Origin of the sequence: Halogeometricum pallidum JCM 14848, from assembly GCF_000337095.1 — an archaeon.
In the GTDB taxonomy this organism is placed as follows: domain Archaea; phylum Halobacteriota; class Halobacteria; order Halobacteriales; family Haloferacaceae; genus Halogeometricum; species Halogeometricum pallidum.
The window spans coordinates 221,027-266,393 of the sequence record NZ_AOIV01000045.1 but is presented as its reverse complement, the minus strand read 5'-3'; the positions used below and the strand labels follow the sequence as shown (position 1 = coordinate 266,393).

Below are 45,367 nucleotides of genomic sequence, written 5' to 3'. Positions count from 1 at the left end.
GTGGCGACGCCGCCGTCCGTCGCCGTCGTGCGGAGGCTTCTGACGGCGCCGTCGACGCGGCCGACGCCGAGGCCGAACGCGTCGATGGCGTACCCGAAGAGGACGCCCGTCACGAGGGCGATGGCGTAGGCGTACACGCCGGCCTCGGGGGCGAGGGCGATGATGACGAACGCCGAGTCGCCCGCGGTGGCGACGAGCGTGGCCACGACGGTGCCGAACGAGACGGACCCGCGGACGTACAGCGGCATCATCACGATGGCCCCGCCGCACCCCGGCGTGAGCCCCATCAGCGCGCCGACCAACGGGCCGGCCCGCCGGTTCTCCTCTAACTTCTCGACGAGGCGGCCGTCGGTGCGATACTGGATGTAACTGAACAGGAGGACCGTCACGGCGACGAACGCGCTGACCTGCACGAAGCCGTCGCGGACGGACCCGAAGAGGATATCGACGACTTCAGACATCGTCGGCCCTCCGAACGCGGTTTCGCCTTGCGGCGAAACCGGGCATATGATTCATCTCATCCAAGGATTAGACACGTCTAAAAATAAATCTATGGTCTGCGAACTCCGTCTCAGTCGGCTATCGTCGCGGCCTCGGCGTCGGCCAACCGGCGGAGTTCGGCGGGGTCGATGGGGAAGACGGCCTCGGGCGTCCCGGCGGCGGCCCAGACGGTGTCGTGCTCCGAGAGCGTCTCGTCGAACAGGACGGGGAGGTCCGTCTCGTGACAGAACGGCGGAACGCCGCCGATGGACCACCCGACCACGTCCCGAATCTCGCCGGGGTCGGCCATTCCCACGTCGGCGGCGTCGACGCCGAGGCGGGCGGCGAGTCGCGCCTCGCTCACGCGGTTGGCGCCGCTGGTGACGACGACGACGAGGTCCTCGCCCGCCCGGAAGATGAGGCTGCTGGCTATCTGTCCGACCTCACATCCCACGGCCGCGGCGGCGTCCGCGGCCGTCTTCGTCCCCTCCGGGAACTCCTCGACGGTCACCTCGAAGTCGTGTCGCTCGCACGCGGCGTCGGCGAACTGCCTCGCTCGTTGATGCATGGTGTCGAAGCGCACGCGGAGGGGGCGCTAAAGTCTCACTCTTCGGCGGCGTTCGACTCCGCCGCGCGCCGACGCCGCCCCCGATTTAGGCCCGCCGAAAGTATCGGAAATATGAAACTTTTATCTCGCTCCGAGGCGTACCGTCGGTATGGACTGGGGAGGCTTCGCCTTCGTCTTCGCCGCCGGCCTCGTCACCGCGTTGGCGACGGGACTCGGAGCGGTTCCGTTCTTCTTCGTGCGCGACGTGAGCGACCGCTGGAACGTCGCGCTGTGGGGCGTCGCCTCGGGCATCATGTTATCGGCGTCGGTGTTCGGTCTCGTCTTGGAGGCGCTGTCGCCGTCCGTCCGCGTGTCGCTGGCCGGCGTCTCCGTCTCGGCGGTTCCGACCCGGACGCTCCTGTTGCTCGGCGCGGGACTGCTGGCGGGCGTCCTCCTCGTCGTCGTCGCCCACCGCGTCATCGAGGGCGCCGAGGTGAACCCGCGGCAGTACGAGGAGGCGGACTTCCGGAAACTGCTTCTCATCCTCGGGGTGCTTACCGTCCACAGTTTCCCCGAGGGCGTCGCCGTCGGCGTCGCGTTCGCGGACCTCGGACTGGATGGGGGGCTCCGCGTCCTCGGCGTCGCCGTCCCGCTTCTCGCCGTGTTCATGACCGTCGCCATCTCCGTGCACAACGTCCCCGAGGGCGTCGCCATCTCCATCCCGCTTCGCTCGATGGGCGTCTCGAACCCACGACTCGTCTGGTGGTCGGTGTTCTCCAGCCTTCCGCAACCCGTCGGCGCCGTCGCCGCGTTCTACTTCGTCCGCGTCGCCCGAGAGTTCCTCCCCGTCGGGTTCGGCTTCGCCGCCGGCGCGATGATCTATCTCGTCCTCGCGGAGTTCGTCCCCGAGGCGTTCGAACGCGGAGCAGACCTGCCGAACGGCGGCCGGACGGAACTCTTCGCCGGCATCGCCGCCGGCGCCGCCGTGATGGTGCCGTTGCTGTTCGTCTGAGCGGCCGCGGTCCGTCCGTCGAGCGGACTCGGCGTTCCGCTACCGGCGCCAAAAGCAGTGTTGCGGGGACCCCGTCTCGGGGGTGTCCGCGTCTCCGGACTCGAACGGTTTCGAAGCGGTCGGAGCCGAGTCTCAGTGACTGTGGCCCATCGCGTCGGCCAGGGAGACGCCGAACCGCTCTTCGAACAGTTCCTCCATCTTCTCGTTGAGTTCCTCGAGGTCCGCCGGCGTCTCGCCCTCGCCGTGGTGGACGGCGACGTGCGCCTGCTGTGCGAACGACTGGACGACCAGGTCGCCGACGACGTTCGTCGCTTCCTCGCCCTGTTCGGTGAACACGTCGACGAGTCCCTCGGGGAGTTCGACCTCTTCGACGTCGCCGTTCGGTCCTTCTATCGTGTAGGTCTCGGTGTCGACCATGGGTACCCTGCGGTCTCTCCGGTTAAGGGTCTGTGGAAATCCGGCGGCGCGCGAGGGTGAAAATCGGAAGCGTCGCTCAGTCGTCGGATTCGGCCGCCGCGGGTTCGGGTTCCGGTTCGGACGCCGCCTCCTCTCGCTCCAGATCTTCGAGGTAGTCGTCCGCGTCGAGAGCGGCCTTCACGCCGTCGCCGCCGGCCGTCGCGGCCTGCTGGTAGTGGTGGTCGACCACGTCGCCGGCGGCGAAGATACCGGGCACGTCCGTGGCCGTCTGGCCGCCGTCGCGGCCGCCCTTCGCCAGCACGTAGCCCTCCTCGTCGCGTCGGACGCCCGTCCCTTCGAGGTAGTCTGCGTTCGGCGTGTGGCCGATGGCGTAGAACACCGCGCCGACGTCGAACTCGAACGTCTCCGTCTCGGAGTCGTCGAGTTTCTCGGTCGGGTGGCCCTCGGGGTGGCGGACCATCGTCACGTGGTCGACGCCCTCCTCGGGCGTCCCGTGGAGTTCCGTGACTTCGGTGTTGCGCATGATCTCAATTTCGCCCTTGTCGACCTTCTCCATCACGCGGTCGATCCAGTAGTCCTCCGCGCGGAACTCCTCGCGGCGGTGCGCGATGTACACCGTCGAGGCGAACTTCGTGAGGAAACTCGCCTCCTCCATCGCGGCGTCGCCGCCGCCGACGACGAGAATCTTCTCGTCGCGGAAGAACGCGCCGTCGCAGGTGGCACAGGTCGAGAGGCCGTAGCCCATCAGGTCGTCCTCGCCGGGGATTTCGAGCGTCCGCGCGGACGCCCCCGAGGCGGCGATGACGGCGTCGGCGGTGTAGACGTCGCCGTTCTTCATCGTCACCGTGAACGGCCGGTCGGACGCATCGACGTCCTCGACGATGCCGTGGTCTATCTCCGCGCCGAACCGCTCGGCCTGCGTTTTCATGTTCTGGATGAGTTCCGGTCCGGAGATGCCCTCCGGGAAACCGGGGTAGTTCTCGACCTCCGTGGTCAGCGTCAACTGTCCGCCGGGTTCGTCGCCCTCGAACACCAGCGGCTCGTTGTTCGACCGCCCGGCGTAGATGGCGGCCGAGAGGCCGGAGATGCCCGACCCCGCGACGATGAGCTTCCGGTGTTCGACGAACGCGTCGTCCTCGGTCATATCTCCACGTTAGCTAGAGTCGCCCTTTTAGGTTCCGCTGTCGTGCGCGATTGCCGTCGACTCGGACGGGGCGACTGCGGGGGCGGGAAAGACCGGGATTCATACGACCGCGACTCCGAGGAGTCCCCATGCCCGCGGACTTAGCGGAGAAGACCGACCGCTACGGCCGGATGCTCGCCGACGCCCTCGACGAGGCGACGGTGGCCGTCCCGCGAGAGACGCCCCTCGGGGGCGCGGCCGTCGAAATCGAGGAGATGGCCGTCTCCTACCTCGAAGACGGGCGTCACTTCCGCGAGAACGACGACCCGGTGAACGCCTTGGCGTCGTTCTCGTACGGCTACGGATGGCTCGACGCCGGCGTCAGGATGGGACTGTTCGAGGTGCCTGAGGGGACGGGGCTGTTCACGACGGAGTGAGGCGGGCGGTTCGGGGTTACTCGAAGCGGAACGACGGGCCGTCCTCGGAGTCGTGCACCTCGACGCCGAGAGCGGCCAGTTCGTCGCGGAGTTCGTCCGCGCGGTCGTAGTTGCCGGCCTCGCGTTCGGCCTCGCGCACGTCGAGGAGGAGTTCCACGAGGTCTCCCGCTATCGCCACGTCGCCGCCCTCGGCCGCGCCGCCGAAGCCCAGACCGAACACGTCGCCGCCGAGGTCCTCGAACGCCTCGACAGCCTCCCGAAGTCCGCGGTAGTCGTACTCGTCGGCGTCGCCGACGTGGGTGTTCACCGCGCGGGCGAGTTCGATGAGCGCGGCCATCGCCTCGCGGACGTTGAAGTCGTCGTTCATCGCCTCGCGGAACGCCTCCCTCGTCGACTCGACGGCCCCGCGCAGGTCCTCGTCCTCGACGGAGGCGTAGGCGTCGGGGCTGTCGGCGGCGTCGACGGCCGCCTCGTAGGCGCGTTCGAGTCGGTCCCAGCGCTCCTCCGCCTCGTTCATCGCCGCGTCGTCGAACGTCTGCTCGGCGCCGTAGCCCGTCGAGAGGTAGAACGTCCGGATGACGTCGACGCCGAACTCCTCGAGGGCGTCGTCGACGGTGAAGAAGTTGCCCAGACTGGAGGACATCTTGTCCGCCTCCGTCTGGAGGAGGCCGACGTGGAGCCAGTAGCGTGCGAACGTCTGCCCGGTCGCGGCCTCGCTCTGCGCCACCTCGTTCTCGTGGTGGGGGAACACCAAATCGCGTCCGCCGACGTGGATGTCGATGGTCTCTCCCAGATGCGTCATCGACATCGCCGAGCACTCGATGTGCCAGCCGGGTCGCCCCTCGCCCCACGGCGACTCCCACGTCTCGCCCTGCGGGCCGTCCAGCGGGTCCAACCCCTCGTGTCGGTGTTCGGCGACGGCGTCCTCGGAGACGCCGCCCGCCTTCCAGAGCGCGAAATCCGCGGGGTGGCGCTTCTCGCCGCGTTCCTCGGCCTCCCCCTGCGCCTCCATCTCCTCGACGCGCTGGTTCGATAGCTTCCCGTAGTCCTCGAAGGCGGTCACGTCGAAGTAAACGGAGCCGTTCGACTCGTAGGCGTAGCCCTTCTCCACCAGCGTCTCGACGAGGTCGCGTATCTGTGGGACGTGCTCGGAGACGCGGGGGTAGACTTCGGCGCGCTTGAGGTTCAGCCCGCGCATGTCGCGGATGACGTGCTCCGTGAAGTGGCGGGCAACCTCCGGTTCGGAGTCCCCGAAGCCGTCCTCGCCGATGCGGGCGGTTATCTTCTCGTTCACGTCGGTGAAGTTCTCGACGTGGTGGACGTCGTACCCCTCGTGCTCCAGCCATCGGTGCATCACGTCGGCGTGCATCCAGAGGCGGGCGTGGCCGAGGTGGGCGTCGTCCGAGACCGTCAACCCGCAGACGTAGAGCAACACGTCGTCGTCGTCCTGTGGTTCGAACTCCTCGCGTTCTCCGGACAGGGTGTTGGTCACGGACAGCGTCATCGAGGGAGGCTACTCCCGAGGCGGTTTTCAACCCGTCGGAACGGCGCCCTATCGATTGGATACGACCGCGGTCGGCGGTCACGAGCGCTCGACCGGCGATGACGGACCGACCGAGAGCGGGTCGGGCGGTCCGCCGAGAGCGCCGTTCGGCCCCGTCGACGAAGTGATACCGCACCAATAGTTATGCCGAATGCGTGGTCTTTTCTAGCATGGCTACCGAACGGTCGCGGCCGACGCGTCGCGACGAGATAGAGGAGATACTGGAACGGAAAGCGGGCGGCGTGGCCGAGACGCGGGACGAAGCGGACAAGTACACCGTCGTCGGCGCCGCCCGACGGGCCACCTTCGCCAACTGGCTGACGCCCGTCGAGGAGCACTTCGTCTGCCACCGGAACGACATCCCGGACGCCGACGACGACGAGTGGACTATCGCGCTCACCGGCGACGCGGCGGGGACGCTCTCGACGGCGGCTCTCAGGGAGGAGTACCCGCGGGTCGCCGTCGCGCACACGATGGAGTGCGCGGGTAACGGGCGCGGCCAGCACCGGCCCGAGACGGGGAGCGTCCAGTGGGGGTTCGAGGCGGCGGCCACCGCCGTCTGGACCGGCGCGCCCGTCAGTTCGGTGCTCCGGGCCCACGGCGTCGACGCGGCGGACGGCCGGTGGCTGACCGCCGTCGGCGGCGACCCCTCGGACGGCGACGACGTGTTCGCGCGGTCGATTCCGCTCTCGAAGGCGTTCGACGACTGCGTCCTCGCCTACGAGATGAACGGCGACCCCCTCCCGCGGGAGCACGGGTTCCCGGTCCGCCTCGTCGTTCCGGGTTGGTACGGCGTGAACAACGTGAAGTGGGTCGAGGAACTGCGCGTGATGGACTCGATGGTGACCGAGGGCTCCCTCGATAGACCGGGCGAACACGCCTACTGGCAGCAGGTCGCCTACCGACTCCACCCGCACGGCGTCGAACCCGACGCGAACGAGTCCGTCGACGCCGCGGACACGTGGGAGCAGTTGACGGGGGCCGTCGACCATCCGTACACGTTCGATGCCAACGTGAAGTCGGTAATCGGGACGCCAGACAGCGAGTCTCCCGTGACGCCCCGCGACGGCGCGACGGAGGTGCGCGGCGTCGCGTGGGCGGGCGACGACGGCGTCGAACGCGTCGAAGTTTCGACCGACGGCGGCGAGACGTGGGCCGACGCGGACCTGTTCGGGCCGGACTACCCCGGGGCGTGGCGACTGTTCCGGTACGACTGGCGGCCGAAGCCCGGACGCTACGAGTTGCTGTCGCGGGCGACGGACGACCGGGGGCGGCGACAGCCTGCGCGCATCTCCGACCCGGACGCGTGGGACGACGCCCTCGGAGACGACGCGTTCCCGTGGAACGAGGGCGGGTACGCCGCGAACGCCTTCGAACCGAACGGCGTGACGGTCGAGGTGGCCGATTCCGAGGAGGAAGCGTAAGCCGACGCGAACGACCGGGCGGGGACGAGACGGCGCGCCGGGAACGCCTCAGACCGACAGCGACTCGAAGGCCGACTCCACGTGTCGGAGCGCGTTCGCCCCCTGTCGCTGCGGGACGACGACGACCAGTTCCCCGTCCGCGACGCCCGCGGCGTCGACGATGACGTTCTCCGCGCGGAGGCGGTCACAGACGACCGAGAGCGCGCGGGCGTCCACGTCGCCGGTAGCGACGAGGGCGGTGAGTTCCCCGCCGGCGGCGACAACGGCGACGCCGCCGACGGTGAGTACTCGCTCGTCGTCCCCGTCGGCCGGCACGTCCTCGCCGGCGAGTCCGACCCCGCTTCGCATCCGGACGGTGGCGTCCCGCACTTCGGTTTCTAAGGGCGGCAGGTCGTCGGCGAACCGGCGGAGCGCGGTGGCGACGGCGTCGGCCTCGCCCTCGACGTCCAACGTCTCCGCGGCGGCGGCGTAGTTCACCACGCCCGCGCGGAGAGCGTAGAGGAGGTGCGGGCGCGCCCTGACGGCGTCTCGTGTCTCGGCGGCCAGTGACATGGTGATGCCCTCGGCGGAGACGCACAAAAGCGTCTCGGAGGCGGCGGTGGCGCGCGGGACGAACTCCGGCTATCGAATCGACAAGATTCCTTTCGGGAACCCGAAGTCCATAAGGCGGCGCTCCCGTAATTTCCACCCATGCAAGCGCTGGTCATCGTGGCGCACGGGTCGCACCTGAACCCGGATTCGAGCACGCCGACGCAGCGTCACGCGGACACCATCCGCGCGACGGGAGCGTTCGACGAAGTGAAGACCGGCTTCTGGAAGGAGGAACCCTCCCTTCGGGAGGTGCTCCGCACCGTCGAGTCCGAGGAGGTGTACGTCGTCCCCCTGTTCATCAGCGAGGGCTACTTCACCGAACAGGTCATTCCGCGGGAACTCCGCCTCGACGGCTGGGACGTCTCCCAGTGGGACTCCGACGGCCTCAACGCCGACACGGCGACGCTCGTCGCCGAGGACACCGGACAGACCGTCCACTACTGCGGGCCGGTCGGCACCCACGAGTCGATGACGGACGTCGTCGTCCGCCGCGCCGAGACGGTGACGGGCGACCCCGACGTGGGACCGGGGTTCGGCCTCGCCGTCGTCGGCCACGGTACCGAACGCAACGAGAACTCCGCGAAGGCCATCGAGTACCACGCCGAACGCGTCCGCGAGTCCGGCCGCTTCGACGAGGTGCGGGCGCTCTACATGGACGAGGAACCGGAGGTGGACGACGTGACCGACCACTTCGAGTCGGAGGATATCGTCGTCGTTCCCCTGTTCGTCGCCGACGGCTTCCACACGCAGGAGGACATCCCCGAGGATATGGGCCTCACCGACGACTACCGGACGGGCTACGACGTGCCCGCCGAGGTGGACGGCCACCGCATCTGGTATGCCGGCGCCGTCGGGACGGAGGCGCTCATGGCCGACGTCGTCCTCGAACGGGCGGCCGACGCGGGCGCCGACATCGAAGACGCCATCGCGAGCGTCCGCGAGGAGACGAGAGAGACGCCGGCCGCGGGTGACTGACGTGCGGGGCGAACAGTTCGATGCGCTCGTCCGCCGACTGGACGAGCGGCCGATAGACTTCGACGGATTGTGCGCCGAGTGGGACGGGGACGGCTACGCGTTCGAGACGCCCGACCGAACCCACGAGGGACTCTCGCAGGCGGGGCTTCACGAGGCCGCCGCGAACGCCGAGCCGTACGTGACGAACTGGTACTTCTGGGAGGCGGACGTGGGACACGAGGGGCGGCACCGCCGCGCGTTCCTCCGCAAACTGGAGGCGGCCGACGAGCGCTCGGTTCCCGAACGCTACGACGCCCTCGAGACGGGAATGGAAACGGAGTGGGGCCAACTCCGAATCACGGCGACGCTCGGCGACGCGGGCGAACGCCGCTACGAGGTGCGACACGAGGACGACGCGGGCGCAGACGTCGACGCGTTGGAAGCGCACGAGGACCCCCTGGACGCCCGCGACATCGCCACCTACGACGAGAAGGAGCGGTACCGGCCGCTGAAGACGGCGCCGACGCTGGTCAACGGCTGGGTGTTCCCCGCGCTGGACGGCCGGGACCTGACGGAGACGGTAGACACGTTCTACCCGGCGACGATAGCCAACTGGAACCTCGAACGCGAGGGCGAACTCGACGTCTCCCACTGGGAGGAGACGATGGAGCGGCAGTCGGGCATCTACAGCGTCATTCAGACGTGGAACCGCGGCGAGGGGAAAGAACACGTCGAGTGGGTCGCCGAGTCCTGCTGTGACGACTCGCAGTGTCTCAAGCGCCGCGAGTGGCAGTACGACGAGGAGACGGAACTCGACGCCCCCGGCGGGGACGGCGCGTTCCCCTGCCGGGAGCCGTGTTCGCTCGTCGTCGCCGCCGCGCGCAAGTGGACGCGGTTGGAGGGCGAGGAGTCTCGGACCTACGAGTTCGAACTGACTCCCTCGGAGAAAGAACAGGTCGAGGACATCATCGGCGCCGTCGCCGACGGCCGTGTCGACGACGTGCGCGAGGCCGACATCTACGAGGGAGCGAACCGCTACCGGACGCGGTTCCTCCGCGCGAAGCGCTTCGACGAGAACGGAAACCTCTCGGGGACGCCGACGGAACCGGAAGAGGAGACGGACGGCGCGGGCGAGGGCGGCGATAACTGAGGGGTCGTCCGGTCCGGCCGGTCGCCCCGGCGGCCCGCTACTCGCGCAGGACGAACAGCGCGGCGACGGCAGCGGCGCCGAGGACGACGCCGACGCTGAGCACGACGACCGTGTTCTGGACGAGGGTGACGACGAGAGCGGCGACGAACACCACGAGCAGTATCAACGCGGCGACGGGAACCGACACCTCCGCCGGAACCGCCGCCCGGAGTTCGTCGGCGAGGGAGGGTTCGGGCTCCCGCTTGGGCGGTTTGCTCAACTCCTCGTCGACGTCGATACCGGGTTTCGACTCCGGCGTCGGTTCGACCGTCACGTCGATGTACGTCGTCTCCGCGCCGTACCCGGTGGCGATTTTTAGTTTGCCCGTGACGGGTTCCGGGCCGGGGGACGCCTCGACGTGGACGTGCTGTGAGTCACCGCCCTCGACGTAGTGGTTGCCGCCGTCGAGGCGCGCGACGCCCGACAGGTCGTCGTCGAGGTGGAGGTGAACGTGGACGGCCTGTCCGGCGTTCTCGAGCACGACGTAGAACTCGCCGGCCGCCGAGAACGACGGCGGCGCGTCGATGGCGTGGAGGCCATCTCCGTTCAACTCGACTCGAAGCGACTCGGTCACGTCTGGTACGGTCGACCTACCGGTTCAAAAGCGTTCAGGTGTTGCGTTCCTATTCGTCCCGCATATCCGGCGGGAGGAGGTTCGGGATACCGTCCTCGATGGGGTACTCCTCGCCCGTGACGGTGCCGACGAGCGTTCCCGAGAGTATCTCGTCGCCGTCGCGCTCCGTGACTTCGAGTTCCAAGTCGCTCTTATCGAGCGGATCGCAGAGGATGTCCATCAGAGATTCCTTCATACTCCGCGTTCCGTCTCGATGCGACAAAAGATTACGGGTTCGTCGTTTTCGGTCGCTGGGAATCGACAGTCGGACTTTCTTCCCGACGCCGCCAGTGTCGAACGCATGCCAGAGCAAACGCTCTACCACCGACTCGGCGGCCGCGACGCCATCGCATCAGTCGTCGACGTGTTCTACGACCGCGTCCTCGCGGACGACCGACTCGCGCCGTTCTTCGAGGACGTCGATATGACGAAGCAGCGAGCCCACCAGACGCAGTTCATCGCCGCGGTGACGGGCGGTCCCGGCGAGTACGACGGCGGGGAGATGCGCGAGGTTCACGAAGGGATGGGCATCGACCACGAGGACTACGACGCCATCGAGGAGCATCTGAGCGCCGCGCTGGCCGAACACGACGTGTCGGCTGACGAACGGGCGGACGTGGTGGAGACCCTCGAGTCGCTCCGCGACGATATCGTCGAAGACAAGTACGGGACGCGCGCGAGCGGAATGGTCTGAGACCGGGACGGAATCGGGACGGAACCGGAGCGGACCCGACTACCGTTCGAACGGATTGACGACTTCGACCGTCTCGGCGCGGTCCGGACCGACGCCGACGGCGTACACCGGCGCGCCGACCTCCTCGGAGACGTAGTCGAGGTACTCGCGGGCGGCCGCGGGGATGGCGTCGTAGCCCTCCTCGGCGACCGACGTCCAGTCGACCTCCTCCCACGTCTCGAACGTGCGGAGGTTCGGTTCGCATCGGTCCCAGCGCTCGGTCGCCGACGGAATGGTGAGTCGTTCCTCGCCGTCGAGGTCGTAGGAGTGACCGACCTTCACCTCGTCCAGTCCGCCGAGCACGTCGAGGTGGTTGACGGCGATGCCGGTGAGACCGCTCACGCGGGAGGCGTGACGGAGCATCGGCATATCGAGCCACCCGATGCGGCGGGGACGGCCAGTGACGGTACCGAACTCGCCGCCCTTCTCGCGGATGAAGTCCGCGAGTTCCTCCTCTCTCTCGTCGTCTTTCAGTTCGGTCGGCATCGGTCCTTCGCCGACCCGCGAGAGGTACGACTTGACGATGCCGACGACTTCGCCCTGCCCGACGACGGTCGGTCCGACGCCGGTGCCGGTTGCAGCGCCGCCGGCCGTCGGGTTCGAGGAGGTCACGTACGGGTAGCTCCCGTGGTCGATGTCGATGAGCGTACCCTGCGCGCCCTCGAACATCAGGTTCTCGCCGGAGGCGCGTCGCTCGGCGAGGAAGTTCCCGCAGTTGACGGCCATCCCCTCCTCGCGCAGGCGGCGGCCGAACTCGGCGTACTCGTCGATGAGCGCCTCGACGTCGCACTCCTCGCCGGCCTCCAGTCCGTAGACGTCCTCGATGAGCGCCTTCTTCTTGGGGACGACGTACTCCAGTCGCTGGCGGAGCACCTCGGGGTCCAACAGGTCGCCGATGCGGACGCCGCGGCGGCCCGCCTTGTCCTCGTAGGTGGGGCCGATGCCGCGTCCGGTCGTGCCGACGGTGAGGTCGGAGTCGGCCTTCGCCTCCTCCTCGACGGTGTCGAGGCGGCGATGGTACGGCATGATGACGTGGGCGCGCTTTGCGACCCGGACGTCGGGTTCGAGTCCGCGTTCGCGCAGGTCGTCTATCTCCGAGAACAGCGTCCGCGGGTTGACGACGCAGCCGTTTCCGAGCACGCCGACCTTGTCGCGGACGGCGCCGCTGGGAACGAGCGAGAGTTTGTACTCCTCGCCGTCTTCGACGACGGTGTGTCCGGCGTTGTCGCCGCCCTGATACCGCGCGACGACGTCGGCGTCGCCTCCCCACAGGTCGACGAGAGCGCCCTTGCCCTCGTCGCCCAACTGGGAGCCGACGATAGTGACGGTCATGGTCGGCGATTCTGTGGCAGCCCTCAAACCGATTACGGTCCGTCGCCGGCATCTATCCATCGACGTGTATCGAACCGGAACGGAATCGCGGGTGCTACCCACTTCCGTGCATCCACGTGCGAGAAACCTACCCAAACGGTTATGCACCAGTGCGTCCAAGTGCGTGTCATCGCTCGCCACGCCCGCGTCCGCCGGTTCCTCCGGGAACCGTCGGGAGGGCGCACTCGGCCTGGGTCACAGCGGACCGACAGTTCTTCGACCCGAGACCGAGCGGAGGGGTAACATTTAAACGCCGCAAAGACGAGTTAACAAATGGCATGATAGACCGACTTGAGAAGGAAGTGGATATGCTGGAACGGCACTTGCAGGTGCTGAAGATGGTCATCGAGAGCGAACCGATCGGAATCGTGAAGATGTCCAACGAGACCGGCTACCCCCACCACAAAGTCCGCTACTCCCTCCGCGTCCTCGAAGAAGAAAACCTCATCGAGCCGTCCAGCCAGGGTGCGATCACGACCGAGCGCACCGCGGAGTTCGTCGACGAACTCGACGAGAAACTCGACGAAATCGTCGACAAACTGGACACGATGAAGATCGAAGAAGCGGCCGAAATCGAGGGCTGAGTCGCCCGACGGTCCCACGTCGCTGTCGACGTAGCGCGGCGGACGCGACGGTCCGCACCGTCTCCAGCGATATCGACGTACGCGGACGCCGGTCGCGGTACGCGGCCTCCGGACTGACCACGCGACGACCCTCCTCTCACTACTCTCGACGCGCCCGACGAGATGTCTCGCTCGCCTCTCAGACTCAGAGGTCCGGGACGTTGACGTGGAACTCGTTGTTCCGCGCCTCGACGAGACAGACGTGGTAACCCTGCTTGCGGGAGAGCTTCACGAACGACATCCGCTTGGACCGCGAGAGGAATCCTCCGCCCGTCTCCTCGGAGACGGCCTCTAACGCCTCGGGGTCGAAGAACGACTCCGTGACGTAGAACGCCGTCGCCAACGCGTCGTTGTTCTCGGCGACGGCGCGCGCATTCTCGACCAGCGACGCCACCATCGCCTCCGTCGTGGCGGTGCGCGTGGTGTTCATGTCGGCGACGAACAGGGCATCGCCCATCTGGTCGCGGAAGACGACGTCGAACTCGCGGTTCTCGGCCCCCTCCTCCGTCTCGAAGCCGACGACGCCGCGGAGTTCGATGCGGTCGATGCGCGGCAGCGAGTCGAACAGGTCCGCGAGGGTGTTTCGGTTCCCGGTCTCGCCGATTTCGTACAGGAGGTCGGTAACGACCCACTCGGCGAAGGCGTACTCCGTGCTCTCGCGGAGGAACTCCTCGTACGGGACGTCGTCAACGGCCAACCCCGCCGTGTCGAACGTCGTGTGGTGTTCGAGGCGGAGGTTGTCGATGACCTCCTCTCTGGACGCCTGCCCGTCGTGCGCGTCCTCCAGCGTCGCCTGCCCCTTCCGCCGGTAGCGGACGAACAGGTTCGTCCCGGAGAGCGCCGCCTCGGGCGACATCGACTCCTCGGCGACGAACTCGCCGTCGGCCGACTCCAGTCTCGCTTCGAGGCGTTCGACCTCGGCCTCCAGCGTCTCGACGCGCGCTTCGAGTTCCTCCGCCCGGTCGCGGTGCTCGTCGCGTTCGGCCTCCAGTTCGTCGCGCTCGGCCGCGAGTTCGTCCCGTCGGGTCTCGGCCGCCTCGAGTTGCCCCCGGAGTTCGGTGACCGCCTCGGCGGACTCGCTCGCCTCCGCCTTCGCCGACTCGGCTGCGGCCGCCGCGGCCTCTTCCCGGCGGCGCTTGGCCTCCTGCTCCTCGCGGCGACGACGCTTTTGCGTCTCCTGGCGCTGCTTTCGCTGCTGCTGTCGGCGGTGGTCCGATGGCGCGGACTGCTGTTGCTTCCGCTGTCGTCGCCGCTGGGTCGTCCCCGCGCTTCCCCCCGTCTCGCCGCTCTGCGTGCTCGACTCGCTCGGGTCGAGGGAGGGTATCGAACGCGCCTCCCGCCACTTCTCCTCGGCCGAGAAGGGGTCGTCGCCGTCTCTCGCTTCGCCGTCCTCCCCTTCGGCGGCGGCGGCGCGCGCTTCGGGGGTCGCGGCGTCCGCGAGGCCGTCCGGTTCGTCCGCGTCGGACCCTGATTCGGCCGCGGCGGGTTCGTGCTGCTCCTCGGCGGGGTCGACCGTCTCGGGTGAGTCGGCGGCCGCGGCCTCGGGAGCCTGCACGTCCGGACGCGGGTCGTCCGGCGCCGCGGCCGGGNTCCTCGGCGGGGTCGACCGTCTCGGGTGAGTCGGCGGCCGCGGCCTCGGGAGCCTGCACGTCCGGACGCGGGTCGTCCGGCGCCGCGGCCGGGTCCTCGCTCTCGCCGACGCTCTTGGGGTCGTCCGCCCCGTCGTCGCTCGCGCCGACCTCCTCGTCGGCCGTCGACGCCGACGCGCGGGGCTCCGTCGGTCGCGGCGCCTCGGACTCCGAGGGCTCCGCGGTCGGGGCCGGGTCGGCGTCGTCTTCAGTCGGTGCGGGGTCCGCCTCCGCCGTCGGGGGGTCGTCCGCGGCGGGTTCGTGCTGCTCCTCGGCGGGGTCGACCGTCTCGGGTGAGTCGGCGGCCGCGGCCTCGGGAGCCTGCACGTCNGTCGGGGGGTCGTCCGCGGCGGGTTCGTGCTGCTCCTCGGCGGGGTCGACCGTCTCGGGTGAGTCGGCGGCCGCGGCCTCGGGAGCCTGCACGTCCGGACGCGGGTCGTCCGGCGCCGCGGCCGGGCCCCCGTCCTCCGCCTCCTCGGATTCGTCAACGCCGTCGTCCGGTCGTTCCGGGAGGTCGAGAATCCGGAGGTCGACCTCCTTTACCTTGTAGATGCCCACCTCGTCGTTGGCCTGCTCGAACGCCTCGTCGCCGGTGACGAGCCGGTCGTTGTTGCCGACGAACGCCACGCTCATCGACTTACCGCCGTAGTAGGCGACGTAGTAGTCCCCCGAGAGCACGTTCTCCGACAGTTCGACGTAGCCGGTGAACCCGCCCGTCGACAGCGTCTCGTCGGCCTCCGAGAGCGGCGTGTCGTTCGTGTAGTAGCTCGCGCGCGTCTCGCCCCCCGTCTCGCGCATCGCGAACAAAAGCGAGAGCGCGGGGTCCGGCGCGCGGTACGCCGTCAGCTCCGCGCCCTCGAACGATTCGAGACTTCCCTCGAAGACGCCGATGAACCGTCCGTTGAGGGCGAACGTCCACGTTTCCCCCGATGAGACGGCTCCGGAGAACCCGTCGTCGGCGAGTCGGTGCAGTCCCTCGTACCCCGCCTCGACGGGGACCGTCTCCCACCCGCGTACCGTGTCGATTGTCTGTCCATCCATTTGCCGGTATATCACAGAATCCGAGACATATACTTTCCGGAGAAACGACCCCCCATTCGGTCGAATCGTCACCTTTGATTGACACTATTCCCGCGGTCGACGCTCGTTCGACGGCCGCGACTCGGCGTTCGCGGTGCGTCCGAGGGCATCTCGGAGCGTCACCGCGGCCAGAAGGAGGAGGTACGCGCAGAGGCCGGCGGCGAGCACCGTCGCCGCGGCGGGGCCGAGGAGGGAGACGGCGACGGTCAGGATGACGACGCCGAGGGTGACGGCCGTCGCCTGCACGACCGGACGCTCCCAGACGGCGCGCACGCGGGCCGCACGGAGCGACAGGAGCGCTTCGAGGGCGAGGGTGCCCATGACACCGACGGCGACGGGGAGGGGTGTGACGGGCGCGTCGAGGGCGACGACGGCCGCCGCGGCGGGCAGAAGGACGACGAGGGCGAGCAACGCGTCGCGGCGGCGTCCCATGGGTCGACCGAGGGACGGCGACCTTTTAGCCCTCGGGGCTGTTGGAAGTGGATATATGGTCGATGGCCCCGCCGAGACCCTCTCTCGAGCGAAGCGCCGACTCGTGCTGTTTCTCTCGGGCGTGGCCGTTCTGATGGTCGGTTACGCCCTCCTCTACCGGTGGGGGATGGCGACGTTCGAGGGGATATCGGTCACGTTCCTCGACGCCCTGCACGTCGTCGTCGAGACGTTCACGACGACGGGGTACGGCGAGGACGCCGGTCAGTGGACGACGACGGGGATGAAACTCATCACCATCCCGATGATGATATCGGGCGTCACCGTCATCTTCCTCACCCTGCCGCTGTTCATCGTCCCGTTGGTGGAGGAAGCCCTCCGGACCGCGCCGCCGACGGGGACGGACCTGACCGACCACGTCATCATCTGCTCGTTCACCTCGCGCGGCGGCACCTTAGTCGAGGAGTTAGCCTCGCGCGACGTGCCGTACGTCGTCGTCGAGTCCGACCGCGAGACGGCCGAACGCCTGTACGCCGAGGAGTACGACGTCGTTCATGGCGACCCCGAGTCGGTCGAGACGCTGGAGGCGGCCAACGCCGAGGAGGCGATGGCGCTCGTCGCCGACGACGACGACGAGACGAACGCCTCCATCATCCTCTCGGCGAAGCAGGCGGCGCCGGACCTGCGCATCATCAGCCTCATCGAGGACGCCACGCTGTCGGACTACCACCGCTACGCCGGCGCCGACGAGGTGGTTTCGCCCCGCCGCATCCTCGGGGAGAGCCTCGCGCGCAAGGCCGCCTCCCCCATCGCCACCGACATCGACGACGCCGTCGAAATCGGCGACGACTTCGAGGTGGCCGAGGTGCTCGTTCAGCGCGGGTCCGCCCTCGAAGGCGACACCATCGCCGAGAGCGCCATCGGGCGGCGGACCGGCGTAAACATCATCGGCGCGTGGTTCCGCGGCGAGTTCGTCACGCCGCCGGACCCCGACGCCGTCGTCGACGAGCACACCATCCTCCTGGTCACCGGCCGCGAGAACCAACTGGCGCGTCTGAAGGACCTCACGCGCTCGGAGACGCGGCGCTTCCGCCGCGGGAAGGTCGTCGTCGCCGGCTACGGCGAGGTGGGCGCGACGGCCGCCGACGCCCTCGCCGCGGAGAGCGTCCCGAGCGTCGTCCTCGACATCGAGGATGCGCCGGGCGTCGACGTCGTCGGCGACGCGACGAACAGGCAGGCGCTCCTCTCGGCGGACATCGACGAGGCGCAGAGCGTCATCCTCGCTCTCGACAGCGACACGACGGCCATCTTCGCAACGCTCGTCATCAAGCAGGTGTCGCCGGAGACGGAGGTCATCGCCCGCGCCAACGACGCCGAGAGCATCGCCAAACTCTACCGCGCGGGCGCGGAGTACGTCCTCGCGCTCTCGACCGTCAGCGGTCGCATCCTCGCGTCGAACCTCACCGAAGAGGAGGTCATCGCGCCGCAGTCGCAGGTCGAAATCGTCCGGACCGCCGCGCCCCAGATAGCGGGCCAGACGCTCGCGGAGGCGGACGTCCGCGCCCGGACGAACTGCACCGTCATCGCCGTCGAACGCGACGGCGAACTGCTCACGGAGGTCGGGCCGGACTTCGTCGTCCGCTCCGCGGACACGCTCGTCGTCGCCGGCACGGACGAGGACATCAACCGCTTCAACGTCGTCTGCGGCTGAGTCGGGGCCGAAGCGGCGCCGGCGGCGCGAGGGCGACGACCCACGCCGCCAGCGAGAGCGCCCCGACCAGTTCCGGGACGGCGATTCCGGGACCGAGACCCGACAGCCCCCAGAGTGGCCACGCCGCCACCGAGACGACGGCGAGAAGCAGCGAGACCCGTCCGGTCGCCGTCGTCCGGCGGCGCGCGCCGTCGAGAGCGAGCGTCGCCGCGAGAAGGACGAAAAAGGAGACGGCCGCCGGGTAGTGCAACGGCTGATCGGACGGGAACGCGCCGACGCCCGCCATCGCGACGGCGCAGAGCGCGTACGTCGCCGCGACGGTGCGAGAGGCGTCCCGGAGCGCGGGGACGTAGCCGAGCGCGAGACACCCGCCGACGAGCAGGCCGCCGTTGAACGGGAGCGAAGTCCGCGGGTCGACCCCGAGGTCCGAGAGCGCACTCGCGGTCCACGAGAACGAGGGAGAGAGGGCGACGGCGACGGCGATGCCCGCGAGGGCGACGACGGCTCCGAGGGGACCGGCGAGTCGAGCGAGTGGGCGGTCGGGGCGGGCGCGCGGGTCCGGATCGGTCTCGTCAGTCACGATCACGGTACGAGTTGGCGGCCGAAAGAAGGATCCTCGCGGCGGTCCGGTCCGGCTACAGGACGCCGGAACTGGTGCCGAGTTCCGCGCCGACGTAGAGCACGACGACGAGGAAGATCCAGACGACGTCCACGAAGTGCCAGTACATCGAGGCCGTACTGACCGAGACGTGTCGGTCCGCGGAGTACTGCCCCATCAGCGCGCGGACGAATACGATGCCGATGAGCACCGCGCCGAGGCTGACGTGCAGGCCGTGCAGGCCGGTCAGGCCGAAGAACGCCGACCCGAACAGCCCGGAGATGATGGTGAAGTCCTCGTGGATGATGAACTCGTAGTACTCGTACACCTGTCCGCCGATGAACACGATGCCGAGGAGCAGCGTGAGCGCGAGTCCGCCGATGAACTTCTTGCGCTCGTCCTTCCGGATGGCGACGTGCGCCCAGTGGAGCGTGAGCGAGGAGGCGATCAGCAGCGCGGTGTTGATGAGAACCAACGACCCGGTCAGTTCCGGGACGCCGACCAGTATCTCCTCCCAGTTGCCGGCCCTGATGTAGAAGTAGTAGCCGAACAGCGCCCCGAACGTGCCGAGTTCCGAACCGAGGAACGCGAGCATCCCCCAGCGGAGTTTGTTCGCACCTTTCTCGCTGGCCTCGCGCGTCCAGAAGTGACTCACGAACGCGTGGTAGACCCAACCGTACAGTCCGGCGAGGAAGATGGCGATGGACCCTACGAACGCCGCGGGTCCGACCATCGATCCGACGATAGCGTCCTCCCCGCGTCCGAGTATGTAGAGACCCGCGCCGGCGTAGATGCCGGCCGCGCCGACCGCGGTGACGAACGGCCACCAACTCGCCTCGCCGAATCCGCGAGGCCAGTCCTCCACCGCCGGGAGGTGGTGCCCGTGGTCGTCGTGTGCTTCTTCGGTACCCATACTCGGACGTAGCCAGCGGACTACTAAAAATCCTCCCAAGTCGCGGCCGGCGCGAGGCCGCCGGCGTCCGTCGAACGGCGGCGCCGCCTGAACCGCGAACGCGGGGCGGACGGCGTCCGAACGGCTCTAGTCCGCGCTGGACGGCGCGCGGTGGTAGGGTCGTGCGGCTATCTCCCGGCGGATGTCGCCGATCGCGTCGGATTCGGCCCCGTCGGACATCCGCGAGACGACCGCGAACACCTCCTGTCGGGACACCTTCACGCCCGACTTCGAGAGGGCGTCTTCGGGCCGGGAGAGGAGTTCCCGCAGCGTCCCAACCGAGAGGAGGAACGGGACGGCCCACGCGGCGAGCGTGTTGCCGTCCGTCAGCGGGACCGATTCGAGGTACGTCTGCGCGTCGTCGAGAAACGAGGAGGCGTGCTCGGCCGTCCGGCGGACGACCGACGCCGCTTCCGCCTCGTGTTCGGGGTCGAGGACCTCCTCCTGCGGGACGCCCTCGGCGTCGAGCCACTCGGCGGGCAGGTAGACGTTGTTCTCGGAGGTGTAGTCGTCGTAGACGTCCTTCGAGATGTTCACCAGTTGCAAGAGGAGGCCGAACTCCTCGGCGGTGTCGTAGAGGCGGCGGCGACGCTCGGGGGAGACGTCGCCGCGAGTGACCAGATTCGTGATGAGGTTTCCGACGGTGCCGGCGGCGTAGTAGCAGTACTCTTCGAGTTCCTCGCGGGACTGGATGCGGAGGCCGCCGGTATCGTCGTACCGCTCGACGAACAGCGCCATCCCTTGGACGAGTTCCCGCGCGGGCGGCGTCACCGCCTCACGGACGTCCGCCGGGAGGCTCTCGAACGTGTGGAGCACGCGCGGGGCCTCGCGGACGACGCGCCAGTCCTCGGTCAGTTCGTCGGGCAGATGCGGTTCGACGGCGTCGACGAACGCCTCGACGGCGGTGTCGTCGTCCGGGTCGAGGACGGCGTCGTACGTTCGGAGCAACTCCGTCTGCACCGACGGCGGGATGTGCGAGGCGTCCTCGATGGTGTCGGGGATTCGACAGAGCAAGTAGCCGACGCAGATGTAGGACGACATGGGCTCGTCGAGCACGTCGACTGTCAGTGCGAAAGTGCGAGAGACCCCCTCAACCGCCTCGTGGCACCATTCGAGGTCGGTTCGGTCGACGTGGGGACGTTCATCCTGCTGAGACATTCGAAGTATGATTCCCTACGGAATGGGGATTAAAAAGTTTCGTGGGGGCTTCGCGTACACGACCGCCCGGCGAGAGACAACGTAAAGTAACGACGATGAAAGACTCTGGTATGGACTTCGCGCTCTCCGCGGAACAGCGACAGATACGCGACATGGTGGCCGACTTCGTCGACGAGGAGATACGGCCGCGCGCGGCGGAGATAGACGAGACCGACGAGTTCCCCGCCGATTTGGTCTCGGAGATGGCCGACCTCGGTCTCATGGGGATGCCGTTCCCCGAGGAGTACGGCGGCGCGGGACTCGATTATCACTCCTACGCCATCGGGTTGGAGGAGATATCGAGGGGGTCGGGCGGCCTCGGAACGGTCGTCGCCGCGCACACCTCCCTCGCCGGCAACATGCTGTACGAGTTCGGGAGCGAGGCGCAGAAAGAGGCGTATCTGACGCCGATGAACACGGGAGAAGATATCGGCGCGTTCGCCCTGTCGGAGGCGGGCGCGGGCAGCGACGTACCCGCGATGTCGACGACGGCGACGAGGGAGGGAGAGGAGTACGTCGTCGACGGCGGCAAACTCTGGATATCGAACGGCTCCGTCGCCGACACGGTGACGCTGTTCGCCAAGACCGACCCCGACGCCGGCCGGAAGGGCATCTCCGCGTTCGTCGTGCGCCCCGAGGAGGACGACGGGTTCGTCGTGGAGGGGACCGAGCACAAACTTGGCGACAAAGGCTGTCCGACCGCGGAACTGCGCTTCGACGATATGCGACTCCCCGAGGACAGGCGCATCGGCGAGGAGGGCGAGGGGTTCGTGCAGGCGCTGAAGACGCTCAACGGCGGGCGCATCACCATCGCCGCGCGGTCGGTGGGCATCGCTCGCGCCGCCCTCGAAGACGCCCTCGACTACGCCGACGACAGAGAGCAGTTCGACCAGCCAATCGCGGAGTTCCAGGCGATAAAGCACAAACTGGCCGACATGGACACGAAGGTGCAGGCCGCGAAGCTGCTGATGCACAAGGCCGCGGATCTGAAGATTCGCGACGAACCCTACATCAAGGAGGCCGCGCAGGCGAAGTTGTACGCCAGCGAAATCAGCCGCGAGGTGGCCAACGAGGGCATCCAGATCCACGGCGGTTACGGCTACACGAAGGACTTCCCGGCCGAGCGCTACTACCGCGACGCGAAACTGAACGAGATATACGAGGGGACCAGCGAAGTGCTGCGGAACACCATCGGCGACCGGCTGCGCTCGGAGCGGTAATCAGCCGTCCTCGCCTTCGCTCTCGCCCTCGGCGTCGCCGCCGGCGTCGGCGCTCCGGTCCCGCCCGTTCGCCACTCGTTCCGAGAGCCACGACTGCTGGGACTCCACGCCCTCGGCGCCGAGGGCGGTGAGTTCGTACACGTCGTATATCTCCTCGGTCCGCCGGACGAGGTGTCCCTTCGAGACGAGGGCGTCGAGCGTTCCGTAGAACGACTGCGGGTCGATTCGGATCTCGTAGTGCGCCTCCAGTCGCGTCTTCAGTTTCTGCCCGCGGAGTTCGCCGGCGTCGTAGAGGATGGCGCAGAGGTCGCGGCGGCGACCGCTCTGGAACCACGGCATACCCGTCAATTCTCGGAGGGACACAGGACACTTTCGTTCCCGGCCGGGCGAACGGGCATCCGTCCCCGGTCGGACCGACCTAAATCGGTAGCTTCGACTACCGCCTCTCCCTAGGGCGACCATGACAGACGGCGAGGCGACCGACGGCGACGCAACCGACGGCGAGGTGACGGCCGAGGGCATCACCGCCCGCTACTACGAGACGGAGTCCGAGCGAGTGCTCACGTTCGAGAAAGGCGGGTCGACGGCCGCCGTCGCGCAGAACCGCGAGGGCTACGCGATGCTGAAGGTGCGACCGACCGCCGACGGCGACGAACTGGAACGCTACTACGGCTTCGACATGGCGCTGGACCACGCCGCGGAACTCCTCGGCGTCCCCCCGCACGACCTGCCGATTCCCGAGGACGCCGCCGACATGGGGATGTGACCGCTCCTCTCCGCCCCGCTCAGTCGCGCCGCCAGTAGAACAGGGGTCCCAAGAACAGGTACGACAGCGCGAGAAAGAGCAGTCCGAACGCGAATCCCTGTCCCAAGTCGCCGGCGACGCGGTGGCCGTACGGCCCCGAGAGCAGTATCGCCAGCGCCTGCACGACGCCCATGATCAGAGCGTCCTGCGCGTGCAGGTCCGGGTACGTCACCGTCGTCACCATCAGCACCGCGAGGAGGTAGATGAGAGGGACCAAGACGACGGGGTCGGCGAAGCCGGCGAGGACGCCCGCCGAGAGGATAGTCGCCGCGAGCGTCGTCTGGACGCCCTCCGTCTGGGCGTGGTCGCCGTCGTAGGCGGTGTACAGACCGAGTCGGGTGACCGCCGCGGCGACGAACAGGGCGGTGCCGGCCAGGGCGACGGCGAGGCGGAGGCGGTCGGCCGACCACGCCTGCCGGACGGTGACGGCGACGAGGAGGGCGGGGGCGACGCCGAAGGAGGCGACGTCGGCCAGCGAGTCGAGGTACTGCCCGACGGCGGTGCCGCCGCGCCGGCGGGCGATGACCCCGTCGAGGGCGTCCGCGATGGCCGCCAGCAGGATGAGGCGCGCCGCGAGGGCGACGCTCGCCGTCGCCGCGACGGCGGCGAGGAAGCCGAGCGCGGCGTTACCGACCGTCACCGCGTCGGCGAGACCCATCTTGCCGACGAACCGGGGCTTCATACAGTCGGCGTGGACGACCGGCGCTTTACGTTTTTACATTCGGGGACCGCGGGGCGGCGGTTCGGCCGCGGGCGCATCGGTCGAACGCGCGGGACCGCGTACGCGACCCGTCGGCGGGTGCGCGCGTCGACAGCGAGACGCCGACCGCGCCGCATTTACCCCTCGGCACCCGAGTGTCCGTATGGACGAAGGGAATCGCATCGCGGACGCTCTCTCCCGGCGTCGCGTCCTCGCGGGTCTGGGGTCCGTCGCGGCCGTGAGTCTCGCCGGATGCTCGTCGACCGCCGAGGACGAGTACGATGTCGGCATGACCGCCGTGGCGTTCGACCCGCCGTCGGTGACGGTATCGGTCGGCGAGGAAGTCGTCTGGCGGAACACGAGTTCGCGCGGGCACACCGTCACCGCCTACGCCGACGACATCCCCGAGGAGGCCGAATTCTTCGCCAGCGGCGGCTTCGAGAGCGAGGCGGCCGCCCGCAAAGCGTACAACCAGAACGTCGGCGGCCTCATCGACAGCGGGCAGAACTACTCGCACACGTTCGAGGTACCCGGCGAGTACCGGTACTTCTGCGTTCCTCACGAGTCGCAGGGGATGGTGGGTACCGTCGTCGTCGAGGGAGAGTCCGAGGCCGGGTCGTCTTCGGACACGGCCACCGAGTAGCGCCCGGCCGTCCCCGAACACTGCTCCGAACCTACTTGTCGACCCACGGAACCGAAACGATGTGAACCGTCGCCGATTCCTCGCCGTCTCCGCTTCGTTCGTCGTCTCGGCTGTGCGGGCCGTCCGTCAGCCTCAGAGAGCGCCGGCGGTTCGCGGCTCGGCGACTTTCTCACCACGAACCGCGACGACGACCCGCACGCCGTCGACGCGAAAACCGGAACGAACGCGAGCGCCGCCGCTCGGCGGCGCGAGAAATGTGAGAATCGAAGGCGTTCGGACCGCGGCGAGGCTTACGCCTCTTCGACGGCGACGTCTTCCTCGTCGACGTCGACGGCGGCCTCTTCCTCGGCGGCGACCTCTTCGGGACGCGCTTCGAGGGTGAGCTTCTGGACCTCCACCCGGCGGAGCGGGTAGATGGTCTTCGCCTCGCCGTAGATGGCCGAAGAGAGGTTCCCGGCGACGACGGCGCTGTCGACGAGTTCCTCGAACGTCCGGTCCTCGGCGGCCTCCTCGACGAAGTCGATCATGACCCGTCGGATGGCCTTCTCTTGGCTGCGGTCGGCTTTCTTCGTCGTGAACGCCACGGGCTGGAGTTGGACGCGGTAGTCGTCCTTCGTCAGCACCGTGATGCTGGCCGAAATCTTCGAGGCGCCGCGGCGGACGAGACTACGGAGGTAGTCGCGCGCGAGTTCGTGCTTGATGAACTCGGTGTACGCCGAGTCGCTGGACACGTCGTTCACCTTGAAGGTGAGCTTCGTGTTGTTCGCACCCTGGTCGCCGGTGAGGTCACCCAGCGTGACCTCGACGGTGCGGCCGTACACCTTCTCAGGTTCGTCGGCCATCGTCTTGCCCAGTTCTTCGCGGTCGAACTGTTCGGGCGCGACGAGGGTGTACCATCGCTTTCCGCGTTTCTGCTTTGAGACTGATCGTTCGCTCATAGGTTGTTGGTTGCTGTGTCGATGACGGCGTCTGCCACCGTCAGGTTGACCACGGTGTCGTCCACCGTGGACTGGAGCCCGCCGGTCGTCTCCCGTTCGACGGTCGTCACGAGGGTCTCTCCCTCGACGGCCATCGACATGGAGTCGGTGTTGTCCGGGCGGAGCGACGCCGCCACCGCGTCGGCGTCGGCGTGCGTCGTCCGCAGGCGGGCGGTGCGAGCGGGCGACGGCTCGTCGGTCGCTCGGTCGCTCGTCGTTCGTTCTCGTTCGTCCGTCACGTCGATGCCTCCCTGACGGCCGCGATGACCTCGGCCTCCGGCGCGTCCGCGTCGAATCTGACGACCGCTCTGCGCGGGTCGCCCGCCCACGCGCCGCCGTCCTCGTCGACGTCACCAGAACGCGAAGCGTTCTGGTTGGCGGACGAGACGCGCCGCGTCTCGTCAACGCCGCCGAACTCCTCGGCGACGGCCGACGCCGCGTCCGCCGCGCCGCGTTCGACCGCCGCGAGGGCCGCCACGCCGTCACCGACGACGAGCGCCATCGGCTCGGGCGAGCGGAAGTCGCGGCAGAGTCGGGCGACGGTGGCGAGGCGGCCGACGCGTCCGGCCACCTCCTCGGGCGCGCGGACGACTTGGACGCCCTCGTAGCGTCCGACGTGCGCCCCGCGGAGCGCGCGGTGCGCCGCCGCGGCGTGGTCGCGCCACGCTTCGAGGGCGGGCACGCGCGCGTCGTGTCCGAGCGCCACGGCGACGCCGGTGCCGGGTCGCTCCCGTGCGACGGCGTCCAGCACGTCGGCGTAGCCGCCGAGCGTGGCGAACGGCGCGTCCGGCGTCGCGTACGGGTGCAGCGCCCGTTCGACCGCTTCGGCGGCGCGTTCGGTGGCGTTCTCGTCGCCGGCCACGTCCAAGGCGACCAGCGACGCGAGCCGCCGGTGGGACGCCTCGTCGAGGTCGGCCGGCAGGTCGAGTTCCGCGAGGGCGGCGCCGGCCGCCTCCCGGTTTCCGGAGAACGACGCGTGCGCCAGGGTCGTGTGCGCGAGTCCGTCCGCGAGGTCCGCGACGGGCGTTGAGACGCCCGGGCGTCGCGCGACTGCGCCCGTCTCCTCGGCGACGGAGAGCAGGTTGCCGTCCGCGGCGCCCGGGTGTTCGCCGGCGGCGACGGCACCCGCGAGGGCGAGCACCGGGTCCGGGTCCGGTTCGTCCTCGGGCGTTAGCGCCGACGCGATTTCGTGCGCGCGGAGGCTCGTCGTCCCGTCGTCGGGCGCGAGCATCTCGTCCGCGCCCGGCGCGTCGAGTCCGACCGCCACCAACGTCCCGTCGCCGTCCGGCGGCGCCGCCGCGGGGGCGAACGCACTGGTGCGGACGTGGAACGGCACGCCGGCGCATCTGAGCGCGCGGGCGAGCAGCCCTCCCGCCGCGATGGCGTCGCCCTCGGCGCGACAGACGACTCTGACGAACGAGGCGTCGGCCAGCGCGGAGGCGACGCTCTCGGCGGGGGCGTCCGGGACGCGGGTGTGGTCTGGTCGTGCGGACATGCGGAGTCGAGGTCGTTACGGCGCTACTCGAGGAGTTCGACGGCGGCGTCGTAGCTGTACTTGAAATCCTCGTCGAGTTCGTCGCCGCGGTAGTAGTTGGCGAGGCGGCGAATCTTCGACTCGGTGTTCTGGAGCGCTCGCTTGTTCTGCATGTCCTGCGAGTTCTCCTCCATGTGCTCTCGGAGTCGGATAGCGCGCTCCATCAGGTTCCGGATGTCCTCCGGAAGTTCCGGCGCGGCGTCGTTCTCTTCGAGAATGGTGGTGATCTTCTTCCCGGTCGCGAGTTTCACGTCCGGGACGGGCGTCCCCTTGACGCCCTCGTCGCGGAGTTTCAGACCGATCTGACTGGGCTCGTTGCCCTGTTCCGCGAGTTCGACGACGCGGGACTCGATGTCCTCGGCGTCGACGTCGCTCCACTCCGGGGGTTCGTCTGCCACGGGCTTGTCCGAACCGGACTGGCCGCGGCGGCGGGTGTGCATTCGTGCCATTGGTATAGATTGGAACGGCACAGACCGCAGAAAGGCGTGATTGGCGACCGCAAACGGTCGCGCACTTCCGCAATCCCAAGCCGCGCGAGGCGCGGCGAGTCAGATTTGCGGCCGTGCTGTTCCCGTGTGTACCCTGCCCTGACCGACTGAAAAGCGTTGCGACACGGGGTCGGGAACTCCGAGTCGAAGGCCTTAATACCGACACCGGGAAACGATTTGATGCGTTCGAGGGCTCGTAGATCAGTGGTAGATCACTCCCTTGGCATGGGAGAGGCCCCGGGTTCAAATCCCGGCGAGTCCACTTCCTTTCGCTCACTTCGTTCGCTCCAGTCAGTGGACTCGCAGTAGTGCCACTCGCTTCGCTCGCGGCACTCCCGGCGAGTTTATCGCGTTCTGTCGATGCTGCCGGTGAGCGGAGCGAGCCGCGTATATCGACTGTCGTGATGCCTGTTCGAGACGGGATTCGAAGCCCTGCCAGTCGCGCGCAGCGAACGAAGTGAGCGAGCACGTCTGGCTCTGGGTCCACAATCCCGGCGAGTCCATAGCAGAAAATCCCTCCGGCATTCGCGCGCGTTCTTTTGGTCCGATCCGGGTCACGCACACGTGGGTTTCGTTGCTAGACTCCCTAGATCCCGGTCTCTGAAGCGGAGTGCTCTCCTCCAGTCGATTACCGTCGGCCGAGTCTCTGGCCGATTTGACCTCCCACACGAGGCCCATCGGAGTGGAGCAAAAATCAGCCGAACTGTCGGATTCGCTGGAGGTCCGACTCGTCCGTTCGATCGGCGACGGTAAGAGGGGTATCTACGTCGCGCCCGTCGTCGAGTCCGACTGCCGGTCGCTCCACCAACCGGCGAAGAATCCGACGATACCGATGCCGATGATGACCGCTCCCCAGAACGACGTAATCGGTTCTGGGAAGAAAAACAGCGCGAGTCCGATCAGCAGTAGCCATCCGACGCTTATACCTTCTAACCAGCCACCTACGTCAGGCATATTTCCCATATCATCCCATTTAATGTTAAAGATAAGGGCTGGAAATACAGGTCGTATATAACGCTCATCTCGAACTGGCTCCGACGGGCCTGAGAAAGCGTGTACCTATTCGGTTCGGGCCCTCTCCATATCTGTCCCCGCCGACTGTTAACGCCGCGCTCAGTCCTCTCGCACGACCACTATCGGGTGGTCAGTTTCGTCGGCGATGGACTCGTACGTCTTTCCGAAGACGCGTTCGAAGGAGGGGTCCTGCGTCTCGCCCATCACGATGAGGTCGTAATCCGAAGCGGCCTTGCCGATCTCGAACGGCGCGTCGCTGCCGACGACCACCTCCGTGTCCGTGCGCAGTTCGGGGTAGCCCGCCTCGACGAGTTGCTCGCGCACGCCGTCGAGCAACTCCTCGCCCGTCTCCACGTCCTCTTCCGACTCGGCGGCGTAAAACAGCGTGGTGTGGACGAGCACGTCCTGATTGAGACCGCTCAGGAAGTCCGCGACGGGTTGGGCGAACTTCTGGTCGCGGACCGGAACGAGGATACGCGCAAGCGTCGTCAGCGGTTTCGGGACGAGGAGTGCGTCCACGTCGCGTTCCTCGGCGACGCGCGTCCACGCGTCGTGGGCGTCCTCGCCGACCATGTACTCCACGTCGACCCTCTCGCCGTGGCGGACGAACTGGGCGGCCAAGTTGTACAGCGTGTGGTACGCCTCTATCTCCCGGCGGTGGCGTTCGTCTTCGTCGAGACGGTCCGCCTCCTCGTCGAGGCCGAGAAGGACGACTCGACAGGACGAAAAGGCGTCGACGAACGTGGAGGGGAACGGTTCGGGGTTAGGGAACTCGACGGGGACGAGTATCGTCTGTGCGGACATGTGTACCGAGTAGACCACCGGCGTCCAGCCTAACAAATCCCTCGGCTGAAGACGGAATTTCGGCGGGCGTTCGGTGACGGATGCGAAATGTGGGTCGGGATTCGTCGCGGTATCCGAAGCGCGTCCGGCGACGGTCAGGTCATCTCGCGTCGCTCGTCTCGGACCATCCGCTCGAAGCGGTCCATCCCGAGGTCGATGCGTTCGAGGTCGTTGGCGAAGCTGAATCGGAGGTAGCCCTCGCCGCCGCGACCGAACGCGCTGCCGGGGGCGGCGACGGTGTCGTACTCGTACAGCAGTCGCTTCGCGACGTCCATGCTCGACCCGGGGAGGTCAGTCACGTCGACGAACGCGTAGAACGCCCCCTCGGGCGTTCCCATCGAGACGCCGGGAATCGACGCCAGTCGGTCGACCAAGCGGTCCCGCCGTCGCTCGAACGCCGCCTTCATCTCCCGGACGGGGGCGTCCGAACCGGTGAGCGCCGCGAGGGCGGCGTGCTGGGCGGGCGTGTTCACGCAGGAGGTGGTGCTCTCGTGTATCTTCGTCGCGGCCGCCGTCACGGGGCCGGGACCGGCGAGCCACCCAACGCGCCACCCGGTCATCGCGTACGTCTTCGAACAGGAGCCGATGGTGACGACGCGTTCGGGGTAGTCCGTGACGGACGCCAGACTCGGCTGGGGGCGGTCGTACGTGAGTTCGTGGTACACCTCGTCGGCGACGACGTAGGCGTCGTGTTCGGCGGCGGCCGCGACCACGCGCTCCATCTCCTCGACGTCGAACACCCGTCCGGTCGGGTTCGAGGGCGAGGTGAGCACGACGGCTCCCGTCCGGTCGGTGATGGCGTCTATCACGCGGTCGGCGTCGAACGCGAAGTCGTCGGCCGCGGGCAGGGGCACCTCCACGGGTTCGGCGCCCGCCAAGTCGGTCTGCGAGAGCGGGTTCGGCCACGCGGGCGTCGGGACGACCACCTCGTCGCCGGGGTCGGTGGCGGTCAGGAGCGTGAGGTAGAGCGCCTCGACGCCGCCGGTCGTCACGACCACCCGACCCGCCTCAGCGTCGGCCCCGCGTCCTCGGAGCGTCTCCGCGATGGCCTCCCTGAGCGGGTCGATGCCCGCGTTCGGCGTGTAGTTCGTCTCGCCGCCCCGCGCCGCCCGCACCGCCGCGTCGACGACGTGTTCGGGCGTGGGGAAGTCGGGTTCGCCGACCTCTAGGTGGACGACGTCCTCGCCGTCGTGCGCGTTCGCGAGGTCGAACAGCGTCCGAATCTGCTGCGGTTCTATCTCGGCCACCCGGTTCGAGACGGTCGGGTCGGTCATCGGTTACGCTGCGTCGGGGGACCCCTTGGCTGTTGGGACGGCGGCGAACGCCGGGCGACGCGTTCGAACCGCGGCCGTCCGCTCAGCACACGTGGTTTCCCTCGACTACGTTCTCCGCTAGTTCGGCCGGGTCGACGTCGTCCATCGGTGCGGACACGGCGATGCCGCGGTCGTTCGCGCAGACGACGTTGCGGGTGACTCGGCTGCCCGCCGCGTCCCGAAGCAGGATGCCCACCCCGCGGTTCGCGCTCACGGTGTTCTTGCGGACGACGAACGCGCCGGGTTCGTCCTCGGACGCGCTCAGTTTGAGTCCGTCGCCGCCGTTGCCGAACACGGTGTTGAACTTGAACGTCGAGTCCGACCCCCACGTTATCGAGAACCCCTCTTCGGCGTTGTTCGAGAGGGTGTTCCACCGCACGTCGCTCCCGTAACACTGCGCCGTTTTGACGCCGTCGCCGCCGCATCCGACGACGGTGTTCGACCCGAACTCGCTGTCGATCATCGACACGAGGGAGACCCCGTCGCCGTCGGCCCCGAGGACGAGGTTCTCGACGGCCACGCTTCGCATGAGATCGAACCTCATGCTGCCCCCGATGATCCGGTTGCCGCGCACGGTCGAGTCGGTGTAGATCCCCCCGAAATCGTCGTCGACGAACTGGTTGTGCAGGATGCGCGAGTCGGTCATATCCGCTCTGAGTCCGGTTTCGTTGCGCGCGAACGTGTTCCGCTTCACGTCCGCGTTGTAGAGGTCTATGAACCTGAATCCGGTACGCCCGTTGTCCGCGACGACGTTCCCGACGGCGTTGAGACCGCGTATGTCACGGGGACTGCCCCCGACGCCGTTCGCGGCGTTCGAGAGCAGTTGGTTGTCCGCCAACCGCAGGTCGTCGATGTCCCCGATCAATTCGATGCCGTGTCCTCGGTTCGGAACCGCGGCGCCGTTGTCGACGACGAGACAGCGTTCGATAGCGACGCCCGTCGCGCGCCAGAACCCGATACCGGCGTAGCCGTTGTCCGCGACGAGACACGCGCGAACCAGCGCCTCGTCGGCGCTCCCATACTGCTGGCTGTCGGCCCCGATGAGGCCGTACCGCCCGTTCTCGCGGAGGAGACACGACTCGATTCGTGCTCGCTTTCCGCCGGAGAGGTGGACACCGGATTCGCCGTTGCCCTCCGCGAGGACGTTGAACAGGGTGGCGTCGTCGCCCACTACGTGTACTCCCTTGCGCTCGCCGGAGACGCGCACGTTCTTCACCGTCACGTCGTTCGCACCGCGGTAAACGCTGATGCACTCTCCGCCCACGTTGCTGACGGTGTGGCCCTGTCCGTCGACGGTGACGTCGCTCACCGTGATATCGAGGGCCGCCGGGCCGCGCGCGGCGTCGATGTCGTCGGTGAGGACGTAATCGCCGGGTTCGGTGATGGTCGTCGGACCGGAAATCTCCGTCGCGCCTGCCGCGGCCGCCGGGAACGACCCCCACGCCGCGAGTCCGGCGACCGCCGCCCCGGTCTTCAGTACGTCTCGTCTCGATGGTACGCCCTCGGGACCCATCCAGAACAGATAGTCTCGGTAAGTGTTAGTAACTAGCACGTTATCCGGTCGCGAACCCGTCCCGAAGCGGTTAATCTGTCACCGTCGAGGCGGGTTCGCGCCGCCGAAAGACCGTTACACCGGCCGGAAGAAACGTCTAGGCATGAGATGAGTTCGGACGAATCGGACTACTCCGGAGCGACGCTCTCGTACCGCCACATCCTCGAGCGCGAGATGGAGAACGCGCTGCAGGAGATTCACCGGCCCGTCTGGGGCGTGTTCCTCTCGGCGTTCGCCGCCGGCCTCAACCTGAGTTTCGGCGCGCTGTTCATGGCGATGGCGCTGACGTTCTCCGGGGGGTTCGAATCCACGCTGGTCCAGCAGACGGTGCTGGCGGGCGTCTCCTCTATCGCGTTCCTGTTCGTCGTCGTCGGTCAGACGGAACTGTTCACCGCGCACTCGACGATGGCCATCCTCCCGGTGGCCGACGGCCGGGCGTCCGTCGGCGAACTCGGACGCGTCTGGACCGTCACCTACGTCGGCAACCTGCTCGGCTGCGTCGTCTTCTCGGCGCTCGCGGTGACGCTCGGTCCGGCGATGGACATCGTCGACCCGGCGGCGTTCGGGACGCTCGCGGGCGCCCTCGTCCCCCACCCGTGGTGGGTCATCCTCCTCAGCGGCGTCGTCGCCGGCTGGCTGATGGGACTCGTAACGTGGCTATCGGCGGCCAGTCGCGACACCGTCGGGCGAATCCTGTTCGTTCTCCTCGTCACCGCGCTCATCGGGTTCGGGCCATTCCACCACAGCATCCTCGGGACGACGGAGGTGCTGACGGCGCTCCTCTTGGGACAGGGCGTCGGCGCGGCCGGACTCGCGCACTTTCTCGTCTGGACGACGCTCGGCAACGTAATCGGCGGGTCCGTCTTCGTGGGCCTCCTCAACTACGGACACGTCGCCCTGCCGGGCGAGGAACACGACGTCGATGTCGAGTGACCAGTAGGGTACAGTAGAACGGCCGCCTCACCACCGGTCCGCGGCGTGGTCGCGGGACCGGTCGCCGCTCGCGTCGTCTGTCTGACCCCGCGAGTCGTCGGACCGGGCCGCCCGGACCGCGCCGGAGGGGGAGTTTGGTCCGGTCGACCGGCCGGTACCCTCTCTCGACTCCAACGCCCCGGCGATGCGTTCCGTGGCCGCGACGAAGCGGTAGAACGCGCCGACGAGTTTGTACGCGACGACGGCGGTGACGACGAATCCGCAGGCGAGGACGCCGAGCAGTATCTGCCCGGCGATGACCACGCTGTAGAGCATGACGAGCGTGCAGAACGCGGCGAGGGCGATTTGGGTGCGCTTCGAGAGCCGACCGGACGGGGTCGGGGAGGGTGTCTCGGCCATGTGCGCCGGTGTGCGCCCTCGGATAATCATTCCTTCGCAGAAATTATTTCCTGTGAAGACTATCAATTTCGCACTACACTTAATTACCCGCTGGACCAACGTCAGGCGTGTCTCTGCAGGCAGACGACCGGGGGGTGAGCGAGGTGCTGGGGTTCGTCATCGTCTTCGGCCTCATCGTCGCGTCGGTCGGGTCGGTGTACGCCTTCGGGGTCGGAGAACTCCGAGACGTGCGCGACTTCGAACGGGTGAACAACGCCGAACGCGCCTTCGAGGTGTTCGCCGACAACGTCGCCGACGTCTCGCGTCGGGGGGCGCCCAGTCGCGGGACCGAACTCAAACTCGCCGACTCGACGCTCGGATACGGCGAGGCGACGGTGAACGTGACGGTCGATACGACGCCCGCCACCGAGGGGGACGTGAACAACTCGACGGGTGACGTCTCGCTCTCCCCGGTCGTGATGGCGCTCCAGGACGCCGGCGAGGTCCGGTACGCCTCAGGGGCGGTTCTGCGAACCGACGGGGGCGGACCGCCGCGGATGGTCCACGAACCCGACTTCGTCTTCGGGGAGGACGGGGCCGTCGTCCAACTCGTCCGGTCGGTTCCGCGCGGGACGACGCGGGTGGGCGGCGAGCGAATCGCCCGCATCCGAACCGTCGAATCCGGGCGCTCGACGCTGCTGACGCGGTCGGAGACGAACGCGACCCTCCGAATCGACGTGAACTCCTCGTACGCTCCCGCGTGGGGCGACTACCTGACGTCCGAGGGGTTCGCCTGCGACCCCTACACCGACGCGTCGACGACCGTCTCCTGCGACCTCGAAGACGTCTCGCGGGTCACGGTAGTGCGCGTCACTCTGCGGACGACGTTCGAGTGAGCGCGGGCGGAACCGGTGCCGGCACTGACGCCGACGCGACGCCTACTCCAACTCGACGGTGACGTTGTTCTCGGTCACGTGGAGGAACGTGATGTACCGCGACCCCGAGGACGTCTCGTACTCCAGTTCTCCGGTCGACTCGTCCACGTCGAGGCGCGCTTTCCCGCTGTTTCCGGGTCCGTGCCACGTCGTCAGATCGAAGTCCGGCGCGAAGAAGCTGAGGTAGTGTCTGGTCAGATGTCGGCTCGTCGTCCGGTCTCCGGGAACGAACGTGACGTTCTCGCCGTCCGTGCCCGTGTGGTTGAACGACGCCGAGGAGTCGACGGGGTCGTCCCACGTCAGCGCCGTCTCCCCCGTCGCGCCGGACCCGTCGTACGTCAGTGGGAGGTCGCTCGTGTAGTTCACCGATATCGTCTCGGTCGCGCAGTCGAGACTGATCGGACCGCTCTCGACGGGGACGCTGTCGTTCGTCCACACGTGCTGGCCGCCGGTCCCGTCGCGGTAGTAGACGACCATCGTCAGGTCGGTCTCCTTGCCGTTGCTGCAGTAGTTCCCGATACCCTTCGGGACGTGGACGACCGTCTCGTACTCCTGGGTCCCCTTCGTCGCGTAGAAGGAGAAGTCCATGTTGTTGCTGCCGCCGTTCGCCTTCGCCAGCGACACCTCGAACGTCCGGATGGGGTGGGCCGATGCCATGCCGCGCACCTCGACGGGCTGATTTTTCGCCGGGAGGTCGAACGACCCGACCATCCCGACCGTCGCCAGTTCGAGCGTCGCGGTCCGGTTGGCGGAGTCGACGGTGACGTTCCCGGTGGTCCGGGTGCGGAAGTACTCCGCCCACCCGCGGTAGAACTCGCTGTGGACCGTCACGCTCACCGACCCGTTCCGGACGGGGTTGCGGTACGTCTTCGCGCCGTCGTCGTACGTCTTCCACCCCGTCCCCGACTCGGTCGGATGCGGGTAGACGCGAGCGAGATCGCCCTGCCGCGAGACGACCGCTCGGACCCGCCCGGACGCGGAGTCCGCGTTGCGCACGCGGACGACAGGGAACGTGAGCGTCGCGTCGCGGTAGTGGAACTCCGGCGGCGACACCATCGACGTGCCGCCGCCGTCGTTCCGCCGCCAGACGCCGCCGCCCTGATAGGTTACGACCGTCGACTCCGTCCGATAGCTCACCGAACCCAAAGAGGCGTTGTACAGTTCCTCGTCGGCGTCGCCGGAGTAGTTGTGGTGGGTGATTCGCACCCACCCGTCGTCCGGCGAGACGGTGTACTGCCCGTCCGAGGAACTCCGAAGCGCCACCGACTCGCGGGCGGTCTGGCCCAGTCCGACCATCGCCGCGACGGAGTCGAACTGCGTCATCGACTGCTCGGCGCGGTCGACGTCGATGGTCTCCTGGGTCGTCGATATCGCGACGGACCCGACGCCGACGAGGAGGCCACTGCCGATGAGCGTCAGTCCGAGGAGGAGGACGACCCCCACCGTCGAGGAGACGGCGCGGCGGTCCGTCCCCGTCCCGCGCGTCATCGCCCGACACCTCCGAGTACGGCCCCCGACGTCGACCGACGGACCGTCGCCGGCGGCCGCATCGAGGGGTTGGAGAGCGCGGGTGCGGGCCCGACGAAGTCGCCGGACTCGAAGGCGAGTCGGTCCGTCGCGGGGTCGTACGCGACGACTAGGTTGCCGCCGGCGAGCGTCCCCGTCTCGACGTCGGTCCCGGTCCGGACCCGGACGGTCACCGACCGGTCCCCGCCACCCGACGTGAGCGTGACGTCGTGCGCCGCGGGCGTTCCCGTCGCTCCCGGCGAGTCGCTCACCTCGATGCGGTAGGACCCGCCGGCGACGGTCCGCGGCAGGTCCACCCGGACGCGGACCGCCTCGGTGCCGTCGCCGGTGCGGACCATCCGGTCGGCGTCGGCCGTGCGGGCGGCGATTCGCTCCCCGAGGACCGACAGCTCCCGGTCGACGACCCGTTCTCGTTGCCCGTCCACGTACTGCCCCGTCCCGACCAGCAGGCCGGAGACGAGGACTGCGGTGATGACGAGCGTCAACACGTATCCGAGCGTCGTGGAGACGCCGCGGTCCGACTCACGCGCTCGCATCCGGCACCTCCGTCTCGGCCTCGTAGTAGGTGTCGGGGCCGTGGTAGACGACGCGCACGGTCGCGTCGTAGAGCGCCGCCGTCCGGAACGGGGCGCCGGAGTCCAGCGAAATCGACTGGTTCACGGCCGGGTCGTCGTCCACCTCACGGTCCACGACGAACGAGTACGTCCCCGCGGCCGCGTCGGCGCTGTCGAACGAGAGACTGAACGCGTCGCCCGACTCGTCGAACCGCGAGAGCGCCGAACACGGCTGTCCGTCGACCGTCGCGGCCTCCGCGTCCAGCGTCACGGTCTCGCCGGTGACCGGACCGCACGCCGTCAGGGTCCCGTCGGCCCCGCGGACCGTCACGCCGGTGTCGCCGCCGGACAGGTCGTACACGAACACCGACCGCGTGCCCGCCGCGTCGGTGAGGTTCGCGCGGAAGGCCCCGCTGGCCAGCAGTTCGCTCTCGTTTTCGCCGTCGCTCACCGTCGCCAGGCTCGCGGTGCCGAGTGCGAATCGCAGGTCGCGGACGCCGGTGGCGTCGAACACGGGCGTCCACTCCGTCGCGCCGCCCGGACTCGAGAGGGTCCGCGAGGCGTTCGTCTGCGCGATTCGGGTCCCGTTCGTCGCGCCGACGACGCGGGTCCGCGTCGCGGTTCCCGAGAAGGCCTCGTGTGCGGCGGCGGCGTCGCTCCAGTTGCCGACGCCGCGCCGGAGCGAGTCGTTCATGCGCGCGTACGCGGCGTCGGAGCCGTCGCCCGAGTCGTTCTCGTGTCGGTTCGCGTACCGGAGCGTCCTCTCGGCGGCGTCGAGCGCCTCGGTGCGGTAGTTGACCACGGTCGCCGACTCGCTCACGTCCGACCGGGCGGCGACGTTGCCGGTGTAGATGGTCGTGTTCACGAGGAGGGCGAGGACGACGAACAGCGTCGCCATCGCCAGGGCGGTGACGAGGACGAGTTGCCCCCGGTCGTCGCCGCTCACATCCGCCACGTCACCACCTCCACGACGACGACGCCGCGGACCGGCCCGTTCGGGTCCGCGTCGGGCACGAAGTACGCTTCGCCGGCGTCGGCGAGCGTCGTCCCCGTCGGGTCGCCGTCGGCGTCGCTGAGTCTGTCGTCGTCGTACAGCGTGACGGTCCACGTGGCGACGGAGGCGTGGTCGCTCGGTTCTCCGAGATAGACCACCTGCTCTCGGATGCGCTGGTCGTTGCGCCAGAAGTAGACGTTCAGGTTGTACGCGACCCCCCGGTCGAGGAGCGCGTCGTTCAGCGTCCGCCCCAGCGAGGTGTTCTCGGGGGCGCCGTCGTGATAGCCGTCCCACGGCGCGCCGTGCCAGTGGCGGGCCGACTCGTTCCAGTATAACAGCCCCGCCTTCAGCGTCCCGTTGGCCGCCTGCGAGGCGAGGACGTCCTCGGCGACGACGGACTGGTGGTCCTCGATGCGCTGGTTCGACGTGCTCCCCGTCAGCGGCGTGACCGCCGTCACTTGGAGGGCGAAGGCGACGCTGGAGAGGAGCAGGATGCTGGCGGCGACGGCTTCGAGCGTGTGCGCCTGTCCGCGGTCGGGCGTCACCATACTCTCACCGCCAGTTGGTGGGTCCGGCCGTCGAGGAGGACGACGCGTCGCGTCGTCGCCACGGCCTCGTTGTCCGGGACCGGCGGTCCGGCGCGGAGTTCGACCGACCCGCCGTTCTCGGGGTCCGCGAGTTCGGCGACCGACCCGCCGTCGAAGACGGTGACGTTCACCGCGAAGCGGTCGGTGCCGAGCGCCGCGGCCACGGTGTCCGCGGTGGCGTCGAAGCCGCAGTCGGCCGTCGCGTCCGCGTCGGTCCGCATCTGCTCGAAGAACGCGCGCGTGCACGTCGCGTTCAGCGCGGCCGGCGTCGCGGGGTCGCCGAGGGCGTCGCTCGCCAGCGTCGCCGCGAACCGGTCGGCCGCCTGCGTCCGACTCGTCCCGTCGAAGGGGTCGAAGATGCCGGGGACGAACAGCACGACGAACGCGACGACGAGGAGGAAGATGCTGATTCCGACGACGAAGTCTATCGTCGTCTGCGCCCGGTCGTCGGCCGCGGACGGTCGAAGTCGCGTTCGACTCATCCGACCACCATCCACACCGCGAGCGCGAGAGTCTGGAGCACCACGACGAACTTGACGCCCGAGACGATGTCCGCGTTCCGGATGTAGCCGCTGATGAGTCCCGACAGCGTCGCCTGCAGCGTCACCGCGTGGAGGAACAGCAGCGAGAGCAGGGCGGTGTCGACGCCGCCGCCGAAGTCCGGCCCGCCCTGGACCGCCTCCGACCCGCCGCTCGAACTCGTCTGCGAGGTGAGTTCGGCCATCACGTCGAGGAACTGCGTCTTCAGGATGGCCATCACGGCCAAGAGCGTGACGTAGGTCATGAGGATGATGGCCACCTGCATCATCGTCCGCGACTTCCGCTCGCGTTCGATGTCGTCTTGGTTCTCGGAGGCCTGCGCCGCCGTCGTCAGCACGTCCGTGATCTGACTGGATGCCTCCTGGGCCTTCGTGATGAGCTTCACCGTCCGCGCCAGGCGGGGAATGTGGTACTTGTTGTTGAACTCGACGAGCGCCGAACGGAGGCTCATCCCGTAGTTCACCTTCGCGTGCAGCACCTCGAACTCGTCGGCGAGATTTCCGGAGGAGGTGTCCGAGACGGTCTTGACCGATTCCAGCAGCGTCTGGCCGGTGTCGTTGGCGCTCGAGAGCTTTCGGAGGTTCTCCGAGAGCTTTCCGACGACGGCCTGTCGGGTGCGGTTGTTCCACCCGTGGAAGAACGCCAGCGGGATGCCGACGGTGTAGACGGGGACGTACCACCAGACGAACGTGCCCCAGATGGGCCGCTCCAGCATCGCCTCCCACGACAGCGGCGCGCTCCCGCCGACGACGGCCGTGCCGAGCAGGGCGAGGGCGGCGGGGACGGTGAGAAACAGCGTGTACAGCGGGTTGTCCCGGAAGAACAGGTGGGGACGTTCGAGCAGTTGCTTCGTCTTGTACGTCCCCTCGCGCGAGCGGACGCGGTCGAAGAGGGTGTGTTCGCCGACGAAGCTCTCGATGAGGCCCATGTGGAACAGCCCCTCTTTGTTCTCCTGCCGAAGGCGGTCGGAGGCGCCCGAGGGGTCGAGGTAGCCGTCGCCGGTTTCGTCCTGTTTCACCGTCGAGACGAGGACGAGGAAGCCGACGCCGGTGAGCGGGATGAGCCCGTACACCGTCCCGTATAGGAGCGACTGCTGCGCCTGTCCGAGCATGCTCATGATGACGAGGATGATGATGAGGAGCAGGGGAAACAGCGACAGCGTCATGTACATCTCCCCGAACAGTTCCAGCGTCTCCAGCGTCATCTCCTGTTCCTGCTTGGCCGTCCGCATGTGCTTGTCCTTCTTGTCGTCGAGGAAGCGCTCCATGTTGCCGCCGGAGTTGACGATGGAGAGCATGTCGGTGAGGAACTGCGAGAGTTCGCTCGACGGCGACACTATCGCCTGTTCGCGGATGGCGGTGCGGTAGTCCGTGCCGAAGTACTCCGTCTCCTGGACGATGCTCTGGAACTCGCGGGCGACTTCGCCGTACGTGTCCTCCGCGCGGCCCATCGCCTCCAGAATCTCCAGTTGGTTCAGCCCGCCCACGGAGAGGGCGTACATGAACGAGACGGCGTCGGGCAGCAGCATGTTTATCTCGCGCTTCCGGGTGGAGGCCTTCGAGTACGGAATCGCCACGAGCGTTCCGAACCCCGCGCCGAACCCGAGGCTCCCGAAGACGACTCCGGAGACGAGCACGGCGAACGGCATCTTCAGCGACTCCAGAAACGCCGCCGTCCCCGGGTCGGACGCCGGGAGACCGACGCTGAGCGTCGCCGGCGAGACGACGCCGAACGCGAACAGCGCGTAGCCGAGCAACGAGCCGAGGAACCACAGCGCGCCGCCGACGAGGACGCCGATGGCGAGGGCGTGTGAGAGGTACAGTTCCACCGTCGCCGGCATCCGCGCCTGTTCGAGCTTTCGCCCGATGTCGCTCACGAAGTCGCCGTCCTCGTCGAACAGCAGGCGGAACAGCGGGTAGAACGCGTCGCCGAGGGCGTCGGTGCTCCGGTCGAGTCCCCCCGGCCCGGAGGTGGGTGAGTCGAGGCTCATCTACTCGGCTCCCTCGTCGCCGGCGCCGCCGTTCCCCTCGTCTCCGTCGCCCCCGTCGTCCGCGACGTCCTTCGGGTCGGCGTCCTCGAACTCGCCGAAGCCCCAGCCGTCCTCCTCTAACTCGGTGGAGACGTCCTCGCCGAACAGGTCGTCGATGTCGAGTTCCTCGGACCGCGTCTCCGCACCGTCTCCGTCCCGCGGGCCGTCGTCCCGCGCGTCTGTATCCGTCGCGTCGGAGTCGGCATCGGCGTCCGTTTCCACCGCGTCGCCCGCGTCCAACGCCGGCGTCGTCTCGTCCGAGGCGTCGAGTTCGCTCGGCCCGGCGTCGCCTTCGTCACCCCCCTCCAGTTCCGGCGAGTCCTCGCCGCCCTCTGCGAGCTCCGGGTCGGTCCGCGTCGCTTCGTCCAAGGCGTCGAGCGCCGAGTGGTCCTCGTAGCCCGCGCTCACGTCCGGTTCGTCGGCGACGTGCCGGAGGGCGTCGGCCACCTCGCCGGCCTCTTGCCCGCGGTAGTCCCCGAACAGTTCCGCCTCGGCGCGGTCGAGGATGTCGCGGCAGAGGTCACGCACCTCTTCGGGCGGGTCCGGTCGGGGGACCATCTCCTCCTTCTCGGGGTCGACGTTGATCTGCACCGACTCCATCTCGCGGAGGTCCTCGAGGCTGCGTTCGAGTTCGTCCTCGGCCATCAGCGTCAGGATGGTGTCGGGGTCGTTGATGAACGCCTGGAGCGTGGCGGCCACCTGCGTGTACGTGTTGAGACCGCGGTCGATGAGGTACGCGAGGACGACCCGCCGCAGGAACAGTTCGCGATTCAGGGTCTCCTCGGTCCACCCGCGGTCGAACCGTATCTCCTCTAACGTGTTGGACGACCCCATCTGGAGATATTCGTCGTCCTCGGCCTGCCACTGGTAGACGTCCTGAACGTTTATCTCGTCGTTCTCGGCGTCGTAGTGGTTTATCTCGGTCAGCGACTTGTTCCGCCGGACCTTGTTGCCCTGCACGCGCGTCGAAGTCTGGATGGACACCAGATCGAGCGCGGTGAACATCGTCTTCGAGACGTTGATCGGTTCGGTCGTAAAGCGCTTGAGCACCTCGCCGACGCTGTCGGCGTGGAACGTCGTGTACGTCGTGTGGCCGGTCGACATCACCTGAAACAGCGTCCGCCCCTCCTCGCCGCGGATCTCGCCCATGACGATGTAGTCGGGTCGCTGCCGGAGGGCGGCCTCCAGCAGGTCGAACTCGTCCACGTCGCCCTTGTCGTCGTCGGAGAACGACGGGCGGGTGACGGAGGCGATCCAGTTTCGCTGCGGCAGTTCCACCTCGCGGGTGTCCTCGATGGAGACGATTTTCGTGTTCGAGGGGATGAAAAGCGACACCGCGTTCAGCGAGGTGGTCTTCCCGGAGGCCGTCCCGCCCGCGAAGATGAGCGACTTGTGGTTCTCGATGCAGAGCCACAGGAACGCCATCTCCTCCAAGGAGAACGTGTTCCAGTTTATCAGGTCGATAGGCGTGAACGGCACGTCCTTGAACTGCCGGATGGTGTAGTTCGTCCCGTGGTCGGACACCTCGCGGCCGAGGGTGAGTTGCGCGCGCGACCCGTCGGGGAGCGTCGCGTCCACCTGCGGGCGGCGCTTCGAGATGCCCTTCCCGGAGCGCTGGGCGAGTTTCACGACGAAGTCGTCCAGTTCCGTCTCCCCGTGGAAGACGTTCGAGATGATCTGCTCGTAGTCGGAGTGGTAGACGAACACCGGCGAGTTGTAGCCGTCGCAGGAGATGTCCTCGACGTTGATGTCGTGTTTGACGCCGTCTATCCGTTCGTAGCCGATGAAGTCCCGCCGGAGGTAGTAGAGCAGTTTCTCGACTTGATACTCCGTCAGCGTCGCGGCGTCCTCGGCGAGCACTACTGGTTCGGGGCGCGCCGCGATGCCGTCGAGGCCGGCCCGCACCCGCGGCGGTTTGGCGAAGAGGCCGTCGATACGGCCGCCGAGCGACGACTCGTTCAGTCCGAAACGGCGGGCGAGCGTTCCGACCGTTCCGTCCCGCGGTCCGTCGGGGACCGTTCCCCCGTCTGCGGCCGCCGTTTCCGTCCCGGCGTCCGAACCGTCGGCGGCGTCGCCGCCGAGGCCGAGGCGTCCGAGGAGGCTCTCGACCGCACCCGGACCCTCCGGTTCGCCGACGTCGTCGTCATCCGTCCCGGGGAGCAGCGACAGCGAATCGGAGTAGCCGTCCGGGCCGGGGTCGTACAGGTCGTAGCGTTCGAGCAGTTCGAGCGACTGCTGTTCGATGACGCGGCGTCGGGTGCCGTCGCCCGTGCCGATGGTACTCTCGTCGTCGTACTTGATGGCGGTGCGAAGCTTCCCGGTCAGAAACTCCGTGAGGTCCGCCTCGATTTCGTTCTGGTAGGGTTCGACGACGTAGTACTTCGTCTCGTTCTCTTTCGCCGAGCGGAAGATGACGACGAACGAGTGGGGTTTGTTCACCCAGTAGCGCTCCACCTCGCGGAAGTGCGTCTTCTTCTCCATCGGCACCGCCTTCTCCAGGTCGTAGCGGTTCGTCGCGGTCGTCAGACCGCGGTCGTCCGAGAAGAAGGCGTCCTCGTCCAACTCCTCGTTCACGTCGACGGTGCGTTCGTCGACGACTTCGTCCAACTCCTCGGCGCGTTGAGCGCCGCGCGCGAGGGCGTTCTCTATCGCGTCGGGGTCGAACCCCAGCGCCCCTGCGGCGTCGAATTCCTCTGTCTCCCCCTCGTCGTCCCGGGGGCTCGAACCGTCGTCCTCGTAGTAGTACTCGCGCTTGTAGTGCTCCCACATCCAGACGTCCTTGACCACGGGCGTCGTCTCGGGGTCGCAGAATGCCTCGAATTCCGCTTGGATTCGGGCGGCTTCGCCCGCCGCCGCTCGAATCTCGTCTTCAGTGTCGACCGGGTGATGTCCGAGATACCGCTCCTCGGTGGGGTCCAAATCGACTTCCCGCCAGTCCTCGCGCGTCGGGCGGGTCGGCGCGGACGGCCCGTCGCCGTCGTCCCAGCGCGAATCGGCGCGCGGCGCCCGCGGGTCGCGCCCGCCGTAGAGCGCTTCCGCGTCGCCTTCCTCTCCGAACTCGTCGAGGAAGTGCGCCCACGAGTACTCGCCGACGGTCGCGTTCGACCCGTCCTCGGACTCGTCAGTCGATGCGTCCTGCGACTCCCGGTCCGTCGCATCCCCCGATGCGACGTCGCCGTCGAGAGCCACCCGGTCGCCGCCGACCTCCCCCTCCAACACGTCCTCGTCGTCGCCGCCCGACTCCCGTCGGGCCGGCGGGGACGCGTCGTCGTCGGTAGCCATTGTTCTCTCGTCGGTCTCCCCAGTCAAAAAGACTTCTGGAGATTTAAGCCCTCATTTAGGGATATTTCTACAAAATACAACCGCAAATAAGGTATTTTTATATATTTTTTAGTGAAAAGATTGTTGAGGGCTGATTGGAAGCGCTCTAAGTCTATCTAAGTTGATATTCTCCATTAAGATAATTTACGGTGGCGATCGGAGACGATTCGTTCGCGCTTCGACGTCGTGCCACGGGATTAACGACACGTTTCGACGCGGGTTGTCGTTTTGGGAGCCTCGTCTCGCCGCGCATCCGGTCTCCGGTCGGCCGGTGGGACGAAGACGGGCGACCCGGTCGCCCGTTACACGTGTGATGCAGTCTGCGGGCGTGGCGGGACTCCCCCGAACGCAGCGAGTGGGAGTACGCCACGCTCGCGAGCGAACGAAGTGAGCGAAGCGGGCGTGGCGGGATTCGAACCACGGTCGGACGTGCTCGCTTCGCTGCGCGCGACCTTCCTGATTCGAACCCCGCACTGTCCGTTATCGGTCTCGCTTCGCTCGACCCGATAACGGGCGTGGCGGGATTCGAACCCGCGATCGAGGGGTTAGGAACCCCTCGCCCTGATCCGCTAGGCCACACGCCCCATCGGGGCTACGAGAGCAACTACTAAAGGAGATATGTTTCGCAGAGAAAAGCCGGAGCGAGAAGACGTGTTCAGTTGGAGTCCGAGGACGTCGAAGTCGACGTCGTTTCCGTGGCCGCTTCCGTGGACGCCGTCGTCGCCTCGTCGTCTTCTTCGTCGTCGTCCGTGTTCTCCATCTGCTTGAGCTCTTCTTCGATTTCGTTGCGTCCGCGCTGGAACTCGCCCATGGCCTGACCCGTGGATCGAGCGAGCTTCGGAATCTTGTTCGCCCCGAACAGCAACACGAGGACGAGCAGGACGATGAGGAGCTCCGGCCCACCTGGAATCCCCGGGAATAGGGGGAAATTCTGGAACATCGCTACCTGGGCTTAACCTACTCGCGACTATAGGCTTTTTGCATTTCAGGGTTTGCTCCCAGCGCGTCCGCCGAGGGTCGCAAACCGCCGCAACCGGGGGGTTCGAGGGTCGCACCTCACCTCCGACGCCCGTAGCGGTCGCCGCACACGTCGGACCAGGAGAACGAACCGGGACCCGTCGTTCGCCGCTCGACACCGGATTTCGAAATCGGGTGCGTCTCGCCGGGGCCGCCAGAGTTTATCTTCGTCCGACCCTTCGTACGACCGCATGCTCAACCGTCTCCTGTTCATCTTCGCACGAATCGCCTTCGGGGCGAAGTTCGCCCGCGACGGCTACGACAACCTCGCGAGCACCGACGATATGGTCGCCTACGCAGACAGCGTCGGCGTCCCGTTCGCGAACGTCCTCGTTCCGGCCGCGAGTTTCCTGCTGTTCGCCGGCGGCATCCTCCTCGCTCTCGGACTCGCGCCGCTCCTGGGCATCGTCGGTATCGCCACCTTCCTCCTCGGCGTGACGCCGCAGATGCACGACTTCTGGAACATGGAGGGCGACGAACGCGACGAAGAGTTCGACGCGTTCCTCCGCAACGCCTCCTTCCTCGGCGCCGCCATCGCCTTCGCCGTCACGATGCGCGAACGCAAGGCGAACGCGAACTAAACGACAACCTTGAACTGACGCGCCGGCGAGACCGTTCGTATGGTCGACCTCGGCGACGACGCCCCCGACTTCACCGTCCCGGTCGCGAACGGCGACGTCGGGACGTTCTCCCTCTCTGAGCACCTCGACGACGCACCGCTCGTACTCGCTTTCTTCCCCGCCGCGTTCACGAGCACGTGTACGACCGAGATGCGCACGTTCCGCGACCGCATGGCCCAGTTCGAGGACGT

Annotated in this window: 48 protein-coding genes and 2 tRNA genes (1 of these 50 only partly in view); 16 read left to right on the top strand and 34 right to left on the bottom strand. The window is 67.9% G+C overall.

The window, feature by feature from the left end:
* Nucleotides 1-461 (bottom strand): putative manganese transporter (locus tag C474_RS21125; protein WP_008390442.1); only part of this gene is annotated, 461 nt, incomplete at its 3' end.
* Nucleotides 462-571: 110 nt separating this feature from the next.
* Nucleotides 572-1,048, bottom strand: coding sequence for a YbaK/EbsC family protein (locus tag C474_RS21120; protein WP_008390441.1), 477 nt, complete (start codon nt 1,046-1,048; stop codon nt 572-574).
* Between the two features lie 148 nt (nt 1,049-1,196).
* Here C474_RS21120 and C474_RS21115 point away from each other — a divergent pair, with 148 nt between their 5' ends.
* Nucleotides 1,197-2,039, top strand: coding sequence for a ZIP family metal transporter (locus tag C474_RS21115; protein WP_008390440.1), 843 nt, complete (start codon nt 1,197-1,199; stop codon nt 2,037-2,039).
* Between the two features lie 132 nt (nt 2,040-2,171).
* On the opposite strand, the gene C474_RS21110 is transcribed toward C474_RS21115, so the two are convergent.
* Both C474_RS21110 and C474_RS21105 read right to left on the bottom strand, forming a co-directional pair.
* A complete protein-coding gene (locus tag C474_RS21110; protein ID WP_008390439.1) occupies nt 2,172-2,456 on the bottom strand; it encodes a DUF7545 family protein in 285 nt (94 codons plus the stop codon).
* 76 nt (nt 2,457-2,532) lie between these two features.
* Entirely contained in the window at nt 2,533-3,600 is a 1,068-nt protein-coding gene (locus C474_RS21105) for an NAD(P)/FAD-dependent oxidoreductase (RefSeq protein ID WP_008390437.1), read from the bottom strand.
* A gap of 128 nt (nt 3,601-3,728) precedes the next feature.
* Between C474_RS21105 and C474_RS21100 the strand changes: the two genes are divergently transcribed.
* Nucleotides 3,729-4,016 carry a DUF357 domain-containing protein gene (locus C474_RS21100; protein WP_008390436.1) on the top strand — a complete coding sequence of 96 codons (288 nt, stop codon included), beginning with the start codon at nt 3,729-3,731 and terminating at the stop codon, nt 4,014-4,016.
* A 16-nt stretch (nt 4,017-4,032) separates the two neighbouring features.
* Here the strand turns inward: C474_RS21100 and cysS are convergent, their stop codons facing one another.
* Nucleotides 4,033-5,520, bottom strand: a complete 1,488-nt coding sequence (cysS, locus tag C474_RS21095; RefSeq protein ID WP_008390435.1) for a cysteine--tRNA ligase — start codon at nt 5,518-5,520, stop codon at nt 4,033-4,035.
* Nucleotides 5,521-5,729: 209 nt separating this feature from the next.
* On the opposite strand from cysS, the gene C474_RS21085 reads away from it, so the two are divergent.
* Complete coding sequence (locus C474_RS21085) at nt 5,730-6,983, top strand: sulfite oxidase (RefSeq protein WP_008390433.1); 1,254 nt, start codon at nt 5,730-5,732, stop codon at nt 6,981-6,983.
* A 48-nt stretch (nt 6,984-7,031) separates the two neighbouring features.
* Here the strand turns inward: C474_RS21085 and C474_RS21080 are convergent, their stop codons facing one another.
* Complete coding sequence (locus C474_RS21080; RefSeq protein ID WP_008390432.1) at nt 7,032-7,535, bottom strand: DUF7523 family protein; 504 nt, start codon at nt 7,533-7,535, stop codon at nt 7,032-7,034.
* A gap of 138 nt (nt 7,536-7,673) precedes the next feature.
* Here C474_RS21080 and C474_RS21075 point away from each other — a divergent pair, with 138 nt between their 5' ends.
* On the top strand, nt 7,674-8,549 hold the full coding sequence (locus C474_RS21075; RefSeq protein WP_008390431.1) for a CbiX/SirB N-terminal domain-containing protein: 876 nt from the start codon (nt 7,674-7,676) through the stop codon (nt 8,547-8,549).
* Nucleotides 8,542-9,678 (top strand): DR2241 family protein, encoded by a 1,137-nt coding sequence (locus tag C474_RS21070; RefSeq protein ID WP_008390430.1) that lies wholly within the window; start codon nt 8,542-8,544, stop codon nt 9,676-9,678. The genes C474_RS21075 and C474_RS21070 overlap by 8 nt, the downstream gene beginning before the upstream one ends.
* 37 nt (nt 9,679-9,715) lie before the next feature.
* Here the strand turns inward: C474_RS21070 and C474_RS21065 are convergent, their stop codons facing one another.
* Together C474_RS21065 and C474_RS21060 are read right to left on the bottom strand one after the other, a co-directional pair.
* Nucleotides 9,716-10,291, bottom strand: coding sequence for a DUF7524 family protein (locus C474_RS21065; protein WP_008390429.1), 576 nt, complete (start codon nt 10,289-10,291; stop codon nt 9,716-9,718).
* Nucleotides 10,292-10,340: 49 nt separating this feature from the next.
* Nucleotides 10,341-10,526 (bottom strand): methytransferase partner Trm112, encoded by a 186-nt coding sequence (locus tag C474_RS21060; protein ID WP_049917238.1) that lies wholly within the window; start codon nt 10,524-10,526, stop codon nt 10,341-10,343.
* A 105-nt stretch (nt 10,527-10,631) separates the two neighbouring features.
* Here C474_RS21060 and C474_RS21055 point away from each other — a divergent pair, with 105 nt between their 5' ends.
* Nucleotides 10,632-11,024 (top strand): group I truncated hemoglobin, encoded by a 393-nt coding sequence (locus C474_RS21055; RefSeq protein WP_008390427.1) that lies wholly within the window; start codon nt 10,632-10,634, stop codon nt 11,022-11,024.
* 39 nt (nt 11,025-11,063) lie between these two features.
* On the opposite strand, the gene C474_RS21050 is transcribed toward C474_RS21055, so the two are convergent.
* Nucleotides 11,064-12,395, bottom strand: a complete 1,332-nt coding sequence (locus C474_RS21050; RefSeq protein WP_008390425.1) for an adenylosuccinate synthase — start codon at nt 12,393-12,395, stop codon at nt 11,064-11,066.
* Nucleotides 12,396-12,712: 317 nt separating this feature from the next.
* On the opposite strand from C474_RS21050, the gene C474_RS21045 reads away from it, so the two are divergent.
* Complete coding sequence (locus C474_RS21045; RefSeq protein WP_008390423.1) at nt 12,713-13,018, top strand: hypothetical protein; 306 nt, start codon at nt 12,713-12,715, stop codon at nt 13,016-13,018.
* A gap of 184 nt (nt 13,019-13,202) precedes the next feature.
* On the opposite strand, the gene C474_RS21040 is transcribed toward C474_RS21045, so the two are convergent.
* Both C474_RS21040 and C474_RS21035 read right to left on the bottom strand, forming a co-directional pair.
* Complete coding sequence (locus C474_RS21040; RefSeq protein ID WP_239640467.1) at nt 13,203-14,612, bottom strand: DUF7527 domain-containing protein; 1,410 nt, start codon at nt 14,610-14,612, stop codon at nt 13,203-13,205.
* A gap of 1,198 nt (nt 14,613-15,810) precedes the next feature.
* Nucleotides 15,811-16,197 (bottom strand): hypothetical protein, encoded by a 387-nt coding sequence (locus tag C474_RS21035; protein ID WP_008390422.1) that lies wholly within the window; start codon nt 16,195-16,197, stop codon nt 15,811-15,813.
* Nucleotides 16,198-16,252: 55 nt separating this feature from the next.
* On the opposite strand from C474_RS21035, the gene C474_RS21030 reads away from it, so the two are divergent.
* Complete coding sequence (locus C474_RS21030) at nt 16,253-17,905, top strand: potassium channel family protein (RefSeq protein WP_008390420.1); 1,653 nt, start codon at nt 16,253-16,255, stop codon at nt 17,903-17,905.
* On the opposite strand, the gene C474_RS21025 is transcribed toward C474_RS21030, so the two are convergent.
* The 3 genes from C474_RS21025 to C474_RS21015 all read right to left on the bottom strand — a co-directional run bounded on the left by C474_RS21025 (nt 17,886) and on the right by C474_RS21015 (nt 20,613).
* A complete protein-coding gene (locus tag C474_RS21025) occupies nt 17,886-18,485 on the bottom strand; it encodes a DUF998 domain-containing protein (RefSeq protein WP_160166855.1) in 600 nt (199 codons plus the stop codon). The genes C474_RS21030 and C474_RS21025 overlap by 20 nt on opposite strands.
* Before the next feature lie 55 nt (nt 18,486-18,540).
* A complete protein-coding gene (locus tag C474_RS21020) occupies nt 18,541-19,416 on the bottom strand; it encodes a cytochrome c oxidase subunit 3 (RefSeq protein WP_008390415.1) in 876 nt (291 codons plus the stop codon).
* Nucleotides 19,417-19,542: 126 nt separating this feature from the next.
* Nucleotides 19,543-20,613: a phytoene/squalene synthase family protein gene (locus C474_RS21015; protein WP_008390413.1), complete on the bottom strand. Its 1,071-nt coding sequence runs from the start codon at nt 20,611-20,613 to the stop codon at nt 19,543-19,545.
* A gap of 110 nt (nt 20,614-20,723) precedes the next feature.
* On the opposite strand from C474_RS21015, the gene C474_RS21010 reads away from it, so the two are divergent.
* Nucleotides 20,724-21,872: an acyl-CoA dehydrogenase gene (locus C474_RS21010; RefSeq protein ID WP_008390412.1), complete on the top strand. Its 1,149-nt coding sequence runs from the start codon at nt 20,724-20,726 to the stop codon at nt 21,870-21,872.
* On the opposite strand, the gene C474_RS21005 is transcribed toward C474_RS21010, so the two are convergent.
* A complete protein-coding gene (locus tag C474_RS21005; protein WP_008390411.1) occupies nt 21,873-22,211 on the bottom strand; it encodes a DNA-binding protein transcriptional regulator in 339 nt (112 codons plus the stop codon).
* 121 nt (nt 22,212-22,332) lie between these two features.
* On the opposite strand from C474_RS21005, the gene C474_RS21000 reads away from it, so the two are divergent.
* A complete protein-coding gene (locus tag C474_RS21000) occupies nt 22,333-22,638 on the top strand; it encodes a DUF7111 family protein (protein ID WP_008390410.1) in 306 nt (101 codons plus the stop codon).
* A 19-nt stretch (nt 22,639-22,657) separates the two neighbouring features.
* On the opposite strand, the gene C474_RS20995 is transcribed toward C474_RS21000, so the two are convergent.
* Entirely contained in the window at nt 22,658-23,359 is a 702-nt protein-coding gene (locus C474_RS20995; protein WP_008390409.1) for a protein sorting system archaetidylserine synthase, read from the bottom strand.
* A 181-nt stretch (nt 23,360-23,540) separates the two neighbouring features.
* Here C474_RS20995 and C474_RS20990 point away from each other — a divergent pair, with 181 nt between their 5' ends.
* Complete coding sequence (locus tag C474_RS20990) at nt 23,541-24,020, top strand: plastocyanin/azurin family copper-binding protein (RefSeq protein ID WP_008390408.1); 480 nt, start codon at nt 23,541-23,543, stop codon at nt 24,018-24,020.
* Between the two features lie 290 nt (nt 24,021-24,310).
* Here the strand turns inward: C474_RS20990 and C474_RS20985 are convergent, their stop codons facing one another.
* Genes C474_RS20985 through C474_RS20970 form a run of 4 tightly spaced genes read right to left on the bottom strand, consistent with a single transcriptional unit; the run spans nt 24,311 to nt 26,980 of the window.
* Nucleotides 24,311-24,958, bottom strand: coding sequence for a 30S ribosomal protein S3ae (locus C474_RS20985; protein WP_008390407.1), 648 nt, complete (start codon nt 24,956-24,958; stop codon nt 24,311-24,313).
* On the bottom strand, nt 24,955-25,236 hold the full coding sequence (locus C474_RS20980) for a KEOPS complex subunit Pcc1 (protein ID WP_008390406.1): 282 nt from the start codon (nt 25,234-25,236) through the stop codon (nt 24,955-24,957). Before C474_RS20980 ends, C474_RS20985 begins: the two co-directional genes overlap by 4 nt.
* Nucleotides 25,233-26,492 carry a hypothetical protein gene (locus tag C474_RS20975; RefSeq protein ID WP_008390405.1) on the bottom strand — a complete coding sequence of 420 codons (1,260 nt, stop codon included), beginning with the start codon at nt 26,490-26,492 and terminating at the stop codon, nt 25,233-25,235. Before C474_RS20975 ends, C474_RS20980 begins: the two co-directional genes overlap by 4 nt.
* Nucleotides 26,493-26,515: 23 nt before the next feature.
* Entirely contained in the window at nt 26,516-26,980 is a 465-nt protein-coding gene (locus C474_RS20970; protein ID WP_008390404.1) for a 30S ribosomal protein S15, read from the bottom strand.
* Nucleotides 26,981-27,209: 229 nt separating this feature from the next.
* Here C474_RS20970 and C474_RS20965 point away from each other — a divergent pair.
* Nucleotides 27,210-27,281 (top strand) — tRNA-Ala (locus C474_RS20965).
* 500 nt (nt 27,282-27,781) lie between these two features.
* Here the strand turns inward: C474_RS20965 and C474_RS20960 are convergent.
* The 4 genes from C474_RS20960 to C474_RS20945 form a co-directional block, all read right to left on the bottom strand.
* Nucleotides 27,782-27,973 carry a hypothetical protein gene (locus C474_RS20960; RefSeq protein ID WP_008390403.1) on the bottom strand — a complete coding sequence of 64 codons (192 nt, stop codon included), beginning with the start codon at nt 27,971-27,973 and terminating at the stop codon, nt 27,782-27,784.
* A gap of 159 nt (nt 27,974-28,132) precedes the next feature.
* Nucleotides 28,133-28,837, bottom strand: coding sequence for a universal stress protein (locus C474_RS20955; protein ID WP_008390401.1), 705 nt, complete (start codon nt 28,835-28,837; stop codon nt 28,133-28,135).
* Between the two features lie 134 nt (nt 28,838-28,971).
* Entirely contained in the window at nt 28,972-30,150 is a 1,179-nt protein-coding gene (locus C474_RS20950; protein WP_008390399.1) for a pyridoxal phosphate-dependent aminotransferase, read from the bottom strand.
* Nucleotides 30,151-30,232: 82 nt separating this feature from the next.
* Nucleotides 30,233-31,702, bottom strand: a complete 1,470-nt coding sequence (locus tag C474_RS20945) for a right-handed parallel beta-helix repeat-containing protein (protein ID WP_008390398.1) — start codon at nt 31,700-31,702, stop codon at nt 30,233-30,235.
* 147 nt (nt 31,703-31,849) lie between these two features.
* On the opposite strand from C474_RS20945, the gene C474_RS20940 reads away from it, so the two are divergent.
* The gene (locus C474_RS20940; protein WP_008390396.1) at nt 31,850-32,674 is read left to right on the top strand and encodes a formate/nitrite transporter family protein; all 825 of its coding nucleotides are present in this window, start codon (nt 31,850-31,852) and stop codon (nt 32,672-32,674) included.
* Nucleotides 32,675-32,701: 27 nt separating this feature from the next.
* Here C474_RS20940 and C474_RS20935 read toward each other — a convergent pair whose 3' ends face one another.
* Nucleotides 32,702-33,073 (bottom strand): hypothetical protein, encoded by a 372-nt coding sequence (locus C474_RS20935; protein WP_008390395.1) that lies wholly within the window; start codon nt 33,071-33,073, stop codon nt 32,702-32,704.
* 107 nt (nt 33,074-33,180) lie between these two features.
* Here C474_RS20935 and C474_RS20930 point away from each other — a divergent pair, with 107 nt between their 5' ends.
* Nucleotides 33,181-33,948, top strand: a complete 768-nt coding sequence (locus tag C474_RS20930) for a DUF7289 family protein (RefSeq protein WP_049917231.1) — start codon at nt 33,181-33,183, stop codon at nt 33,946-33,948.
* A gap of 42 nt (nt 33,949-33,990) precedes the next feature.
* Here C474_RS20930 and C474_RS20925 read toward each other — a convergent pair whose 3' ends face one another.
* From C474_RS20925 to C474_RS20885, 9 genes are all read right to left on the bottom strand, one after another.
* A complete protein-coding gene (locus C474_RS20925; RefSeq protein ID WP_008390390.1) occupies nt 33,991-35,475 on the bottom strand; it encodes a DUF7289 family protein in 1,485 nt (494 codons plus the stop codon).
* The gene (locus C474_RS20920) at nt 35,472-36,050 is read right to left on the bottom strand and encodes a DUF7266 family protein (protein ID WP_008390389.1); all 579 of its coding nucleotides are present in this window, start codon (nt 36,048-36,050) and stop codon (nt 35,472-35,474) included. Before C474_RS20920 ends, C474_RS20925 begins: the two co-directional genes overlap by 4 nt.
* Nucleotides 36,037-37,023: a DUF7261 family protein gene (locus C474_RS20915; protein ID WP_239640466.1), complete on the bottom strand. Its 987-nt coding sequence runs from the start codon at nt 37,021-37,023 to the stop codon at nt 36,037-36,039. The genes C474_RS20920 and C474_RS20915 overlap by 14 nt, the downstream gene beginning before the upstream one ends.
* Nucleotides 37,011-37,610, bottom strand: coding sequence for a DUF7288 family protein (locus tag C474_RS20910; RefSeq protein WP_008390385.1), 600 nt, complete (start codon nt 37,608-37,610; stop codon nt 37,011-37,013). The genes C474_RS20915 and C474_RS20910 overlap by 13 nt, the downstream gene beginning before the upstream one ends.
* Complete coding sequence (locus tag C474_RS20905; RefSeq protein WP_008390384.1) at nt 37,604-38,131, bottom strand: DUF7287 family protein; 528 nt, start codon at nt 38,129-38,131, stop codon at nt 37,604-37,606. Before C474_RS20905 ends, C474_RS20910 begins: the two co-directional genes overlap by 7 nt.
* Nucleotides 38,128-40,179 carry a type II secretion system F family protein gene (locus tag C474_RS20900; protein WP_008390382.1) on the bottom strand — a complete coding sequence of 684 codons (2,052 nt, stop codon included), beginning with the start codon at nt 40,177-40,179 and terminating at the stop codon, nt 38,128-38,130. Before C474_RS20900 ends, C474_RS20905 begins: the two co-directional genes overlap by 4 nt.
* Nucleotides 40,180-43,500: a type II/IV secretion system ATPase subunit gene (locus tag C474_RS20895; protein WP_008390380.1), complete on the bottom strand. Its 3,321-nt coding sequence runs from the start codon at nt 43,498-43,500 to the stop codon at nt 40,180-40,182.
* A 549-nt stretch (nt 43,501-44,049) separates the two neighbouring features.
* Nucleotides 44,050-44,123, bottom strand: a tRNA-Arg gene (locus C474_RS20890).
* 71 nt (nt 44,124-44,194) lie between these two features.
* On the bottom strand, nt 44,195-44,479 hold the full coding sequence (locus C474_RS20885) for a Sec-independent protein translocase subunit TatA/TatB (RefSeq protein WP_008390378.1): 285 nt from the start codon (nt 44,477-44,479) through the stop codon (nt 44,195-44,197).
* A 268-nt stretch (nt 44,480-44,747) separates the two neighbouring features.
* On the opposite strand from C474_RS20885, the gene C474_RS20880 reads away from it, so the two are divergent.
* Together C474_RS20880 and C474_RS20875 are read left to right on the top strand one after the other, a co-directional pair.
* Nucleotides 44,748-45,137 (top strand): DoxX family membrane protein, encoded by a 390-nt coding sequence (locus tag C474_RS20880; protein ID WP_008390377.1) that lies wholly within the window; start codon nt 44,748-44,750, stop codon nt 45,135-45,137.
* A gap of 39 nt (nt 45,138-45,176) precedes the next feature.
* Nucleotides 45,177-45,367: the 5' end (the start) of a redoxin domain-containing protein gene (locus tag C474_RS20875; protein ID WP_008390375.1), read on the top strand. 289 nt of this gene lie beyond the right edge of the window; the window shows 191 of its 480 coding nt (coding positions 1-191); the start codon lies at nt 45,177-45,179; its stop codon lies off the right edge, out of view.

Coding starts and splice junctions, on each gene's coding strand:
- C474_RS21120 (WP_008390441.1), bottom strand. CDS start 1,048: ATGCATCAACGAGCGAGGCAGTTCGCCGACGCCGCGTGCGAGCGACAC.
- C474_RS21115 (WP_008390440.1), top strand. CDS start 1,197: ATGGACTGGGGAGGCTTCGCCTTCGTCTTCGCCGCCGGCCTCGTCACC.
- C474_RS21110 (WP_008390439.1), bottom strand. CDS start 2,456: ATGGTCGACACCGAGACCTACACGATAGAAGGACCGAACGGCGACGTC.
- C474_RS21105 (WP_008390437.1), bottom strand. CDS start 3,600: ATGACCGAGGACGACGCGTTCGTCGAACACCGGAAGCTCATCGTCGCG.
- C474_RS21100 (WP_008390436.1), top strand. CDS start 3,729: ATGCCCGCGGACTTAGCGGAGAAGACCGACCGCTACGGCCGGATGCTC.
- cysS (WP_008390435.1), bottom strand. CDS start 5,520: ATGACGCTGTCCGTGACCAACACCCTGTCCGGAGAACGCGAGGAGTTC.
- C474_RS21085 (WP_008390433.1), top strand. CDS start 5,730: ATGGCTACCGAACGGTCGCGGCCGACGCGTCGCGACGAGATAGAGGAG.
- C474_RS21080 (WP_008390432.1), bottom strand. CDS start 7,535: ATGTCACTGGCCGCCGAGACACGAGACGCCGTCAGGGCGCGCCCGCAC.
- C474_RS21075 (WP_008390431.1), top strand. CDS start 7,674: ATGCAAGCGCTGGTCATCGTGGCGCACGGGTCGCACCTGAACCCGGAT.
- C474_RS21060 (WP_049917238.1), bottom strand. CDS start 10,526: ATGAAGGAATCTCTGATGGACATCCTCTGCGATCCGCTCGATAAGAGC.
- C474_RS21055 (WP_008390427.1), top strand. CDS start 10,632: ATGCCAGAGCAAACGCTCTACCACCGACTCGGCGGCCGCGACGCCATC.
- C474_RS21050 (WP_008390425.1), bottom strand. CDS start 12,395: ATGACCGTCACTATCGTCGGCTCCCAGTTGGGCGACGAGGGCAAGGGC.
- C474_RS21045 (WP_008390423.1), top strand. CDS start 12,713: ATGATAGACCGACTTGAGAAGGAAGTGGATATGCTGGAACGGCACTTG.
- C474_RS21035 (WP_008390422.1), bottom strand. CDS start 16,197: ATGGGACGCCGCCGCGACGCGTTGCTCGCCCTCGTCGTCCTTCTGCCC.
- C474_RS21030 (WP_008390420.1), top strand. CDS start 16,253: ATGGTCGATGGCCCCGCCGAGACCCTCTCTCGAGCGAAGCGCCGACTC.
- C474_RS21020 (WP_008390415.1), bottom strand. CDS start 19,416: ATGGGTACCGAAGAAGCACACGACGACCACGGGCACCACCTCCCGGCG.
- C474_RS21015 (WP_008390413.1), bottom strand. CDS start 20,613: ATGTCTCAGCAGGATGAACGTCCCCACGTCGACCGAACCGACCTCGAA.
- C474_RS21010 (WP_008390412.1), top strand. CDS start 20,724: ATGGACTTCGCGCTCTCCGCGGAACAGCGACAGATACGCGACATGGTG.
- C474_RS21005 (WP_008390411.1), bottom strand. CDS start 22,211: ATGCCGTGGTTCCAGAGCGGTCGCCGCCGCGACCTCTGCGCCATCCTC.
- C474_RS21000 (WP_008390410.1), top strand. CDS start 22,333: ATGACAGACGGCGAGGCGACCGACGGCGACGCAACCGACGGCGAGGTG.
- C474_RS20995 (WP_008390409.1), bottom strand. CDS start 23,359: ATGAAGCCCCGGTTCGTCGGCAAGATGGGTCTCGCCGACGCGGTGACG.
- C474_RS20990 (WP_008390408.1), top strand. CDS start 23,541: ATGGACGAAGGGAATCGCATCGCGGACGCTCTCTCCCGGCGTCGCGTC.
- C474_RS20985 (WP_008390407.1), bottom strand. CDS start 24,958: ATGAGCGAACGATCAGTCTCAAAGCAGAAACGCGGAAAGCGATGGTAC.
- C474_RS20975 (WP_008390405.1), bottom strand. CDS start 26,492: ATGTCCGCACGACCAGACCACACCCGCGTCCCGGACGCCCCCGCCGAG.
- C474_RS20970 (WP_008390404.1), bottom strand. CDS start 26,980: ATGGCACGAATGCACACCCGCCGCCGCGGCCAGTCCGGTTCGGACAAG.
- C474_RS20960 (WP_008390403.1), bottom strand. CDS start 27,973: ATGCCTGACGTAGGTGGCTGGTTAGAAGGTATAAGCGTCGGATGGCTA.
- C474_RS20955 (WP_008390401.1), bottom strand. CDS start 28,837: ATGTCCGCACAGACGATACTCGTCCCCGTCGAGTTCCCTAACCCCGAA.
- C474_RS20950 (WP_008390399.1), bottom strand. CDS start 30,150: ATGACCGACCCGACCGTCTCGAACCGGGTGGCCGAGATAGAACCGCAG.
- C474_RS20945 (WP_008390398.1), bottom strand. CDS start 31,702: ATGGGTCCCGAGGGCGTACCATCGAGACGAGACGTACTGAAGACCGGG.
- C474_RS20940 (WP_008390396.1), top strand. CDS start 31,850: ATGAGTTCGGACGAATCGGACTACTCCGGAGCGACGCTCTCGTACCGC.
- C474_RS20935 (WP_008390395.1), bottom strand. CDS start 33,073: ATGGCCGAGACACCCTCCCCGACCCCGTCCGGTCGGCTCTCGAAGCGC.
- C474_RS20925 (WP_008390390.1), bottom strand. CDS start 35,475: ATGACGCGCGGGACGGGGACGGACCGCCGCGCCGTCTCCTCGACGGTG.
- C474_RS20920 (WP_008390389.1), bottom strand. CDS start 36,050: ATGCGAGCGCGTGAGTCGGACCGCGGCGTCTCCACGACGCTCGGATAC.
- C474_RS20910 (WP_008390385.1), bottom strand. CDS start 37,610: ATGGTGACGCCCGACCGCGGACAGGCGCACACGCTCGAAGCCGTCGCC.
- C474_RS20905 (WP_008390384.1), bottom strand. CDS start 38,131: ATGAGTCGAACGCGACTTCGACCGTCCGCGGCCGACGACCGGGCGCAG.
- C474_RS20900 (WP_008390382.1), bottom strand. CDS start 40,179: ATGAGCCTCGACTCACCCACCTCCGGGCCGGGGGGACTCGACCGGAGC.
- C474_RS20895 (WP_008390380.1), bottom strand. CDS start 43,500: ATGGCTACCGACGACGACGCGTCCCCGCCGGCCCGACGGGAGTCGGGC.
- C474_RS20885 (WP_008390378.1), bottom strand. CDS start 44,479: ATGTTCCAGAATTTCCCCCTATTCCCGGGGATTCCAGGTGGGCCGGAG.
- C474_RS20880 (WP_008390377.1), top strand. CDS start 44,748: ATGCTCAACCGTCTCCTGTTCATCTTCGCACGAATCGCCTTCGGGGCG.